Raw genomic sequence first — 57671 nt, 5'->3', positions numbered from 1 at the left:
GTGGGTGACGTTCAGCGTGGCGCAGCTGGCCTCCAGCTCGGCCTGGCGCATCGCCACCACGGCGGCCGGGTCGTGCCCCTCCTCGCCCGGCTTGACCCCACCCGGGCCGTCCCCACATCGCCCGTCGGTGCAGGTCACGAGAACAGTGGTGACCCCCTCGGCGGCATAGCGGGCAAGAACACCGCCGGTGCTCGTCGCCTCGTCGTCGGGGTGGGCGTGCACCGCCATCAGGGTCAGAGGTCGCTCAGCCATGCCATCACCCTACGGTCATCCGGCTACGGCCCCACGACCTCCACCGGGAACGTCCGCAGGAGCGGGCATCCTACCGAGCTCGGCATCCGTCGAGCGGTCCTTGTGTGAACGGCGCTCAGGCTCCGGGCAGGTCGTTAGATTCGGGCGTGATCAGCACATCCGAGCAGGTCCGGACGCGGGGAGAAGTCGATGGCAAGGGCCGCTGGCGGGTTCACTGACCTGCGACAGGCCGAGGCCGGTGTGCTGAACGTCGGATACGTCGACGCCGGGCCGCCCGACGGGGACGCGGTGATCCTCCTGCACGGGTGGCCCTACGACATCCACAGCTTCGCCGACGTCGTACCGCTGCTCACCGCCGCCGGTCAGCGGGTCGTCGTCCCGTACCTGCGGGGCTACGGCACGACCCGGTTCCTCTCCGACGACACCATGCGAAACGGCGAACCGGCGGCCATGGGGCTCGACCTCGTCGCCCTGATGGACGCCCTGCACATCGACACCGCGAAGCTCGCCGGGTTCGACTGGGGCGCGCGGACCGCCGACGTCGTCGCCGCGCTGTGGCCTGAGCGCTGCCGGGGTCTGGTCTCGGTGAGCGGCTACCTGATCGACGGACAGAAGTCGGGCACGGTCCCGCTGCCGCCGAAGGCGGAATTCGCGTGGTGGTACCAGTACTACTTCGCCACCGAGCGCGGCCGGGAAGGGTACGACAAGAACCGGCGCGACTTCGCCAAGCTGATCTGGCACACCGCGTCGCCCAGATGGACGTTCGACGACGCGACGTTCGACCGCAGCGCGGCAGCGTTCGACAACCCCGACCACGTCGACATCGTCATCCACAACTACCGCTGGCGGCTGGCCCTCGCCGACGGCGAGCCGCAGTACGCGGAGATCGAGGAGCGCCTCGCCGCGAAGCCGAAGATCACGGTGCCCAGCATCTCGCTGGAAGGGGACGCCAACGGGGCGCCGCACCTGGAGCCCACCGTCTACGGCAAGCAGTTCGCCGGCCCGTACGAGCACCGGACCGTCGGGGGCGGTGTCGGGCACAACCTGCCGCAGGAGGCGCCGCAGGCGTTCGCCGACGCGGTGCTGGAGGTCTGAATCGCTAGCCTCCCGGTCGCCGGGGCGTCGGACGTTCCACCCGCACCGGATCGCCGCGAACCAGTTCGTCGTGGATGCGCCACCGGGCGGTGGTGACGGCACGCCGCGCCGCCTCGTCGCCCTGCTCGATGCGTTGGCGCAGCAGGTCCAGGGCGATCCGGCGGTTGAGGCTGAACTGCCGCTCCTCGTCCACCACGACCACCAGGCCCGAGGGGCGGTGCGTCGCGCGTACCGCAGTGCTGGCCTTGTTCCGGTGCTGACCGCCCGGCCCGCCGGTGCGGCAGGCGACGATGTCGACGTCGGCCTCGCGGAACGTCGTCGGCCGAGCGTCGCGTTCGGGCGGCTGGGCGGTGACGTACCAGTTCTTCCGGCCGACGCCCGACCGGTACGGGCTCGGGGCCTGCCAGCACAGCGTCCCGGTCCACGAGGCCGCGAACGACTCGGCGTCGACGCCGGAGATCCGGATCAGCACCGACCGGTAGGTGCCGGGGCGGTCACCGGGCACCGCCTCGACCTGCTGGATCGTCAGACCTCGGCGGACGCCCTCGTCGCGCAGCCGGTGCAGCAGGTGACTCAGTGCCCAGGCGCACTCCTGTGGCCCACGCCCGGCCGACAACAGCAGGAACGCGGTCACGAGCGGCCCCGTCGGCCGCGGTGGCCCCGCCGGTCCGGCCGTGCGGCGGACCCGAGGTCGGGCGTCTTGTAGGTGACCACTGGCGTCGTGCTGACCACCGGTGTGGCCAGCCGATGCTCGACCAGGTCGGCGATCACCTGCTCGATGCGCTTGTACGCCGTGGGCGCCTCCTCGAAGAGCAGCTGCCGGTCACCGCACACCACCAGCGAACCCACCGGGGTACGGCGTAGCTCCTCGACGGTGTGCTTGGCCCGGCCCCGCCGCAGGGCGTCGGCGCGCGACATCTTGCGGCCAGCGCCGTGGGCCACCGAATGGTTGGCCTCCGGCCCGGCGTGCGCGGCCACCAGGTAGGACGCCGTTCCCCGGGTACCGGCGATCAGGACATCGCGCCCGTCACCCGGCGCCGCGCCCTTGCGGTGCAGGTAGATCCCGTCCCGGACCTCGACCAGGTTGTGGCACTGGTCGACGATCGGCGCGGTGGGCTCGGCCCCCAACGCGTGTGCCACCCGCGCGGCCAGCACCCGGCGGTTGAGCGAACCCCAGCGCACGGCGTCGTCGTGCATGCCCAGGTAGGCGGCAGGGTCGGGCGCCGCTCCGGCGCCGTGGACCTCGGTGTGCGCCCGCAGGATCCGCTCGCCAAGACCACGGGAACCGCTGTGCACGATCAGCACGAGATCGCCCGCGTCGAGCCCGAGCCGGCCCGCGTGCCGCACGTCGAAGACGGTGTCGACGCGGGCCAGCTCCACGAAGTGGTTGCCCCGGCCCACCGTCCCGAGGCCGTCCAGGTGACCGGCCGGGACGTCACAGTCGACGGCGGCCCAGGCGGGGTCGTCGGCGTCGCGTACCGGGTCGAGCGCCTGGTCGAGGTCAGGGAACCAGGCAGCGAGCCGTTCCGGTACGGCCCGCTTGAGCTTGATCGGAAACACGGCGATGCCGCAGCCGATGTCGGAGCCCACCAGGAACGGGTACAGCACTGTCGACGCCATGGCCGCGCCGATGGGCGCGCCCTTGCCGGGATGCAGGTCCGGCATCGCGGCGACGTGCCGCATGCCGTCCAGGGCGGCGACCTGTTGGCACTGTGCGAGCGCATCGGATTCGATCCAGCTCGCGGGAGAGGCGAACACCGTGACGGTGGCCGGGGCGGACGGGGGCAGGGGCTCCCGAGGGAGATGGTGCTGGGACAAGGAGGCTCATCTCTGGCTGCGAACGTGAAAGCGGACGGCGTCACGGCCCCCGGGAGGCATCACCGGTGGCGCGGAGCAGGGGGTGGAGTCCGTCAGTACGTCATGGACGTCACTCTGGCCGAGGCGCGCCGGGTACGACAACCGATTTTCCTTCACGTCGTACGCTGCCGCGATGAGCGCACCACGTCGCATCCTGGTCTACGGGGTGTACGGCTCCGGCAAGTCCACCCTCGCGGCGCGATTGGCCGAACACCTCGGACTGCCCTGGTATCCGGTGGACGATCTGCTCTGGCAACCGGGCTGGGTCGAGGTGCCGGTCACCCAGCAACGCAGCCGGATCGAGGAGATCTGCCGACGGGACCGCTGGATCATCGACGGGGCGTACCACGGCTGGCGGGACGTCCCGATGGCCCGCGCCGACCTGGTCGTCGGCCTGGACTATCCACGATGGCGTTCGTTCGGGCGGTTGCTCCGCCGCACCGTCCGCCGGGTGGTCACCGGCGAGGTGATCTGCAACGGCAACCGTGAGTCGCTGAGCAGTGTGCTGTCCGCGGACTCGATCCTGGTGTGGCACGTCACCGCGTTCGGCCGGGCCCGACGGCGGATGCGGGCCTGGCAGGCCGACCCGTCCGCGCCGCCCGTGGTGTTACTGCGCTCCCCAGCGGAGCTGGACGTCTGGCTGGCCGGGTTGCCCCGCCGCTGAGGCCGCGGGAGGCGCGGGCAGCCGCCCAACTGAGAGGGCCTTCCTGCACGACTGGGCGCGGGCCCACGAGCGGAAGGACGAAGCCATGCGCGAGCTGGGGCTTGTCGACTGACCGTCCATGGCGAACGCGTCGTCGGCCCGCTCCCGGTGGGGAGCGGGCCGACGACGTGACGTGGCCCGGCCGGGATCACACCGGCCGGGCCACCTATCAGGACTCCAGGCGTCGACGCCGGGCCAGGAAGAACGCGACAGCGCCCAGCACGACCATCACACTTCCGACGCCGGTCATGGCCGGGACCGTACCGCTGCCGGTGACAGGCAGGATGGGGTGCTTGCCGCCGCCACCAGGTCGACCGGGAGGTCCGGGGGGTCCGGACGGGCCAGGTGCTCCGGGGCTACCGGGCGCTCCGGGACTACCGGGTGCTCCTGGGGCTCCCGGCGCTCCTGGGCTACCGGGTGCTCCGGGGCTACCGGGCGCTCCTGGGCTGCCGGGCGCTCCTGGGCTGCCGGGCGCTCCGGGGCTACCGGGTGCTCCCGGACTACCAGGTGCGCCGGGGCTGCCGGGCGCTCCCGGGCTACCGGGCGCGCCGGGGCTGCCGGGCGGACCGGACGGGCCGGGCGGACCGGTGGGCCCGGGCGGGCCGGTCGGTCCGGGCGGACCCGTCGGCCCGGCGCAGTTCGGCGCGGTGATGGTGTTGGTCTGCAGGGTGACGGCCTCGGTGCGCGCCAGCGCGCGGCCCTGGAGGGTCGCGCCCGTGGCCATCGTGATCGCGGCCTGAGCCATGATGGTGCCCACGAACGTGGTGCCGGTGCCGATCGTCGCCGAGCTGCCGATCTTCCAGAACACGTTGCAGGCCGACGCCCCGTTGATCAGGACGACGCTGCTGCCCGACGCCGTCGTCAGCGAGGAGTCGACCTGGAAGATGAACACGGCCGACGGGTCGCCCTGGCCGTTGAGCGTCAACGGTCCGGTCAGTTGGGCGGCGCCGATCCGGTAGACCCCTTCGTTGAGCGTGTTGCCGCCCAGCTCCGCCGGGAGGTTGGTGAACGGGGTCCGGCCGGCCGCGTCGTTGTAGGCGATGGTCAGGTCGCTCTGAGCTTGGAGCGCGACCGCGTCGCCGAGGTGTATCTCGCCGCCGATGGTTGCCGTCTCGAAGCCGGCCGAGGTGTTTCCGGGGTACCGTCCGAGGCTCTGGGCCAGGAAGCTGGGGCCGGTGTTCGTGGGCTCCGCTCCGGCCAGGACGGAGAAGTTGGCCGCCGTTCCCAGGTTCACCGGTGCTTCCTGGGCGTTGGCGGCGGTCGAGCTGAAGAGCAGCAAGCTGGCTGCCACCGTGGCGGCTGCGCCAGCCGCGAGCGACGGCAGGACAACTCGCCGCCGTAGCCAATTCTTGGGTTTAGCTGTCACAGAACACCCTCCGTGGGTACTACTCGCAGGAGACGGCCAGCGAGTGGCGTCCTGCGTGATACGGCCTGTAAGGCGCCGATAAGCGCGCTGACCACCACATCACGTCAGGTGTTCAAATGAGGGCAAATTGGGACAATAGCTGGAGTGTGACTATCTGAATAGGACCGGCCTTCGCGTTCGTGTTCCCTCGTGTTCGCCGCTTCCAGGCATGCGGGCATGCGGGCGGGCGAGTGCGGCCAGGCAGTCGAGCAAATCTCGGTCTACCGCTGGACGGCCGGGACCGGCCTGACCGCGCGGCCGAGGACGCAGGGGGAGGAGGGGCCGTTGCTGGTGGCCGGGAAACGGAACCTGCGCAGCTCCTGCACCTCGAAGCCGGCCGCGCCGATGGCGGCGACGGTATCGCGGTTGGTGTGGCAGCCGGCGAACAGCTTCGGCCACAGTGTGGCGTCGAGGAGTCGTTGGGCGCGGTGCAGACCGGTGGCCTCCTCGGCGGCCACGTGCTCGAAGAACCGCACCTGGCCTCCGGGGCGCAGCACCCGGCTGATCTCGGCCAACGCGCTCGTCTGATCGGGCACTGTGCACAACACCAACGCGACCACCGCCGCGTCGAACTCGCCGTCCCCGGCGGGCAGCGCCTCGGCCAGGCCGTCGACGACACTGACCCGAACCGGCGCGGTCGACGCGGCGCGCTCGGCAGCGGCACGCAGGCGCCGTTCCGGTTCGACAGCGAGGACCTCTGTCACCCCCGGTGGGTAGTGGGCGAACATCCGCCCGTTGCCCGCGCCGATCTCGATCACCCGGCCGGAGAGGCCGGCGACCAGGTCCCGCCGGAAAGCCGCAGTGCCGGCGCGGTCCATGGCGACGCTGAGCCGCTCGTAGACCCGAGCGAACACCGGGTGGGACACCGTGGCCACGTCGACCTCCTGATCTCCGTCGAACTGTTCTCCGGCGATTGTCCTGCATCCGTGCACGCTTTCCGTCTTACTGGTTGGCAGCACGATTCAACCCAGTGCAGACAGGACGTGGTGCGACCATGAAGATCGTCGTCATCGGGGGCAGCGGCCTCATCGGCTCCAAGCTCGTGGACCGCCTCGGCGCCCAGGGCCACGAGGCGGTGCCGGCATCACCGAAGACCGGCGTGAACACCCTGACCGGCGAGGGAGTGGCCGGTGCGCTCACCGACGCCGAGGTCGTCGTCGACGTGTCGAACTCGCCGTCGTTCGAGGCCGCCGCCGTACTGGAGTTCTTCGAGACCTCGACCCGGACGCTCCTCGCCGCCGCGTCGGACGCCGGGGTGAACCACTACGTGGCGCTCTCCATCGTGGGGTGCGACCGGATCCCGGACAGCGGGTACATGCGCGCGAAGGTCGCCCAGGAGAAGCTGATCGTCGCGTCCGGACTCCCGTACTCGGTGGTGCACGCCACCCAGTTCTTCGAGTTCCTCCAGGGCATCATCGACACCGCCACGGACGGCGACACGGTGCACCTCGCGCCGGTGCTCATTCAGCCGATGGCCGCTGACGACGTCGCGGCCGCGGTCGCCGAGGTCGCGCTCGGCGCGCCGACGAACTCCGTGGTCGAGGTCGCCGGCCCGGAGCAGTTCCGCCTCGACGAACTGGGCCGATCCCTCCTCGCCGACAAACAGGACAGTCGTTCGGTGGTGGCCGACCCCGACGCCCGGTACTTCGGTGCCGAGCTGGGCGAACGCTCGCTCGTCCCGGCCGACGGTGCCCGCCTCGCCGGCACCGCCCTGGACGACTGGCGTGCCCGGGCGGGCGGGGGGAACTGAGCCGGTCCGCTACCTCGGGGCCCTGGGCGGGCCGGCCCGCCCACCCAGGCGCTGCACCAACTCCTGTACCGCCTCGGTGAACGGCTCGTCGGACTCGCCCGGCCAGTGCCCGTGGATGGGTGGGGCGACGCTGTCCCCGGGGGGTGTCACCACGTCACAGGGGTCACGCTGTCGACGATCCACAGCGGCGGCCGGGTCACAGTTGGTGGCCGGCGCGGGTGCGGGATGCGGCGAGAAGATCCAGCCCCCGATCGGGTCGGTGTCGCGCCACAGGTTCACCCAGCGCCAACCCACCCGCCGGCCGATCTCGTGCAGTGCCGCGTCGTCGACGTACGCGGGGAAGAGCCGTGCGTACAGGCGGCGCAGCGGGGATCCGTGGGTGAGCAGGGCGACCCGATCGCCGACCTGCGGCGGCAGTTGGAGGACAGTGGCGGCGAGCAGAACCGAGCCGTGGCTGTGCCCGGTGAGCAGCACCGCGTCGCCGCGTTCGACGAGGTAGGTGATCCGGCGGGCCAACTCCGGGACCGCCCGCTCGGAGTAGCAGGGCGGCGCGAACGGGTGGGCGGCCCGGGGCCAGAAGGTGCCGAGGTCCCAGAGGACACCGATGTGCCGGCGGTACGGCTCGGTCCGGTACGCGAAGATGCCACCGATGATCAGGCCGAGAATGATCGCCGCGATCACCCAGCTACCGAACGCGATGGCGAACGTGATCGCGCCCGCCGGCAATCCGATGGTCTGCTCGAGCACGTCGCTCGGGACCTGCCCGAGCAGGCCGAGGGTGGTGGTGGCCGTGCCGAGTCCGGCGAGGCAACCGTAGAGCACTGCCAACGGCACCAGCTTCTCGGTGAAGCGAGCTCGGGCGATCGCGTCTCGGACCTGCCGCAGCCGGGGACCTGCCTCGGCCGGCGGGTCCGGGAAGTCGCGCGCGACGATCGCCGCCGCGGCCCGACGTCGACTCCGGCGGGAGATCAGGATGACGAGGACAGCGATGATCGCGGTGAACAGCACCGCCCGGAAGAAGCCGAAGATCGCCCAGGTGTAGGCGCGGGGTGGGCCGGAGGCGATGCCCGCTCCGGTCGGTACATCGCGGTCCAGGAAGTCCGCCACCCGGTAGACCAGTTCGGCTGAGTACGCCACCGCCATGCTGATCCCGGTGGCGGAGACGACGAGAGCGCCCAGCCCGAACAGCGGGGTGGCGTCGTGCTCCCGACGCCGGTGCCAGAGCAGCACCACGCCCAGGGCGGCCAACAGTGTCGTCTGCGCCACGAACAGACCGGCCAGGGTCGGGTCGTAGCCGGGGAGCCCGTGCTCCTGCGGCCACGGCTGCGAGGTGGTCGTCACGTGTGCCACGACGACCACGGTCAGGACGACGGCAGCGGTCCGGAGGGTGCGGGTGACCCGGTCGAGCCGCTGGTCGCCGGGGGCCCGGTCCATCAGCGGCGGTGTGCAGAGCAGTCCCACGCAGCCCGTCAGGATCACCCCCGTGATCGCCGTCAGCGCGATCGTGGCCGGGGAGGCGTCACTGGCGCCCCGGGCCAGCAGCAGGACGAGGTCCAGCGTCGCGAAGGCCGCGGCGACGTGGATGGCGCGCAACCGGCCCACCAGCGGCTCGGCGTCCCACTGGCCGACGGTGCCGAGCCGAGACGCGGAGGTGCCCTGATCAGGTGCCCGGAACGCCTCGAAGGTCCGCCCCGGACGGCAGCTGACCCGCCAGATCAGGCCGATCGCGGCGACCGGGACCAGCGCGAGCACCGCCAGCCGCAGTCCGACCGGGCGTCCACCCAACCAGGACAACCAACTGCGTCCGGCCAGGCAGTCCGGCGAGGCCAGGCACTTCCAACCGACGAGGTCCAGGGCGACGCCGGCGATGGCGAGCACGTACAACACGGTGAGGGTGAGCGCCAGCACCCGGCACAGGGACTTGACCGTCGCCTCGGAACGTGGGTTCGCCGGGCGCATCCAGATCGCGACGTTGACAAGCATGAAGGGCAGCAGGAAGACCACCGCCAGGGTGCGGGCCACGGTCCCGGAGGGCAGGTCACCCCAGCGGTACGCCTCAAGCGTCACCCCGTGCGCGCCGGTGCTGTCCAAGTACCGGGGGCGCGGCCGGTAGAACCCGCCACTGCGGTCACCGGCGACCTGCCCGATCTGTTGCAGGTCCAGCACCTGTGCGGCGCTCGCGCCGGAGACTCCGTGCACCCGTAGCTCCACGACGTCACCGGAGTCGTCCGGCCCGCTCAACCGCGCTGATCCATCCGACGTCCCCCCGAGGCGTCTCGCAGCCCTTGTCCCGCGACCAGCCCGACATCATGCGAGGGGCCGCCGACCGCGGTGACGGCAGAGCCGGGTCTACCCGATCCGGACGCCCTCAATCTCGGCCTGCCGGCGTGCTGCCGCCCAGTCCGGCCCGGCCGTGGCCGACCGGCTCTGGGCGTACGCCGAGAAAGGCACTCGCCTCGCGCTGAGGACGGCCGGGCAGTGCCGGTGAGGATTGATCCGGTGGTGGCAGGGTAGGTGCCGCCATGGTCGCTGCCGGTCGGCGCGGAGCGGACGCGGGCCCGTCGACCGTCGCCCGGTGGTGGGACCGCTTGGTGGCCGCGTTGCGCGAGCGGGTCCGTCGGGTACGAACCATCGGCGGCCTGGCCCTGCAGGCCGGCCTGGCCGCGGGGCTGTCCTGGTTCGTGGCGCATTCGCTGCTGCAGGTGTCGCAGCCGGTGTTCGCGCCGATCTCCGCCGTCTCGACGCTCGCCGCGTCCGTCGGCCAACGGTTGCGTCGCACCGTCGAGCTGATCATCGGTGTCACCGTCGGAGTGCTGATCGGTGACCTGCTCCTCCTGGTGATCGGCACCGGGTGGTGGCAGCTCGCCCTGATCGTCACGCTGGCGATCGTCGTCGCGCTCCTGCTCGCGGGTAGCGCGGCGGTGGTGGTCCAGGCCGGTGCGACGGCGGTGCTCATCGCCACGCTCAGCCCGGCCGTCCGGGATCTGGAGATCCCCCGGTTCGTGGACGCGCTCGTCGGTGGAGGAGTGGCGCTGCTGGTCACCGCCGTGTTGCTGCCGTTGAACCCGCTGCGGGTGCTCAACCGGGCCGCGCGGCCGGCGTTGGATCTCCTCGCGACCCAGCTCGACGCCACCGCCGAGGCGCTGACCGAGAAGGACGCAGCTCGGGCCCGTACCGCCCGGGGTGAGCTGCGGCAGAGCGCGGGCCGGTTGAAGGCGTTCGTCGAGGCGACCCAGGGTGCCCGGGAGGCGAGCACCCTGTCGCCGGTGTACTGGCATCAACGGCACGGGCCGGTGGGCCGTTACGCGCAGGCGGCGGAGCCGATCGACAGGGCGATGCGCAACAGCGGCACCCTGATCCGACGATCGGTGACGCTCATCGAGGACGGCGAGCCGGTGCCGGAGTCGTTGCCGACGGCGGTGGCCGATCTCGCCGAGGCGGTCCGCCTGCTCAAGCGGCAGTTCGCCGCCGGTGCCGAGCCGAACCGGGCCCGGGAGCAGGCGCTGCGGGCGGTCCGGGCGGCCGGGCACGCCTATCGGGACGGCGTTGGCTTCTCCGGTGCGGTGGTGGTGGCACAGGTCCGGACGACAGTCAGTGACCTCCTGGTCGCCTCCGGGTTGAGCCAGGAGGAGGCGAATCACCTGGTCAGAAGGCTTTTCGGAGACCTTTGAGAGCCGAGTGGGCCCCAGCGGAGCCAGATGGCGGCACCTTCTTGAGCCATGACAGTTGCACTCTGAGCCAAAGTGGTGCCATGATGGCGTCATGGAACTGAGGTCATACGTCGAGAACCTGCGTAACGAGTTCGCCGTGGCCGCGGAGGGCGTCGACCCGGAGGCCCGGGCGCTGGCCGAACGACTCTTCGCGCAGTTGGAGGCGGCCACCCGTCTCACGCTGCTGGAGGCGCTGTCTGACGCGGCCGACGAGATCACCCGTGACCTCGCACCGGGCTCGGTGCACGTTCGGTTGCGCGGGCGCGAGCCCGACTTCGTGGTGACGCCGGCCAGCCCGCCGGTCGAGGTGGCGAGCGAGCCGAGTGGCCCGCCACCGCTGTCGGTGCCGGTGTCCGCGCCCGACGGCGACGAGGGCGGCACCTCGCGGATCAACCTGCGGCTCCCCGACCACCTGAAGGCCAGCGTCGAGGACGCCGCCGGCCGCGCCGGGCTCTCGGTCAACGCCTGGCTGGTGCGCGCCGTCGCCGGCGCCGTCGGGGCGGGCGACACGCAGCGTCGTCCATCCCGCCGGGTGGAGCCGACCTCCGGCCAGCACTTCACCGGCTGGGCCCGCTAACTCCCCGTACCCCTTCCACCACCACGCCGCTGACCAGCGGCGACCTCCGCCGACCACAGTTCGGGAGACCACCATGCCTGTTTTCGAGACGCCAGAACCGATTTCCGTCCAGATCGAGCTGCCGATCGGCGACGCCTGGATCGCCGCGAGTGACCGCACCGACACCGTGGTGACGGTGCGCCCCCGCGACCCGTCGAGCAAGGCCGACGTGAGCGCCGCCGAACAGAGCACCGTCGAGTTCGCCGCCGGGCGACTGGTGATCCGGGTGCCGAAGAGCTGGCGCCGCTACGGGTTCGGCCCCGGGCCGTCGGTCGACGTCCAGATCGAGGTGCCGACCGGGTCGCGGGTGTACGCCGAGGCGGCATGGGCGGCGTTCCGCTGCGAGGGTCGGCTCGGCGAGTGTCGGATCAAGACCGGCAGCGGCATCCGACTCGACGAGACCGGGCCGTTGGAGATCGACAGCAGCCACGGCGAGGTCTCGGTCGAGCGTGTGCTGGGCTCCGCCCGGGTGAAGGCCTCCTCCGGCAAGGTGCGCATCGGCGCTGTCGACGGCACCGCCGAGATCAAGAACTCCTCCGGCGACTGCTGGATCGGCCGCAGCGGTGGCGACGTCCGGATCAACACGGCCTACGGCGACATCACTGTGGACGCCTCACAGGCCTCGGTGACGGCGCGCACCGCCTACGGCAACCTGCGGCTGGGTGCTGTCACCCGCGGCGCGGTCGACGCACAGACCTCCTACGGCGCGATCGAGGTCGGCATCCGTCGCGGAACCGCCGCCTGGCTCGACGTCAGTTCCAAGCACGGCCGCGTGCACAACGCGCTGGAGTCGACCGACAGTCCGGCGGAGACCGACGAGACGGTCGAGGTCCGGGCGAACACCTCCTACGGCGACATCATGATCCGCCGCGCCTGACCCACCGCCCCGCCGACCACAAATGAGGAGACCATGACCAGCTCCATGAACCCCGCGATCGTCGCCACCGACCTGCGCAAGTCCTACGGCGACAAGGTCGTGCTGAACGGCATCGACCTGATGATCACCGAGGGCACCATCTTCGCGTTGCTCGGTCCGAACGGCGCCGGCAAGACCACCACGGTGCAGATCCTCTCCACCCTTGTCGACGCCGACGGCGGTAGTGCCCGCGTCTTCGGCCACGACCTGACCCGGGAACCCGACGCGGTACGCGCCCTGATCGGCGTCACCGGCCAGTTCTCCGCCGTCGACAACCTGCTCACCGGTCGGGAAAATCTGACCCTGATGGCCGACCTGTGCCACCTGGACAGGGCCGCCGGTCGGCGGCGGATCGCCGACCTGCTCGACCAGTTCGACCTGACCGACGCGGCGGGCAAGCCGGTGTCCACGTACTCGGGCGGCATGCGCCGCCGGCTCGACCTCGCGATGACCCTGGTCGGCGAGCCCCGCGTCATCTTCCTCGACGAGCCGACCACCGGCCTCGACCCGCGCAGCCGCCGGGCCATGTGGCACATCATCCGCGCGCTCGCCGCCGAGGGCGTGACCATCCTGCTCACCACGCAGTACCTGGAGGAGGCCGACCAGCTCGCCGACCGGGTCGCGTTCCTCGACCACGGCCGGCTGATCGCCGAGGGCACTCCGCGCGAGCTCAAGCGGCTCATCCCGGGCGGCCACGTCGTGTTGCAGTTCGCCGACCAGGAGGGGCTCGACTCGGCGGCCCGGACGTTCGAGGCCGCCACCCGGGACGACGCGGCGCTCACCCTCCAGGTGCCGAGTGACGGCGGGGTCGGGTCGCTGCGATCCCTGCTCGACCAGCTCGACCGCGCCTCGATCAGCGTGGCGGCGCTCTCCGTGCACACCCCCGACCTCGACGACGTCTTCCTCACCCTCACCGGTCAGCCCGACACCCGGGCCAGCCGACCCGACCACGAAAGGGCTCCCGCGCGATGAGCACCCTCTCCCTCGCCGTCCGCGACTCGAGCACCATGCTGCGGCGCAACCTGCTGCACATGCGGCGGTACCCGTCGATGACGTTCCTGCTCATCGGCATCCCGATCATCATCCTGCTGCTCTTCGTCTACGTCTTCGGCGGCACGCTCGGCGCCGGTCTCGGCCCGTCCGGCGACCGCTCCCAGTACGCCAACTACGTCACCCCCGGCATCCTGCTCATCACCGTGGTCAGCGCCGCGCAGGGCACCGCCATCTCGGTCGCGATGGACATGACCGAGGGGATCATCGCCCGGTTCCGCACGATGTCGATCTTCCGGCCGTCGGTCCTGACGGGTCACGTACTGGGCAGCCTGGTCCAGACCATGCTCAGCCTCGCGGCCGTCACCGTCGTGGCGCTGCTGGTCGGGTTCCGGCCCACCGCCAACGCGGTCGAGTGGCTCGCGGCGATCGGCGTCCTCGCCATGATCACCTTTGCGCTGACCTGGCTGTCCGTCGCCCTCGGTCTGGTCAGTGACAGTGTCGAGACGGCCAGCAACCTGCCCATGCCGCTGATCCTCCTGCCGTTCCTCGGCAGTGGGTTCGTCCCCACCGACTCCATGCCGACCGCCGTGCGGTTGTTCGCCGACTACCAGCCCTTCACGCCCGTCATGGAGACCCTTCGCGGCCTGCTCCTGGGTACCGGGATCGGCGCCAACGGGATCATCGCCGTCGTCTGGTGCGCCGTCATCACAGTGGGCTGCTTCCTGTGGGCCAAGGCCCTGTACAACCGCAACCGGACGGCCTGATCCGACCGGCGCGTCTCGTCACCGCACCGAAGAGCCAGCGGCTCGGCCCTCAGGGGGTCGGGCCGCCGGCTCGTGCCGTCGTGCGACCGGCGGCGCGGGGGCGTGATCGGGCGGCGGTTCGGCAGCGGGAGTCCGTCGTCGGTCGGCGGCGCGAGGGCGTGATCGGGCGGCGACTCGGCGGCGCGAGTGCGTGAAGGGACGGCGGGTCGGAGGCGCGGGCGTGTGAAAGGGCGGCGGATTGCCGACGCGAGCGCGTGATCGACTCGGCTTTCGTGAAGTCGGTCGATCACGCCGCAGCGGACCCCGCGACTTCGAGGAGCGCCAGTGGACCTTGCTTGCGTGGTCGCCCGACGCGCCGTTGGGCGCGCGGGCCGACCGGGCGGCGCAGGCATACCAAGACGTTGAATGTTATCGATAACACGGGGCCGTCGTCCGGCTTCGCGCCGGGTGGATCGTCCTCCGGAGCACTCAGCCATGAGCCCGCATGGTCGTCGATGGCTGTCGGGCGGATCCGAGGACGCGACCGTGACGCCCCGGGAATGTTATCGCTGCCATCATCGCCGAGGGAGAAGTGGTCGCTATCGGACGGCGATGCCGCAATGTGCGACGCGCTGGACCTGTCGCGCCGCCTGTTGACGGGTCTCCGGATGCCACTCGTACCGGACACGGGCCCCATTCGTCGGATGGCTGGCGCAGTTGAGGGCGGAATCTTGGGGTTTGCACCGGTCCGCTATCTACCCTCCCGAGTCGGTCCGCGTTCCGCGTTCCGTTACGGAGCTGTTGCGGGTAGATGTCTTGACGAGCCTGGATGTGAGCGTTAACACTATCCCCGTTAACGGTGGAGGTGAACATGAACCGTGTGGACGGAGCTGACGACCGCTACGTCGTCGGTGTCGACTACGGCACCCTGTCCGGGCGAGCTCTGGTGGTCCGTGTCGGCGATGGTGCCGAGTTGGGGACCGCGGTGCACGAGTACGGCGATGGCGTGATCAGCACGGCGCTCCCGGGAGGTCGAACGCTGCCCCCGGACTGGGCCCTGCAGAACCCGCAGGACTACCGCGACGTTCTGCGGTACGCCGTCCCGGCGGCGGTGTCCGCCGCGGGGGTGGACCCGGCGGCGGTGGTCGGCATCGGCATCGACTTCACCGCCTGCACCGTGCTGCCGACGCTCGCCGACGGCACCCCGCTGTGTGAGACACCCGAGCTGCGCGACCGACCGCACGCCTGGGTGAAGCTGTGGAAGCACCACGCCGCTCAGCCGCACGCCGACCGGATCAACGCGCTGGCCCACGAGCGGGCCGAGCCGTGGATCGGCCGGTACGGCGGCAAGATCTCCGCCGAGTGGCAGTACGCCAAGGGCCTCCAGATCCTGGAGGAGGACCCGGAGGTCTACGACCGGGCCGAGCGCTTCATCGAGGCGGCCGACTGGATCGTCTGGCAGCTCTGCGGCACCGAGACCCGCAACGTCTGCACGGCCGGATACAAGGGCATCCTGCAGGACGGTCACTACCCCTCCGAGGGCTTCCTGACCGCGCTCAACCCCAACTTCGGCGACTTCGTGGCCAAGCTGGACGGCCCGTTGCTGCCCCTCGGGGCCCGGGCCGGCGCGCTCACCGCCCAGGCCGCCGCCTGGACCGGCCTGCCGGAGGGGATCGCGGTGGCCGTCGGCAACGTCGACGCGCACGTCACCGCGGCGTCCGCGCAGGCGGTGCAGCCCGGTCGGCTGGTCGCCATCATGGGCACCTCGACCTGTCACGTCGTCAACGGCGCGGAGGTCGCCGAGGTGGCCGGCATGTGCGGTGTGGTGGACGGCGGCATCAGCCCTGGCGCGTGGGGTTACGAGGCCGGGCAGAGCGGCGTCGGCGACATCTTCGGCTGGTTCGTCGACCACGCTGCTCCGGCTGGCGTCGACTCGCACGAACGCCTCACCGAGTTGGCCGCGAGTCAGCCCGTCGGCGCGCACGGCCTGATCGCGTTGGACTGGTGGAACGGCAACCGTTCCCTGCTGGTCAACCACGACCTCAGCGGGATGATCGTCGGCATGACCCTGGCCACCCGGCCGGCGGACATCTACCGGGCCCTGCTGGAGTCCACCGCGTACGGCACCCGGATGATCATCGAGGCGTTCGTCGACGCCGGAGTCCCGGTGAACGACCTGGTGATCGCCGGTGGTCTGACAAACAACGCGCTGCTGATGCAGATCTACGCCGACGTGACCAGGCGACCGCTGAACATCATCGCCTCGGCGCAGGGGCCGGCGCTGGGCTCGGCGATCCACGCCGCCGTCGCCGCCGGTGAGTTCCCGTCGATCCACGAGGCGTCGCAGGCGATGGGTCGGGTGCACGAGGCCGTCTACCGTCCGGACCCCGAGCGGGCCCGCGCCTACGACGCCCTCTACGCCGAGTACCGGACGCTGCACGACCACTTCGGTCGTGGCGGCAACGACGTCATGCTCCGCCTGCGGGCGATCCGCAACGCGGCGGTCGAGACCGCCGCGACCACGCACGAGGCCCCGTTGGAGGTGGTGGCGTGAACGCCGAGGTGACCCGACAGATCGCCGAGCTGCGCGAGACCGTAGCCCGCCTGCACGCCGAGCTGACCCGGTACAACCTGGTCGCCTGGACGTCCGGCAACGTCTCCGCGCGGGTTCCCGGCCAGGACCTGATGGTGATCAAGCCGAGTGGGGTGAGCTACGACGACCTCACCGCGGCCACGATGGTGGTGTGCGACCTCGACGGTGTTCTCGTCGAGGGCGACTTCGCCCCGTCCAGCGACACCGCCGCCCACGCCTACGTCTACCGGGCCATGCCCGAGGTCGGTGGGGTCGTGCACACGCACAGCTCGTACGCGACCGCCTGGGCCGCGTGTGGGGAGTCGATCCCCTGCCACCTCACCGCCCAGGCCGACGAGTTCGGTGGGGAGATCCCGATCGGTCCGTTCGCGCTGATCGGCGGTGACGACATCGGCAAGGGCATCGTCGCCACGCTCGCCGGGCACCGCTCGCCCGCGGTGCTGATGCGCAACCACGGCGTGTTCACCATCGGCCGCGACGCCCGCGCGGCGGTCAAGGCGGCGGTGATGTGTGAGGACGTGGCCCGCACCGCGCACCTGGCCCACACCCTCGGGCAGCCGGTGCCGATGGCGCAGGCAGACATCGATGCTCTTTATGACCGATACCAGAACGTCTACGGTCAACAACCAGTCGCACCGGCGGGTTCCTGACCCCTGCACCAATCACCCGGGGCCCCGTCGGTCTGCACCACGACGCACCAGCACGCACCACCCGCGTACGCCGCTCTTTCGCACCTCGGCGGTTGGCGCGGTTACCCACCACATCCAGCCAAGGAGATTCGATGGGAAAGATGCGAACGCAGTCCGCTCCGTGGCGCGCTGTCGCGGTCCTCGCCAGCGTGTTGCTGGTCGGCGGCGTGGCGGCCTGCGGCAATAGCGACACGGGCGGCGGCGGCACCAAGGACGACGGCAAGATCACGATGGGCTTCTCCCAGGTCGGCGCGGAGAGCGGCTGGCGTACCGCGAACACCATCTCGATCAAGGAGGCCGCCACGGCGGCCGGGATCGAGCTGAAGTTCGACGACGCTCAGCAGAAGCAGGAAAACCAGATCAAGGCGATCCGCAACTACATCCAGCAGAAGGTCGACGTGATCGCCTTCTCGCCGGTGGTGGAGTCCGGGTGGGACACCGTGCTCAAGGAGGCCAAGGACGCCGGCATCCCGGTCATCCTGACCGACCGCTCGGTGGACTCGGCCGACAAGTCGCTGTACAAGACCTTCCTCGGGTCGGACTTCGTCAAGGAGGGCAAGCTCGCCGGTGAGTGGCTGGTCGAGCAGAAGAAGACCGCCTCGGGTCCGGTGAACATCGTCGAGCTGCAGGGCAGCACCGGCGCGGCGCCGGCGAACGACCGTAAGAAGGGCTTCGGTGAGGCGATCGCCGCCAACCCGAACCTGAAGGTCATCGCCTCCCAGACGGGCGACTTCACCCGGGCCGGCGGTAAGCAGGTCATGGAGCAGTTCCTCAAGGCCAACAAGAAGATCGACGTGTTGTTCGCGCACAACGACGACATGGGCCTGGGTGCTCTCGAGGCGATCACCGCCGCGGGCAAGGTGCCGGGCAAGGACATCACCATCATCACGATCGACGCTGTCAAGGACGGCATGCAGGCTCTCGCCGACGGGAAGTTCAACTTCATCGCGGAGTGCAGCCCGCTGCTCGGCCCACAGCTGATGGACCTCGCCAAGAAGGTCAAGGACGGCCAGGAGGTGCCTGCTCGGATCGAGACGCAGGAGACCACCTTCACTACCGAACAGGCCAAGGAAGCTCTGCCCAACCGTAAGTACTGATCGACGACGGGGTCGCCGCGCTCGCGTGGCGGCCCCGCCGCGTCGCTTTCCTACCCGAAACGGACCGGGCTTGGCCCGCGACGACCTCCGAACCACGCCCGCCCGAGCGGCCCTCAGGGTCGACCGGGCGGGCGTGGCGGGAGCGTAGCGGCCCTTCCGTGTCGACAACCCAGAAGAGGTCTGATGGGATGACGGATAGCCGTCCGGTCCTGACGATGACCGGGATCAGCAAGTCCTTCCCCGGGGTGCGCGCACTCCACGACGTCAACTTCCGGCTCTTCCCCGGCGAGGTGCACGCCCTGATGGGCGAGAACGGCGCCGGCAAGTCCACCCTCATCAAGGTGCTCACCGGCGTCTACGACACCGATGAGGGCGCGATCGCCCTAGACGGTGATCCCGTGTCGTTCACCGGGCCGATGCAGGCGACCGCCGCCGGTGTGAGCACCGTTTTCCAGGAAGTCAACCTCTGCACCAACCTCTCGGTGGCGGAGAACATCTTCATCGGCCGTGAGCCTCGGGTCTTCGGCGCCGTCCGCTGGGGTGAGGTTCGGCGCCGCGCCCGAGCCCTGCTGGCCCGCCTCGACCTCGACCTCGACGTCAGCGCGCCGCTCGGGTCGTACTCGCTCGCGATCCAGCAGATGGTCGCCATCGCCCGCGCCATCGACATCAAGGCCCGGGTGCTGATCCTGGACGAGCCGACGTCGAGCCTCGACGCCAGCGAGGTGGCACAGCTGTTCCGCATCATGCGGCAACTGCGCGACGAGGGCATCGCGATCCTGTTCGTGACCCACTTCCTCGACCAGGTCTACGAGATCGCCGACCGGATCACCGTGCTGCGCAACGGCGGGCTCGTCGGCGAGTACCTCACCACCGAGCTGCCCCAGCTCTCCCTGGTCGAGAAGATGATCGGCAAGGAGCTCGACGTCCTGGAGGGCATCGAGGAGCACTCCCGGCGGGACCTGGCCGCGCTGGAGGAGGGCACCCCCCTGGTGGCGGTGTCGAACTTCGGTCGGTCGGGTGCGGTCGAGCCGTTCAGCCTCACCATCCACGCCGGCGAGGTGGTGGGCCTGGCCGGCCTGCTGGGCTCGGGGCGTACCGAGGTCGCGCGGTTGCTGTTCGGGGCGGACCGGACCGACGGCGGTCAGGTGGCGATCGACGGCACGGCGAGCAGCCTGCGCACCCCCGCGCAGGCCATCGACCACGGCGTGGGCTTCTGTTCGGAGAACCGCCGGGCCGAGGGGATCGTCGCGGACCTGTCGGTCCGCGAGAACATGATCCTCGCCATGCAGGCGGCCCGCGGTTGGCTGCGGCCCATTCCGCGTCGCCGCCAGGACGAGCTGGTCGACAAGTACGTCAAGGCACTCAACATCCGGCCCGCCGACCCGGAGGTGCCGGTACGCAACCTCTCCGGCGGCAACCAGCAGAAGGTGCTGCTGGCCCGGTGGCTGATCACCGAGCCGCGGCTGCTGATCCTCGACGAGCCGACCCGGGGCATCGACATCGGGGCGAAGACCGAGATCCAGAAGCTCGTGACGCAGCTGTCCGACGGAGGCATGGCGGTGCTGTTCATCTCCGCCGAGCTGGAGGAGGTGCTGCGCCTCAGCCACAAGGTGGCCGTCATGCGGGACCGGCAGATGGTCGCGCAGCTCGCCAACGACGAGAGCCTGGACGCCGACCGCATCATGCAGACCATCGCCAGCGGATCCCACCGGGAGGAGGCAGACCGATGAACGACACCATGAGCCGCTATCGGACGATGATCGGTCACCGGCTGTTCTGGCCCGCCGCCGTGCTGTTCGTCATGCTCGCCGCGAACACGATCTACCGGCCCGGGTTCCTGTCCATCGAGCTCAAGGACGGGCACCTGTACGGCACGCCGATCGACATCCTGCGGTTGAGCGCACCGCTGATCCTCGTCGCGCTGGGCATGACCCTGGTCATCTCCACCGGCGGCATCGACCTGTCGGTGGGCTCGCTCTGCGCGATCAGCGGCGCGATCGCCTGCATGTACATCAGCAAGCAGCCCGACCAGAACAGCGTTGGCGTGGTGGTGACCGCCCTCGCGATGGCGATGGGCGTCGCGCTCGTGCTCGGCGCCTGGAACGGAGTGCTGGTGGCCGTGATCGGTATCCAACCGATCATCGCCACCCTGATCCTGATGGTCGCCGGCCGGGGCCTCGCCCAGCTCATCACCGAGGGTCAGATCATCACCATCAACTCCGAGCCGTACCGGGCGATCGGCCTGGGCCACGCGTTGACCCTGCCGCTGGCCATCTTCATCGCCCTCGCCGCGGCCCTGCTGGTCGCCGCGTTCACCCGTCGTACCGCACTCGGCATGATCATCGAGTCGGTGGGCGGCAACGCCATGGCCAGCCGGCTCGCCGGCATCCGGTCCGGTCGGGTCATCTTCCTGGCGTACGTGATCAGCGCCGCCTGCGCCGCGGTCGCCGGTTTCATGATGACGGCCAACGTCTCCAGCGCCGACGGCAACGCCGCCGGCCTCTGGGTCGAGCTGGACGCGATCCTCGCTGTCGTCATCGGCGGTACGTCCCTCGCGGGCGGCCGGTTCTTCCTGAGTGGCACGATCATCGGCGCGCTGATCATCCAGACCCTGACCACCACCGTGTACGCCATGGACATCTCACCGCAGACCTCGCTGCTGTTCAAGGCGGTCGTCGTCATCGCCGTCTGCCTCATCCAGGCGCCGGCCTTCCGGGCCCGGTTCAGCCGACGTAGGCGCAACGTCCCGCCGCCCGCCACCATCGCCGACAAGCCGAAGGAGCAGGTGCCGGCATGACCACTGGAACGCTTACCGCCGGTCGTACCCGGTTCCGGCTGCCGAGGAAGCAGATACCGGTCCTGGCGACGCTCGCCCTGCTGCTGGTGATGTACGCCATCGGCGTCTCGCAGTACACGGCGTTCTCCAACGTCCAGGTCATCTTCAACGTCTTCATCGACAACGGCTTCCTGCTCGTCGTCGCGGTGGGCATGACCTTCGTGATCCTCACCGGTGGCATCGACCTGTCGGTCGGCTCGGTCGTCGCCATGACGGCGATGGTGTCGGCCGCGCTGCTGCAGGACGGCATGCCGGCGGCGCTGGTGCTGGTCATCGCCCTGCTCATCGGTCCGACGCTCGGCCTGTTGATGGGCTGCGTCATCCACTTCTTCGAGATCCAGCCGTTCATCGTCACGCTCGCCGGGATGTTCTTCGCCCGGGGCATGTGCACGTTCATCTCCGGCGCGTCGATCCCGATCACCGACGGGTTCTGGACCTCGATGTCGCAGGAGCGGATCGGTAACCCCCAGGGCAACTTCGTGTCGATCAGCGTGCTGATCGCCTTCGTTGTGGTCGTCATCGCCGCGTACACGCTGGCCTACACCCGGCTGGGTCGCAACGTGTACGCCATCGGCGGCAACCCGCAGTCGGCGCTGCTGATGGGCCTGCCGGTGGGACGGACCCGGATCGCCGTCTACACGATCAGTGGTCTGTGCTCGGCCATCGGCGGGATCCTGCTGTCGTTCTACACCCTCTCCGGCGCTCCGCTGATCGCCGTGGGGATGGAGCTGGACGTCATCGCCGCCGTCGTCATCGGTGGCACGGTGCTCACCGGCGGCGCCGGTTACGTCTTCGGCACGGTGCTCGGCGTGCTGGTCCTCGGCGTGATCCAGACCCTCATCACCTTCGACGGGAGCCTCAACTCCTGGTGGACCAAGATCGTGATTGGTGGTCTGCTCTTCGCGTTCATCCTCCTTCAACGCCTCATCGGAATCCGTTACAAGTGACCGCCCCTCTCGCGGAAGGCAACTCCATGGCACCACACACCGAACCCGAGATCTGGTTCCTCACCGGCAGCCAAGGCATGTACGGCGAGGAGACGCTCCGCCAGGTGGCCGAGCAGTCTCGCCAGATCGCGGCAGCACTCGACGACTCGCCGCAGATTCCCGCTCGCGTGGTCTGGAAGCCCGTCCTGACCAACAGCGGTGAGATTCTGCAGGTCTGCCGGGACGCCGCCGCTCAGGGTGCCGTCGGGGTCATCGCCTGGATGCACACGTTCTCACCGGCCAAGATGTGGATCTCCGGTCTGGACGCGTTGCAGACACCGCTGCTGCACCTGCACACCCAGGCCAACGTTCTGCTGCCGTGGAACGACATCGACATGGACTTCATGAACCTGAACCAGGCCGCCCACGGCGACCGTGAGTTCGGGTACATCCAGACGCGTCTCGGTGTGGCCCGTAAGACCGTGGCCGGGCACGTCAGCGACCCGCGGGTGACCACGCGGATCGGGGCGTGGGCCCGCGCCGCGCTGGGTTGGTCGGCGATGCGGTCGCTGCGCCTGGCCCGCTTCGGTGACAACATGCGCGACGTCGCGGTGACCGAGGGCGACAAGGTCGAGGCCGAGCTGCGGTTCGGGGTCTCGGTGAACACCTACGGCGTCAACGACCTGGTCGAGGTGGTCGGCGAGGTGACCGACGCGCAGGTGGACGACCTGGTCAAGGAGTACGAGGACACCTACCGCATCGTCGGTGAGCTGCTGCCCGGCGGCGAGCAGCACGACTCGCTGCGGTACGCCGCGCGCGTGGAGTTGGGCATGCGCGCCTTCCTGGACGCGGGCGGGTTCCGGGCCTTCACGACGAACTTCGAGGACCTCGGAGGGCTGCGTCAGCTACCGGGCATCGCCGTGCAACGGTTGATGGCGGACGGCTACGGCTTCGGCGGTGAGGGCGACTGGAAGACCTCGGTCCTGGTCCGCACCCTCAAGGCGATGTCGGTGGGCGTGAGCGGCGGCACGTCGTTCATGGAGGACTACACCTACGACCTCACCCCGGGCAACGAGTTGGTGCTCGGGGCCCACATGCTGGAGGTCTGCCCGACGATCGCCTCCGACGTGCCCAACGTGGAGATCCATCCGCTGAGCATCGGTGGCCGGGAGGACCCGGTCCGGCTGGTGTTCGACGCCGCACCCGGTCCGGCCGTGGTGCTCGGGTTGTCCGACATGGGGGAGCGTTTCCGGCTGGTGGCCAACGAGATCGACGTGGTGGCGCCGCCGCAGCCGTTGCGCCGGTTGCCGGTTGCCCGCGCCGTCTGGCGTCCGCGCCCCGACCTGCCGGTCTCGGCCGAGGCGTGGATCACCGCGGGCGCCCCGCACCACACGGTGCTGTCGCAGGCGGTGGGCGTGGAGGAGCTGCACGACCTGGCGGAGATGAGCCGTACCGAACTCGTCGTCATCGACGCCGCCACGGAGCCCCGCCGCTTCGCCGACGAGCTGCGCTGGAACCAGGCCTACTACCGGCTGGCTCGCGGCTTCTGATTCGCGCGGTCTGATCGTACGGAAAACGGGTGGTCCACCCCTGCCTGCGGGCGGGGGTGGGCCACCCGTTCGTGTGTGCGCAGCCGGGCCACGAGGCGGTTGTGTTACGCCTTGACTAACAGCATGTTATCGCTCACAGTCTATAACCAAGATGGTCGATGTCGTTGGCTGGTCCGGCCGCGCGCGCGTCCTACCCCCGCGGTTTCGGCACCTCGTCACCGCAGCGGTCGGGCGATCGGTGTTAGCGATCACATGGCCGGGCGTGGTCAGCTCGGTACCCCGCCCGGTGCCGCGGACGCCGACCCAGACCGCACGGTTCGCGTCAGCAGAGGAGGATCATGCTTTCCATCGGTCGGGTTCCCCGGGGTGCGCCACGGCGGCGCGGGTGGCTGTCGAGACTCGCCGTCGCCGCGATGGTGCTTGTGGTCGGTGGCGCGGCCGCGGCCGTCGCCTCGTCGCCCGCGTCAGCGGCCACCGTCGACACCAGCGCCTGGTACGTGTTGGTGAACCGCAACAGTGGCAAGGCCGTGGACGTGTACAACATGGCCACGAACGACGGTGCGCGGATCACCCAGTGGACGCGCAACAACGGCAACCAGCAGCAGTGGCAGTTCGTGGACTCCGGAGGCGGCTACTACCGACTCAAGTCGAGGTTGTCGGGCAAGGTGCTGGACGTCTCCGGCCGCTCGACCGCCGACGGCGGGGCGATCGTGCAGTGGTCCGACAACAACGGCACCAACCAGCAGTTCCGGCTGGCCGACTCGGACGGCGGGTACGTCCGGTTGATCAACCGCAACAGCAACAAGGCGATGGAGGTGCAGGGCGCCTCGACAGCCGACGGTGGCAACATCGTGCAGTACGCCGACTGGAACGGCACCAACCAGCAGTGGCAGCTCGTCCGCGTCGACGGCGGCACCGACCCCACGACGCCACCCCCGTCGAACGGCACGTACTCGAACCCCGTGGTCTGGCAGGACTTCGCCGACGTCGACATCATCCGGGTGGACAACGCCTACTACATGTCGGCGTCCACCATGCACTACTCGCCTGGCGCTCCGGTCCTGCGCTCGTACGACCTGGTGAACTGGGAGTACGCCGGGCACTCCGTGCCCAAGCTCGACTTCGGCTCGAAGTACGACATGAGCGGCGGTAGTAACGCCTACGTCGACGGGATCTGGGCCTCGACGCTGAACTACCGGCCGAGCAACAAGACGTACTACTGGGCCGGGTGCATCGACTTCGCACAGACCCACATCTACACCGCGTCCGCCGTCGACGGCACCTGGAGCAAGCACACCACTATCCCCAACTGCTACTACGACGCGGGGATGCTGATCGACGACAACGACACCATGTACGTGGCGTACGGCAACGGCACCATCAGCGTCGCGCAGCTGTCCGCGGACGGGAAGTCCCAGGTCCGCGCCCAGCAGGTGTACCAGACGCCGTCGAGCATCGGGACGCTGGAGGGCGCCCGCTTCTACAAGCGCAACGGCGCCTACTACATCTGGCTCACCCGCCCGGCCAACGGCCAGTACGTGCTGAAGTCGACGAACGGCCCGTTCGGCCCGTACGAGCAGCGTCAGGTGCTGCTCAACCTGCCCGGCCCGATCTCCGGTGGCGGCGTGCCGCACCAGGGTGGGCTGGTGCAGACCCAGAACGGCGACTGGTACTACATGTCCTTCGTCGACGCGTACCCCGGTGGTCGGATGCCGGCCATGGCCCCGATCACCTGGACCGGCGACGGCTGGCCCGTGCTGCAGACGGTCAACGGCACGTGGGGCACCTCGTACCCGAAGCCGAACCTGCCCGCGCCGCCCCGGGCGGTCAAGCCGCTCACCGGCACCGACACGTTCGCCGGCACCACGCTCGGCCCGCAGTGGGAGTGGAACCACAACCCGGACAACAGCAAGTGGTCGGTCAACAACGGGTTGAACCTGCAGACCGCCACCGTCACCGGCGACCTGTACAAGGCGCGCAACACGCTGACCCACCGCATCCAGGGCCCCACCTCGACCGCGACGATCGAGTTGGACTACTCCACCATGCGCGATGGTGACCGCACCGGCCTGGCGGTGCTGCGCAACTCGTCGGCCTGGATCGGAGTCCGACGGGACAACGGGGCCACCCGACTGGTCATGCAGAACGGGCTGACGATGGACGGCAGCTGGAACACCACCAGCACCGGCAGCGAGGTGGCGAGCACCGCCGTCTCCGGTGGCCGGATCTGGTTGCGCGCCAACGCCGACATCAGACCCGGCTCCGGCCGACAGGCCCGTTTCTCGTACAGCACCGACGGGGTCAACTTCACCTCGTTCGGCAACACCCTGACGCTGGCGAACAACTGGCAGTTCTTCATGGGGTACCGATTCGCCATCTTCAACCACGCGACGCAGGCGCTCGGTGGCGCGGTCACCGTGCGGCGCTTCGACCTGACCACCCCGTGACACCGGTCACACGACGATCGCTCTGACCGGTGGCGCTGGCGACGCAGCCCTGGCGGCATGTGAAGTCCGCGCCACCGCGTCAGATCCTCGCCGGTCTGTTCCACGCTCTGTCCAGGAGCGAGGGCAGGCCGGCGTACCACATCAGGACCATGTCCCGTACCTGTTGGTCGGGGACTCCGGACGGGCACCGCGTCGTACGGCCTCGGCGCGTCGAGCGGTCCCCACACAGGCGTTCCGTGTTCGGGGCCGTTGCTGGCGTAGACTGTCGGCGATCCAGCGCTGGTCACCTGGGATTCAGCACCGGCGTGGTGACTGAGCGAGGGGGATCGGGCCGGGCCGCTCCAGTCGACGTCGACGGGCTGCGGGCCGGAGATGTAGCGGGGGGAGTGAAATGGCCGTCCACGGTCCCGCGATGACGGACGTTGCTCGTCTCGCCGGTGTCTCCCATCAGACGGTGTCGCGGGTGCTCAACGGGCACCCCAACGTCCGTGAGCAGACCCGGCTTCGGGTACGCGCGGCGATCGCCGAACTCGGCTACCGCCCCAACGGCGCGGCACGCGCCCTGGTGACCGGTCGATCACAGGTCATCGGTGTGGTCGCGCAGAACACGACGCTCTACGGTCCGGCATCGCTGCTGGCCGCGTTGGAGCAGACCGCCGCCGAAGAGGGCTTCGCGGTCAGCGTCGGCAGCGTGCGAAACCTGGACCACCGCTCCATCTCGGCGGCTGTCGAGCGGCACCTGTCGCACCGGGTCGCCGGCATCGTGGTCATCGCCCCGGTCGAGTCGGCCGGTGAGGCGCTGGAGCGCCTGCCCAAGGATGTCCCGCTGGTCACTGTCGACGGTGACCCGAGCCGGCCGGTGCCGCTGGTGACCGTCGACCAGGTGGCGGGCGCCCGAGCGGCGACCCAACATCTGCTCGACGCCGGGCACCGCACCGTCTGGCACGTCTCCGGGCCGACCGACTGGTTCGACAGCGTGGGTCGGATCGACGGCTGGCGGCAGGCGTTGCTGGCCGCCGGTCTGGATCCGCCGCCGCCGATGCCGGGGGACTGGTCCGCGGCGTCGGGTTACCGGTGCGGCCAGATGTTGGCGCGGATGCCGGAGGTCACTGCCGTCTTCACCGCCAACGACCATCTCGCGCTGGGCGTGCTGCGGGCGCTGCACGAGTTCGGTCGACGGGTGCCGCACGAGATCAGCGTTGTCGGCTTCGACGACGTACCGGAGGCGGCGTACTTCATTCCGCCACTGACCACCGTCCGACCGGACTTCGACGCGGTGGCGCGAGCGAGCCTGCAGATGCTGCTGTCCCAGATCGAGTCGGGCACCGGTGGGGCGCTGCGCAAGACCATCGCCCCCGCTCTGGTCGCCCGCGAGAGCGTCGCTCCACCTCGCAACTGACGGTCGGACCAACCGGAGGTCGCCCCGCGCACGCAGGGAGCGGTCCCGCCATCCCCACCCGGCGCTGCACGCGCGTGCGGGCCCGCGCCAGCGCGCGCCAATTTTCGGCTTCCTCGTCCGATAAGACGCGACTCGATGGGTAGCTGAGCGTGACCAATCGATGTCGAGCGATGCGACGCGGTGAAGGTATTGAACCTCGTGAAATGTCGCCGTAACATGATGGGCGTCTCTGTTAACGCTAACAAAAATTGGCGTCCAACTATCGGCGTGCCGACCAGGGATCGTAATCACGGGCGGGCGTCACCGACAAGGAGGCTCGATGAACCGCAATACCCGAGGTCGTCGCTGGGGGAGCGCACTGGCGGCCGGAATTCTGCTCGCCGGTGCCCTGGTCGGCCTTCGCGCCCCGACCGCGCAGGCACTGGACAACGGCGTGGCGCGCACTCCCCCCATGGGTTGGAATTCGTGGAACTCGTTCGGCTGCAACATCAACGAAGCGCTGATCCGGCAGACGGCGGATGCGATCGTCAGCAGCGGCATGCGGGACCTGGGCTACAACTACGTAGTGGTCGACGACTGCTGGTTCAACCCCAACCGCGACAGCTCCGGCAACATCCAGGGTGACCCCAGCCGGTTCCCCAGCGGAATGAAGGCGCTCGGCGACTACCTGCACGCCCGGAACCTGAAGTTCGGCCTCTACCAGGTGCCTGTCGACAAGACCTGCGCCCAGTACTTCGGCGCCTACCCCGGCGCGACCGGCAGCCGTGGTCACGAGGCGCAGGACGCGCGCCAGTTCGCCGCCTGGGGTGTCGACTTCCTCAAGTACGACTGGTGCTCGCCGGAGGGCAGCATCAACGACCAGGTGACCACCTTCGCCAAGATGCGTGACGCGCTGGCCGCGGCCGGCCGACCGATCGTCTACAGCATCAACTCCAACAGCATCCACGCCAAGACCGGCCCGCAGCGCAACTGGGGCGACGTGGCGAACATGTGGCGAACCACCGAGGACATCACCAACGCGTGGGACACCGGCCAGAGCAACGGCTACCCGATGGGCATCCAGAACATCATCAACGTGACAGTTCCGCTGGCGTCCTACGCGAGGCCGGGTGGGTTCAACGACCCCGACATGATGGAGGTCGGCCGCGGCGGCATGAACGACACGGAGATGCGCAGCCACTTCGCGATGTGGGCGATCATGGCGTCTCCGCTGATCGCCGGCAACGACGTGCGGAACATGAACGCCGCCACGCAGACCATCCTCAAGAACGCCAACCTGATCGCGATCAACCAGGACTCGCTCGGGTTGCAGGGGACGCAGGTGTCGTTCGACGGCACGCGTCGGGTGCTGGCCAAGCGGCTCGCCAACGGTGACGTCGCCGTCGCTCTCTTCAACCAGGGCGGCTCGACGACGACGATCTCGACCACGGCCGCGGCCATCGGCAAGTCCGGCTCGTCGTTCACGCTGGTGGACGCGTGGACCGGTGGCACCAGCTCCAGCAGCGGGACCATCAGCGCCAGCGTCCCCGCGCACGGCACCGTGGTGTACCGGGTCAGCGGTGGCGGGACGACTCCTCCGACGACGCCGCCGCCGACCACGTCGAGCGCGTACGCCAGCGCCGCCTCCGGCCGCTGCCTCGACGTGCCGAACAGCAACACGACGAACGGCACGCAGCCGGTCATCTGGGACTGCAACGGCGCCGCCAACCAGCGCTGGACCAGGAGCGGGCAGACCCTGCAGGCCCTCGGCAAGTGCCTGGACGCGCCGTCGAACGCCGCGGCCGGCGCCAAGGTGCAGATCTGGGACTGCAACGGCGGGACCAACCAGCAATGGGCGGTCAACGCCAACGGCACGATCAGCAACACGCAGTCGGGGCTCTGCCTGGACGTGAACGCCAACGCCACTGCCAACGGCACCACGGTGATCCTCTGGACCTGCACCGCAGCGGCGAACCAGCGGTGGTCGCAGCGGTAGCCGATCGGGACCGCCGACCGCCGAGGTCGCGGTGACCCACCTGATCCGACGGTAGTGCTGGTGCCCGCGGACGACAGACGTCGTCCGCGGGCATCGGTCTGTAGAGTGCTGCGGACGACCACGCTGTGTTGCCGCGTCCTGCCCTTCCGGCGGATCGGCCACATGGCTACGCTCGCCTGGATGCTCCGTTACGAGACCGTGACACCGGTATTTCGGATCTGGTGTTGACGCAGTCTATGTGAGCGCTAACACTACCCGAAAGATGACACTTGGCCCCGGCAGTCGGCGGGGGAGTCCAGAGAGGAGAAGCCCGTGGGCAGGAAATTCCTGGTTGCTCTCGGCGGCGCGGCACTCGCGCTGAGTTTGGCGGCGTGCAGCGGCGGGGGTGCGGGCAGCGGTGAGAAGTCCGGCGACGAGAAGCCGAGCGATCTGACCATCGGTGTCTCGATGCCGACCCAGACCTCGGAGCGGTGGATCGCCGACGGCAACGCGGTGAAGTCGAAGCTGGAGGCCAAGGGCTACAAGGTCGACCTCCAGTACGCCGGCGACGACATCCCCACGCAGTCGCAGCAGGTCGACCAGATGATCACCCAGGGTGCCGATGTTCTCATCCTCGCGGCGATCGACGGCACCGCGCTCAGCAGCCAGCTGCAGGCCGCCGCGGCCGCGAAGATCCCGGTCATCTCCTACGACCGCCTGATCCGTGGCAGCAAGGACGTGGACTTCTACGTCAGCTTCGACAACTACAAGGTTGGCGTCGCCCAGGGCACCGCGCTGCTCGTCGGTCTCGGCCTGCTGAACAAGGACGGCTCGAAGGGCACGGCCAAGGGGCCGCTGAACGTCGAGCTCTTCGCCGGGTCGCTGGATGACAACAACACCCAGTACTTCTTCGGCGGCGCGATGGACACCCTGAAGCCGTTCATCGAGAACGGCACGCTGGTCGTCAAGTCCAAGCAGACCACCCCCGAGCAGGTAGCCATCCTGCGGTGGCAGCAGGAGACCGCGCAGAAGCGGATGGAGAACCTGCTCACCTCCAGCTACAACGACGGCTCGAAGGTCGACGGGGTGCTCTCGCCGTACGACGGCATCTCCCGCGGCATCATCACCGCCCTGCAGAACGCCGGCTACGGCAAGGGCGCGAAGAAGCTCCCGGTGGTCACCGGCCAGGACGCGGAGATCGCCTCGATCAAGCTGATCAACGACGGCGTGCAGAGCTCCACGGTCTTCAAGGACACCCGGCTGCTGGCCGAGCAGGCCGTGAACGCGGCCGAGGCGTTCCTGCAGAAGAAGCAGCCGCAGGCCAACGACACCAAGACGTACAACAACGGTGTCAAGGTCGTCCCGGCGTACCTGCTGCCGATCGCGACCGTCTACAAGGACGACATCAAGGCGACGCTGATCGACTCCGGCTACTGGACCGCGGACGAGGTCGCCGCCGGTCAGGCCAAGAAGTAAGCCACTCGTCGGGCCCGGCGGTCACCCGCCGGGCCCGACGCCTGGGCGCGTACACGTCCAGACCTGACGGAGGACAGTGACAATGGACGACACCATCCTCGAGATGCGTCGCATCACCAAGACCTTCCCCGGCGTGACCGCGCTGGAGGACGTCACCCTCGCAGTGCGCCGCGGGGAGATCCACGCCATCTGTGGTGAGAACGGCGCCGGCAAGTCCACCCTGATGAAGGTGCTGTCCGGCGTCTACCCGTCCGGCTCGTACGACGGCGAGATCCTCTTCGACGGCAAGCCGATGCAGTTCCGTGGCATCCGCGACAGCGAGGCCAACGGCATCGTCATCATCCACCAGGAACTCGCCCTGGTGCCGTACCTGTCGATCGCGGAGAACATCTTCCTCGGCAACGAGCGGCGCGGCCGCAGCGGGCTCATCGACTGGAACTTCGCCAACGCCGAAGCGGCGAAGCTGCTGGCGTCCGTCGGCCTGCACGAGAACCCGGTCACCCCGGTCATCCAGCTCGGCGTCGGCAAGCAGCAGCTCGTGGAGATCGCCAAGGCGCTGTCCAAGAAGGTGCGCCTGCTCATCCTGGACGAGCCGACCGCCGCGCTCAACGACATCGACTCGGCGCACCTGCTCGACCTGTTGCGGGCCCTCAAGGAGCAGGGCATCACCTGCATCATGATCTCGCACAAGCTCAACGAGATCACCGCCATCGCCGACTCGACCACAGTCATCCGCGACGGGCGCGCCGTGGAGACCCTCGACATGCGGTCCGACGACGTGACCCAGCAGCGGATCATCCGGGGCATGGTCGGGCGCGACCTGGACAGCTTCTACCCCGACCGCGAGTCGTCCCCCGGTGACGAGGTCCTGCGCATCGAGGACTGGACGGTGCGGCACCCGGTCCAGGACCGGATGGTCGTCGAGGGCGTCGGGCTGTCCGTACGCGCCGGCGAGGTCGTCGGCATCGCGGGCCTCATGGGGGCCGGGCGGACCGAGCTGGCCATGAGCGTGTTCGGTCGGTCCTACGGGCGCGACATCCGGGGCCGACTCTTCGTCCACGGGCGGGAGGTGCAGGCGCGCACCGTCGCCGAGGCGATCGACAACGGCATCGCCTACGTGACCGAGGACCGCAAGCGCTACGGCCTCAACCTCATCGACGACGTGCGGCGCAACGTGTCCGCCGCCGCGTTGGACCGGCTGTCCCGCCTGGGCTGGGTGAACGGCAACGAGGAGATCAAGGTTGCCGAGGCCAGCCGCAAGGAGATGAACATCCGGACGCCGAGCGTCATGGCGGTGGTCGGCAAGCTCTCCGGCGGCAACCAGCAGAAGGTCGTGCTGTCGAAGTGGCTGTTCACCGACCCGGACGTGCTGATCCTCGACGAGCCCACCCGCGGGATCGACGTCGGCGCCAAGTACGAGATCTACACGATCATCAACCGGCTGGTGGCCGCCGGTAAGGCGGTGATCGTCATCTCCTCCGAGCTGCCGGAGCTGCTCGGCATGTGCGACCGCATCTACACCCTCGCCGCCGGCCGGATCACCGGCGAGATGCCGGTGGCCGAGGCGACTCAGGAGAGCCTCATGGAGCTGATGACCAAGGACAAGGAGCTCGTCGGATGACCAGCATCAAGACCCCTTCGACGGAGCGCCCCACGCCCCCGGACAGCACGCCCGGCGCCGCCCTGCACAGCGGGACGAGCGACCTGCGGGCGCTGGTGTTGAACAACCTGCGGCAGAGCGGGATCTACGTCGCCCTGGTCGTCATCGTCGCGCTCTTCGCGGTCCTGACCGACGGGGTGTTGCTGAGCCCCGGCAACATCACCAACATCGTCCTCCAGTACTCGTACATCCTGGTCCTCGCGATCGGGATGGTCATCCTGATCATCGGCGGGCACATCGACCTGTCGGTCGGATCGGTCGTCGCGCTCACCGGAGCGGTTTCCGCCGTCCTGGTGATCCAGCAGGGTCACCCCTGGTGGATCGGCGTCGTGGCCGCGCTGGTCGTCGGCGTCGCGGTCGGCGCGTGGCACGGGTTCTGGGTGGCGTACGCCGGCATTCCGGCCTTCATCGTGACCCTGGCCGGCATGCTGCTGTTCCGGGGTCTGACCCTGCGGGTGCTCGACAACATCTCGCTGTCGCCGTTCCCGTCCGAGTACCAGCAGGTCGCGGCGGGCTTCCTCAACGGCCTGCTCGGCGGGCAGGGCTTCGACGCCTTCACGTTGCTGATCGGCGCCATCGCCGTGGCCGGCTACGCGGTCAGCGGTTTCCGCACCCGCGTGGCGCGGATCCGCTACCAGCAGCCCGTCGAGTCGTTCCCGCTGTTCGTCGCCCGGGTCGTGCTGGTCGGCGCGGTCCTCATGTACTTCGCCTGGCAGTTGGCGCACGCCCGTGGGCTGCCGATCGTGCTGATCATCCTGGCGGTCCTGGTGCTGGTCTACGGCCTGCTCACCCGGCGTACCGTCTTCGGTCGCCAGGTCTACGCGATCGGCGGCAACCTGTCGGCGGCGGCGCTGTCCGGGGTGAAGGTCCGCACCGTCAACTTCTGGATGTTCGTCAACATGGGCTTCCTGGCGGCGGTGGCTGGCGTCATCTACTCGTCGCGGTCGAACGGCGCCCAGCCCGCCGCCGGCAACATGTTCGAGCTGGACGCGATCGCTGCCGCCTTCATCGGCGGCGCGGCGGTCACCGGTGGCGTGGGCACCGTGGTGGGCGCGATGGTCGGTGGTCTGATCATGGCGGTGATGAGCAACGGCATGCAGCTGATGGGCATCGACCAGTCGACCCAGTCGGTCGTGAAGGGTCTCGTCCTGCTCGTCGCTGTCGCCTTCGACGTCTACAACAAGCGTCGCGCCGGCACGGCCCGCTGACGCTCGGCCGGTACGCACGTGCCCCCTGCCCGCCTCGCGGACAGGGGGCACGCGTCCGTCAGTGGCAGGTGTTGGTGCCGCTGTCGGTGTAGGTCTGGCCGGCCACCGGCACGAACTGCCAGTCGTAGCTGTTCGAGTGCAGTGTGAACTTCAGTAGGCCCCACGCCGAGCTGTTACGCGCCTCGCTGTTGGGCTGGATGGTGCCGAAGCCGTAGTGGCCGGCGCCGCCCATCCCGGCGACGAAGCTGCGCAGACCCCGGCTGGAGTCGGCGCCACCGGCCGGGTTCATCGGTGCGAACCGCTCGTACACGTGGTTGTGCCCCCAGACCACGACGTCGGCGTTGTAGTCGTAGAGGGCCTGGTACAGCGGACGCGTCGACGTCGACGGCGCGTGGTTGGAGCTGGACGTGAACAGCGGGTGGTGCCAGTACGCGATAGTGCACGGCTTGCTGCTGGCGGCCAGGTCCGCGCGCAGCCACTGCTCCTGCGTCGAGCCGGCCGACATGCTGATGTTCGAGTTCAGCGACACGACGTGCCAGTTGCCGAGGTCGAACGAGTAGTAGCCGCGACCGCTCGGGCCGGCCGACGTACCGAAGTAGTTGTAGTAGCCGGTCGCGCCCGACGTGTTGTAGTCGTGGTTGCCCGGCTGCGGGCGACGGGCGGATGAACAGTTCGTCCCGGCAGGCGAACACCTCGGAGTTGGGAACCCGTTCACCCGACCCTTGCCCCGATGCCACGCGCGGTCCGTTGTGTCACCTCCACTGAGTACGGACGATGGCTGCCCGTTGACCGTCGATCAGAGGAGATGCTCGTGTACCTGTCGACCGTCTCCCGACCGGTCGCCGACGATCCCGGATCGGGGCCCCGACGCCGTCGGTTCGCGATGGTCAGCGGCAACGTCGTCGCGCTCGGCACCGTCAGTTTGATCACCGACGTGTCGGCCGAGATGGTGGCCGCGGTCCTGCCGCTCTATCTGGTGCTGGGCCTGCACCTCAGCCCGGTGGCCTTCGGCGTGCTGGACGGCGTCCACACCGGCGCCACCGCGCTGCTGCGGGTCGTCGGTGGCTTCGCCGCCGACCGGTTCCGACGGCGCAAGCTGATCGCCGGCATCGGCTACGCGCTCTCGGCGGTCGCGAAGCTCGGCCTGCTGCTCGCCGGTCGGTCGATCCCGGCGATCGGCGCCGTCATCGCCGTCGACCGGCTCGGCAAGGGTGTACGCAGCGCGCCGCGCGACGCGCTGATCACGCTCTCCACGCCGCCCGAGGCGCTGGGTCGGGCGTTCGGGGTGCACCGGGCGATGGACAGCGTCGGGGCGTTCCTCGGGCCACTCGCCGCGTTCGCGGTCCTGCTGGTCGTCGGGCAGTCGTACGACGCGGTCTTCGTCACCAGCTTCTGCATCGCGACCCTGGCCGTCGTGGTGCTCGTGCTCTTCGTCCGGGAGCAGCCGCCCGGCGAGGTGGCGGACGGTGACGCGGCGGACAAGGCCAACGATGCGAAGGTCTCCGTCCGGGAGGCGTTCGGGCTGCTGCGCGGCGGACCGGCTCGGCGGCTGGTGCTGGCCGCCGCGATGCTCGGGCTGGCCACCATCGGCGACGGCTTCGTCTACCTGCTGCTGCAACGCCGGATGGACCTCGGTTTGCGCTGGTTCCCGCTGCTCGCGGTGGGGACCAGCCTGGCGTACCTGCTGCTCGCCGCTCCGCTCGGCGTACTCGCCGACCGGATCGGTCGCCTCCCCGTGGTGATCGGCGGCTACACGGCCCTCGGTGCGACGTACCTGCTGCTGGCCGGCCCGGTCGACGGTTGGCCGTTGATCGCCCTGGCGCTGACGCTGTACGGCGCCTTCTACGCGGCCACCGACGGCGTGCTCATCGCGCTCGCCGGTCCGGTGCTGCCGGCGCGTCTGCGGACCACCGGAATCGCGTTGGTGCAGACCGGGCAGGCCCTCGCGTACCTCGTCTCCTCCGTGCTGTTCGGTCTGGCCTGGCAGGCGTGGGGGCCGGAGAACGCGATCCGCGCGGCGGCAGTGGCCGTCGCGGGCGTCCTGGTCGGCACGCTGCTCCTGCTGGCCTCCCCGTCCCGACTCACCACCCGGAAGGTGCCCCGATGACCGCGATGTCGACCCGAGCGAAGCTCGGCGTGGTGGTCGCCTCGGCCGTGCTGTTGGGCACCGTGGCAGCCGGCTACGCCGCCACGGCCGCGCAGGCTCCCCGGACGACGCCCCCCGCCGGCGGCGAGCAGGTGGTCACCCTGACGTCCGGGCCGCGCCTGCTGGCGATCACCGACCGGCACGTCTCCACCGTCGCCGCGACCGACCCCGCCGGGCCGCGCACCGTCGCCGGCCTGGAATGCCTCCGGGTGTACGCGGCGGCCGGCACCGGGGTCTGCCTGAAGCCGGAGACCGCGTGGTCGTACCAGGTTGTCGTGCTCGACGCGACGCTGCGCCAGACGAGGGCGGTCAGTGTGCCGGGGCTGCCGAACCGGGCCCGGGTCTCGGCGTCCGGCCGGATGGTCTCCTGGACGACGTTCGTCGGTGGCGACTCGTACACCGCCAGTGGCTTCTCCACCCGCACCGGGATCCTCGACACCCGCACCGGCGGCACCGTGGCCTCGCTCGAAGAGTTCGCGATCACCCGGGACGGCCGGGGCTACCGCAACGCGGACGTCAACTACTGGGGCGTCACCTTCACCGCCGACGACAACCGCTTCTACGCGACAATGGCGACCGGGGGTAGGAGGTACCTCGTCCGGGGTGACCTCGCGGCCCGTACCGTCGAGACACTGAAGGAGAACGTCGAGTGCCCGTCACTGTCACCGGACGGCACCCGGCTCGCGTTCAAGGAGGCGATCGACGCCGACCCGGCGAAGGGCTGGCGGCTGTCGGTCCTGGCCCTGTCGAGCATGCGGGTCACCGCGACCGCCGAGGTCCGCAGCGTCGATGACCAGGCCGCGTGGCTGGACGACGGAAAGCTGGCCTACACGCTGCGCCGGGACGACGGCCAGCCCGACGTCTGGAGCGTTCCGGCGGACGGGTCCGGCACGCCGGCGCTGGTGATCCCCGGCGCCGAGTCGCCGTCCCCGCTCACCTGACGGTCCGGTCCCCGGCCCCGGCGGTCCGGACACCTGAACGCCTTGGCGCGGACAGCATTCCGTCATGTCGGATTCCGCCGCGCAGCCATCGCCGTTCATCGACGTTCCCGAGGCTGTTGACCATGACAAGGCTGAGCCGTCGCATATTCGTCCTTGGTGGACTGGTGACCGCCGGGGTCGCGGTGACACCCCGCCAGGGTGCCCGCGCCGCGGTGCCGTACCCCTTCAAACTCGGTGTGGCGTCCGGTGACCCGGCGCCCGACAGCGTGGTCCTCTGGACCCGACTGGCACCCTCCCCGCTCAACGCCGACGGGCAGGGCGGCATGGCCAACGCCGACGTGACAGTTGAGTGGCAGGTGTCCACCACCGACCGGTTCACTTCGCTGGTCGCCTCCGGCTCTGTGGTCGCCCGGTACGCCGACGCGCACTCGGTGCACGCCATCGCGGGCGGGCTCGCCGCCGACTCCGACTACTACTACCGGTTCCGGGCCCAGGGCCAGATCTCGCCGGTCGGGCGGACCCGGACCACGCCGGCGCCCAGCGCCTTCGGCCGCGACCTGGTGATGGCCTTCGCCTCCTGCGCCCACTACGAGGCCGGCTACTACACCGCGTACCGGCGGATGGCCGAGGACAACCCCGGCCTGATCCTGCACCTCGGCGACTACATCTACGAGGGCGGCGTCGGCAGCTCCACGGTGCGGCAGCACGTCGGCGCCGAGATCGTGTCGCTGGCCGACTACCGCCGCCGGTACGCGCTGTACAAGTCCGACCCGGACCTGCAGGCGGCTCACGCGGCGGCACCCTGGCTGGTGGTGCCGGACGACCACGAGGTGGAGAACAACTACGCCAACATGGTCCGCAACGACAGCAGCCCCACGCTGACCGCCGCCCAGTGGACCGCCCGGCGCACCGCCGCGTACCGGGCCTACTACGAGAACATGCCGCTGCGACCGGCGTCCGCCGCCAACGGCAACAGCATCCCGCTGTACCGACGGGTCCGGTGGGGGCAGCTCGCCACCTTCCACATGCTCGACACCCGGCAGTTCCGCGACGACCAGGCCTGCGGCGACGGTTGGAAGGTCTGCGCCGACGCGGACCTGGCGTCCCGTTCGCTGACCGGCGCCACCCAGGAGGCGTGGCTGCTGGACGGGCTGGCCCAGCGCTACGGCACCTGGGACATCCTCGGCCAACAGGTCTTCTTCGCCCAGCAACTCGACGCGAACGGGGCGGCGAGCATGGACGCGTGGGACGGCTACCGGGCCTCCCGCAGCCGCATCCAGAACGGCTGGCAGCAGCGTGGGGTGCGCAACCCCCTGGTGCTCACCGGCGACGTGCACCGGTCGTGGGCCAACGATCTCAAGGCCGACTACGCCAACCCCTCCTCGGCCACCATCGGCACCGAGCTGGTCTGCACCTCGATCAGCTCGACCGGCAACGGCAGCGGCAGCACCACGGTCCCGAACGCGGCGGCCAACCCGCACCTGAAGTTCTACTCGGACCGGCGCGGATACGTCCGTACCACCATCAGCCGCACCCAGGTCCGCGCGGACTTCCGCGCTGTGAACACAGTGACCGAGCACGGCGCGACGGCGTCCACAGTGCGCTCGTTCGTCATCCTCGACGGCCAGCCCGGCCTGCAGGCCGGGTAAGGGAGAAAGCCACAATGACCGCGATCACCGCACTGCTCACCGCGTCCCTGCTGGTCCCCAACGTGGTTCCCGGCCCGACCGCGATGACCGCCGAGGCGGTCACCTGGACCACCGCGAACAGCGTCGCCACCGGCGACCAGGACCTGCCGTCCATCGCCATGAACCGCAACGGTCACGTCGCAGTGGTGTGGGAGGACGACCGGGACAGCACCGCACCCGAGGACGACACCCACAGCGAGATCTACCTGCGGCTGTTCCGCGACGGCACCCCCGCGTACGAGCTCAAGCTCTCCACCGGAGGAACCAGCGGGGCCGCCTGGCGGCACCTCAGCCCCGACGTCGGCCTCGACGACCGGGGCAACGCCGTGGTGGTCTGGGCCGCCGACGGTGACGGCAACGGCGTCTACAACATCCAGTACCGGGTGGTGTCGCCCGCCGGCGCGGTGCTCGGCTCGGGGCAGGCCAACGCCAGCGACGCCGGGCAGCAGATCTGGCCGAAGGTCTCGGTCGACCCGGACGGCGCGCCCACCAACGCCGCCGCCGTCGGCTTCACTGTGGTCTGGGAGGACGTGCAGGGCACCGCTCCCGCCACCGTCAAGGCCGCCGGCTTCACCGCCGCCACCACCAAGGCGTACGAGGTGACGGCCTCGCAGACGACGGGCACGCACCACCGTCCCGACGTTGCGGTGTCCGCCTCCGGCGAGGCGCTGGTGGTCTGGGACGAGGACGCCGACGCCAACGGCTCGTACAACATCGGGCTGACCCGGCTGGCCCGGTCCAACGGCGCCGTGGCGCTGTCGCGGCGGACGGCCAACGCGCAGAGCGGAGGGCAGCAGCAGCGTGCCTCGGTGGCGGCGAACTTCGCCGGTGACTTCACAGTCGGGTGGGAGTCCGACCACACCGGCGCCCGGGGTGTCTGGGCCCGATCGTTCACCGCTGCGGGCACGGCCCGGCACGACGAGGTTCCGGTGTCCACCGGCACCGGCGCCATCGCTCCCGGGGTCGGCATCGACGACCAGGACAACGTGGTGGTGGGCTGGACGGTGTCCGGCGCCAACCCGGACGTCTGGGCGCGGGGCCTCAACCCGGACGGCACGTCCACCGGCCGGCTGGCGGCCCAGGCGCTGAGCCAGACCACGACGGGTCGCCAGGAGCACTTCGCGGTCGCCGCCTCGCCCTGGGGCGAGGTGAGCGTCTGCTACACCGACGACAATGACGGCAACACCTTCGACCAGGTGCTCCTCGGCCTGGGGACGACGAACTCCACCTGGCTGATGTCCGCCGACGAGCTGCGCCGACTGAAGGCGCGGGGCACCAGGGCGAGCTGACCACGTCGACCCGGGTCGTCTGACATCTCCCTGTCGGGGAGCGGTCAGTCGGCCCGGGGCAGCCGCTCGTACAGGACCAGTGCGGTGAGGAAGGCCGCCAGCAGGCCGAGGGCGACAAGCGCGGGCAGGATCCGGGCCGCCGGCAGCAGCAGGAGGACGACGCCGATCGCGACGAGATTGCCCGGCGAGCCGCCGACGGTCAGCCGGAGGAACAGCAGACGACCGATGAGGTAGAGCGCGGCACCGCCGTAGAGGACGACCATCGCCGGCCACCCCATCGGCTCCCCAGCAGGATGCCGAGGCTGGTCGGCCAGGCTCGCGAGGATGAGGTGGATGCCCAGGGCGAAGTAGACCACTCCGGCGACCAACGGCAGGTGCGCCAACGTGTACGCGTCCGACGCCAACTGCTGGCGACGCCGGGAGCGCGGCGAGGCCGAGGTCAGCACCTGCGCGGCGGCCGGGGCGACGCCCACGAAGTAGAGCCACCACAGGCAGACGGTCGCGACGAAGCCGAACACCGCGGCCAGCAGCACCGGCCAGGCGATCACCGCCAGACCCGCGCCCTCCCCGGCCGACAGCAGGGACTCACCGAGCACGATGATCAGCACCAGACCGTGGCGTTCGGCGAAGTGCGCCCCGCTGCGGACCTCTCCGAAGCTGGCGGCGGTGGCGATGCGGCCGCCGCCGTAGTCGACGAGGAACGCCACGGTCCACAGCATGGTCTGCGCGGTCCCGCCGAGGACGGCTCCCACCAGCAGCGGGACCCAGGCGATCGTGGTGGAGACGGCGAAGCGCAGGGTCTGCCGGCGGTACTGCGGGTTGCCGGACGAGGCGTAGGTCATCAGGCCGAGGTGCAGCCCACGGACCACGATGTAGGCGATGGCCAGGGTGAGCGGCGGGCTCAACGCACCGTCGTGGCGTTGCCACGCCTCCGGGATCACCAGCGCCGCCACGAAGATGGCGGCCATCGCCGCGAGCATCCCGGCCAGTGCGGGGCCGTTGTCCGCGCGGACATGATTGGCCAGCCAGGCATAGCAGCTCCACGCGTACCAGAACCAGAGCAGGAGCAGCAGTCCCTGGTAGAGGGTGAGCGGCCCCAGCGACTCCGCCATGAAACCGATGAGCCGCGTCAGTGCGAACACCAGGACCAGGTCGAAGAAGATCTCGAAGGTCGTGGCCCGGTGCGCCTCCTCGACCAGCACCGGCCGGGATCGAAGGGCGCGGCTCATCAGGTCATCCTCGTCGGTCCGTCACCCTGCCCGGTGGTCGATGCGCGAAATTGGACGATGTAGAAAACCTTCGGTTATCGCGTTGACTTCGACGATTTACTACATAACAATTATCATCAATATTTACGTTCATCTCCGTGTTTGCGCGATAACCCCTGGTCAACCCCGCCAGTACCCCAAACCTCAGTGGCCGCAGGCGCTCCATCGCTCCGGCCTGGACCCCCATCGAAAGTGAGGGCACGATGAGAAACGGTCGACGATTGGCCGGCGGCGTCGCCGCGGCACTGTTGATGGTCACGAGCCTGATCGGGGTCGCCCCCAGCGCCGCCTCCGCGGCCGTGACCCCCACGCTCACCGCTGCGGTGACCGCCAAACTGCTCGGCACCGCCGAGCTGTCCGCCGCCGATGCGCGACCGGAGACCCGAATCACCGTGAGCCGCACCAGCGGCCGGTGGGCGTTCGGCACCGCCGTCGCGCTCGCGCCCCGACAGGAGGACGCCCATCCGACCGGGTCGATCTTCATCGCCCGGTCCGAGCCCGCCGGGTGGCGGATCGCCTTCGACGGCGAGGCCGCCTTCGGCGCGCTGGCCGCCGAGTCGCCCCTGGTGACAAGCCAGGAGAAGAGCGTCCTCACCACCACCCCCACCCCGATGTACGCGGGCGGGGACTACCGGACCGGAATGGCCCTGCCGTTCGGTGTGGGCCAGACGTGGACGCTCACCAGCGGCCCGCACGGCTGGGGTGGGACCGAGTCGCCGTACAGCTCGGTCGACCTGGCCGGTGGTGACCAGGTGGTCCGCGCCACCCGCGCCGGAGCGGCGTACACGATGTGTCAGGGGTGGATCCGGGTCATTCACGACCGGGGCTACTCGACCGACTACTACCACCTGTGGAACAGCATCTCCGTCAACGGCGCCAGCGTCGGCCAGGGCGCCGTCCTGGGCAACACCGGCACCGACGTCACCTGTGGCGGAGCCGCCTACGGCCGGCACGTCCACTTCGGGCTCCGGCAGAACAGCGCGTACGTGCCGATCGCCGGCCACGACATCGGCAAGTGGGTACTGGCCAACGGCGCCGCCGCGTACCAGGGCGGGGCGCGGCACGGGTCGGCCTGGGCCGGTGCCGGCGGCGGCCTCTACAACTACGGCGCGCTCGGCTTCAACCAGGGGGTGGTCGACGCGAACGGCGGCGGGGCGCTCACCCGACGTGCCGGGCCAGGGACCGGCTACGGCTCGCTGGGCTCGGTGGCCGACGGCGCCACGGTCACCATCTCCTGCTCGGCCAACGGCACCTCCCACACCGGCCGGTACGGCACCACTGCGCTCTGGAACCGTTTGAGCGACGGCAGTTGGGTGTCCGACGCCTACCTGTCGACCGGTGTGAACGGTCCGATCAACGGCTGGTGCTGACGAGGTTCATCCCCGTGGGTTGGCGGCCCACCGGCCGCCAACCCACAGTCACCGCAAGGAGGGCTCATGTCCGTTCGCACCTTCCACGGAGGCCGGTTCCTGCTCGCCCTGACCACCGCCCTGACCGGAGTCGTCGCGGTCGTGTCACCGGCTGTCGCCGACCCCGGTGGGACGCCGGCGCCGGCCGCGCCGCTGGCCGTCGCGTTCGACACCGCCGCCGCGCGGTACGGCGTGCCACGCGACCTGCTGGTGGCGCTGGGGTACGCCGAGTCGCGGCTGGACATGCACGCCCACGCACCAAGCGCGGCGGGCGGTCACGGGCTGATGCACCTGGCGAGCGCCCCCGGCGTGCGCACCCTGGACGAGGCTGCCGCGCTCACCCGGCTCAGTCCGGCCGCGCTGCGGACCGAACCCGCGGCGAATGTGCTCGGGGCGGCGGCCGTGCTGCGTTCGTACGCCGATCAGGCCGGCCTCACCGCCGCGACGCGCGACGACGTGAACGGTTGGTACGGAGCGGTCGCCCGGTACGGCGGCGCCAGCGAGGCGTCGGTCGCGCGGCTCTACGCCGACACCGTCTACGACCTGCTGCGGGCCGGGTTCACCGGGCGCGGCGAGACGGTGGCAGGGCGACCGGTCGCGCCCCGGCGTGGTGGCCTGGAGTGGGCCGCCGTGCTCGGCGGGATCGGCACCCTGAGCACCGACTACGGGCCGGCCGCGTGGGCGCCGGCCAGCACGAGCAACTACACGGTGGCCAGTCGACCGGGCAGTCACCCGGTCACCCGCATCGTCATCCACCTGACGCAGGGCTCGTACGCCGGCGCTGTCAGCTGGTTCCAGAACCCGGCCGCGCAGGCCAGCGCGCACTACACCTTCCGCTCCTCCGACGGGGCCGTCAACCAGTCGGTGCGGGAGAAGGACATCGCCTGGCACGCCGGCAACTGGACCTACAACACCGAGTCGATCGGCATCGAGCACGAGGGGTTCGTCGACAATCCCGCCTGGTTCACCGACGCGATGTACCGCGCCTCCGCCGCGCTCACCCGCAGCCTCGCCACGAAGTACGGCATTCCCAGGGATCGGGCGCACATCATCGCCCACCGTGAGGTGCCCGGTGCCACCCATACCGACCCGGGCCCGAACTGGAACTGGACCTACTACATGCAGTTGGTGGATGGCATCACCGGCATCGGCTCCGGCACGGTCAACACCGAGGCGTCCAGCCTCAACGTGCGCTCCGGTCCCGGTGCCAGCTATCCGGTCGTCGGCTCGGTCGCCGACGGCGCCACCGTCGCCGTCTACTGCCAGGCCGTCGGCAGCACGGTCACCGGCCCGTACGGCACGACCGCCGTCTGGAACCGGATCGGCACCAACCGCTACGTCTCGGACGCCTTCGTGCTGACCGGCTACGACGGGTACATCCCGAACGTGCCGCGCTGCTGAGGGCGCGGTACGGCCACGGTCGCTCAGGCGGCCGCCGACGAGCCGAAGAGCAGGTCTAGCTGGGCGTCCAGCGCGCCCAGCGCCTGTTCGGCGGTGTACTGCCCGCCCAGCAGGTAGACACCGAGCCCTTCCATCAGGGCCAGCAGGCCGGCCGCGGCGGCGGCGTCGTGCCGGTCGGGCAGGACGCTGGCGATGAACGCGGTGAACTGCGCGGTGTCCTCGTGCAGGCTGGGCGCGGCCGACGGTCGCACCGCGGTGTAGGCGAGGAACGCGAGCGCCACCCGCCCGTTGTCGCGGGTGCCTTCGTCGAGCGGCAGCAGCGCGGCGAGCATCGTGCGCAGCAGCAGTCGAGGCGACGGGGTCTCGCCCAGCCGTGCCACCGCCTCGGTGACCCGGAGTTGGCTGCGCTCACGCACCACGCTCAACGCGAACGCCATCATCTCGTCCTTGGTCCGGAAGTAGTGCTGAACCATCCCGGCCGACACGCCCGCCTCGGCGGCAACGTGTCGGAGGCTGACGGCCTCCAGGCCCTGATCCGCGGCGACCCGCATCAGCGCGTCCGCGATGAGGGTGCGTCGCTCCTGGTGATCGACCTTCTTGGGCATGACCTCGATCGTTTCACAGTGGGTGACCCGGAGACTCCGCCAGCGCGGCGGTCACCGGCTGACGGTCTGGCTCACCGGGGTGCCCCGCGCGCTGCGCAGCAGGCCGTCCGGGTCGTCGGCGTACAGTCGCAGCTCGTTCACCGGCGTGGAACCGGTCTTCGGCAGGTCGAAGGTCAGCGGCCGGCGCAACAGGACGTCGATGCTGGTCTGGCTGCCGACCGAAATGGACACCACGCGCCGGTCGCCCTCCTGCTCGACCTGCACCGATCTGCTCGATGGCAGCGAACGGTAGCGCTTGCGCAGCGCCTCGACGTCGGTCCACGGGATCCAGATGTCGATGCCCCAGCTGAGCCGCACCCGCAGGCCCCGGTCGCTCACGACGTGAGGGTGGATCGTCATGCTGGCGAACAGGCCGATCATCCAGAGCAGACCCCAGATGCCGAGGCCCAGCACGATCCAGCGGGCGGGTCGCCACGGCACCACGTGGGTGACCACCACGTCGAAGATCGGGATCTCCACGACCGACAGGCCGATGAAGATGCCCAGGATCGGCTTGACCACGCCGAGGTAGCCGAACGGCTCGTCCCCGGGCCCCAGCGGCAGCGGACGACGCCGCGCCCACACGTACAGGCTGCGCCACGTCGCGGCCTCGACCTTGGCCGCCCGACGTAGCAGCGGGCCCACCCGCGCCCTGGTGGGTGTCTTCGTGTCGGTCATTGTCGTCCTTCTTGCTCGGGGGCCGACGGGTCAGTGCAGCGTGACGGTTCCGGCGCCGCCGTCCACGGTGACGAGCTGCCCGGTGGTGATGGTCCGGGTGGCGTCCGGCACGCAGATGACGGCGGGAATGCCGTACTCACGGGCCACCGTCGGGCCGTGCGCCATGATCGCGCCGGTCTCGGTGACCAGCGCCGCCGCGGTGAGGAACAGCGGGGTCCAGCCGGGGTCCGTGGTCGCGGCCACCAGGACTTCGCCGGGCTCGACGTGGGCGGTGCCCGGGTCGTGCACGACCCGGGCGGGGCCGGTCACCCGACCCGCCGACGCACCCACTCCGGCGAGCGTCCCGTCGCCGGTCGATGCCGCCGGCAGGACGGTCTCGACATCCGTACCGTCGGAGAGCAGTGCCACCGGCACCGTCCGACGCCGCAGCTCCCGGCGGTGCACGGCCCGCCGGGCGGTGACGGTGCCGCGCAGATCAACACCCTGGTGTACGACGGTGTGCACCTCGTCGAGGGTCAGGAACATGATGTCGTCGGGCTGGTCGAGCAGGCCGGAGCCGTGCAGGTCGGCGCCGATGAGCAGCAGTTGGCGACGGGTCTCGCGCAGCGGGTACAGCCCGGCGAACTTGCCCGCCTCGCGAAGGCCGGCCAACGATCGCGCCCGGCGCAACAGGAAACCGGCGATCCTGCCCCGCACCGGCCGTCGGCGGCGAGCTCGGGTGACCAGTTCCTCCAGCGCTGTCTCCGCCGTTGAGGCCGCCCGCTGGAAGCGCTGGTCGGGACCCTGTTGCGGATCGGTCACCCGCAGGTAGTTGGCGACCGCGGCGAAGACCGGCGTGGGATCCTCCGCCCAACGCGGCACCCCGAGGTCGACTTCGGCGACGCCCCGGTGCCCGTAGACGTCCAGGAAGGCCGCCATGCCGATGTCGGGCAGCGTCCCGCGCAGGTGGCGTGCGGCCAACCCGGCCGGCGGGGTGTCGAGGAGGAGCTGGCGGTGGTCGCCCACGCCCTGGGCGAGCCGCCACAGGGCCAGGTCCATCTCGATGGTGACGTTGTGTGGCATGCCGCCGAGCACGGTGTGGATCTCGTCCGGGCCGGCGACGCCCTTGAGCAGCGCGGTCGGCAGGGCGGCGGCGAGCATCCCGGCGACGATCGGCCACATGATCGCGTCGGCGCTGTCGTCGGCGTCGGCGTCCTGCGCCTGCACGAAGCGCAGCCGGTCGGCGGTGGTACGCAGGTCGGCGGGGGCGGCTGCGCTCACCCTCAGCTGCTCGATCGCCTCGAACATCCTGGTCCGCGCGGCCTCGGGACGGGCCAGTGCCCGCAGGATCCCCACCACCGCGCGGCGGGCCGTCCGCAGCGACGCGCCCCCCGGCGCCCCACCGCGCCGGGCGCCGCCGCTGGTCGGGGCGAACCGGGGATCGGCCAGCACGTGCTGCATCACCGCCTGGGCGCGCGGCCCGAAGTCGACGGCCAGGAGCTTCACCAGTCGCTTGCGGGACGACCGGTCGCGCGCGAGGTCGGTGAGGTCGCCGTAGAGGCGGCCGCCGATGTCGACGATCTCGACCCGCACCCCGAGCGCGGCGAGCATCGCGGCGATCTGCGTCCGCAGTGTCGACATGCCCATCGGGGTGACCGGTTGCAGCATGCCCTGAACGTGCCCGAACTCCAGGTAGACGCGGGGGAAGGGCTTCTCGCTGAGCGGCGGGGCGGGGAACAGGCTGGTGATCGGCCGGGACTGGAGGAGCCACAGCACGTCGTCCGCGTCGATGGCCCACTCGACATCCTGCGGGCAGCCGAAGTGGGCCTGCAACCGCTCGCCGGTGGCGCGGAGGCGGGCCAGCTGTGTGGACGTCAGGCATCCTGCCTCGGTGCGCGTGACGTCGTCGAGGACGTAGTGGTCGACGGCCGCGGTGCCGTCCACCACTGTCGTGCCGAGGCCGGCAGCGGCGTCGACGGCCATCTCGTCGCGGCGCCCGGTCAGCGGGTTCGCCGTGAACAGCACTCCCGCCACCGCAGGTGTGACCATGCGCTGCACGACGACGGCCATCCGCACCGTCTGGTGATCGATGCCGTGGGCGTCGCGGTAGGCGGTCGCGCGGTCGCCGTGCAGCGAAGCCCAGCATTTCTCGATGGCGGCGATCAGCTCGGCGGTGCCGGTGACGTTGAGGACGGTGTCCTGCTGCCCGGCGAAGCTCGCGTCCGGCAGGTCCTCGGCGGTGGAGCTGGAGCGCACCGCCACCGGGCCCGCGCCGAGCCGCTGGTACGCGGCGACGACCTCGGCAGTGGGGACGACGCCGAGCCGGTGTGCCTCGGTGGTGACGCAGAAACCGTCGGGGACCCGCTCGCCGTGCCGGATCAGCTCGCCCAGCCCGGCCGCCTTGCCGCCGACGACTGCGGTCATGGCGGCGGTCACCTCGGACAACGCGATCACGTGCATGGCAGCCCACTCTCGTTGCAATACAACTGTATTGCAGCCGACGGTATCTCGTTTGCGATGCGACTGCAATGTCACCGCTGCGGGTGCGCCACCTCGGGATCGGAACGTTGCCGGGATCTGCCATGCTCGGGCCGGTGACGACCGGTCGCCCCACCAGATCCCGCTCCCACCGCCGCCCTCGAAGCCGCGCCATCCGTCTCCTGCTCGCGCTCGTCGCGGCGGCCGCCGTCGTGGGTGTCGCGGTGGTCGCGGTGCCGATGCTGCGACCGGCCGGGCCGCGCCCGCTCTTCCAGATGCCGGTGACCTGCGGCGAGACGTGGCAACTCAGCACCTACCCCGGTCACGACGACTACGACGTCGATTTCTTTCCGGTCGAGGGCGAGACGTGGGGTCGGCCGGTGCTCGCCTCGTACGCCGGCACTGTCACAGTGGCGGGCATCAACGGCTCGCTCGGTGGTCGGACCCCGGAGAACCCGGAGGGCCCACGGGGGCGCGGCGGCGGCTACTGGGTGAAGATCGACCACGGCGGCAAGTGGGAGACGCAGTACCTGCACATGCTCGAACCGCCGCTGGTGACCGTCGGGCAGAAGGTCGCCCAGGGTGACCAGATCGGGCGGCTCGGCAGCACCGGCAACTCCGGAGCCCCGCACCTGCACTACGAGCAGCGCCGCGGCTGGGACAAGGTCGAGACCCACTTCGACGGCACGCCGTCGGGCATCACCACCGACGAACGCGAACAGATCCTGCGGCGGGTGAGCAACAACTGCCCGGCCGTCTCCTGAGGACCGCAGTTTGCCCGGCGCGGCTCGGGGGCACTGATTCGGGGGACAGCGCAGACGCAGGGAGGAGCCGGTCATGGCCAAGGGTGACGTCGACACGTACCACGAGGACGGGCAGTGGAAGAACAAGCCGGAGGGCCAGGAGCGGGCCAGCAGCACGCATGACGTGAAGGCTGACGCGCAGGCCCAGGGCCGCGAGATGGCGGCCGACCGCGGCGTCGAACACGTGATCAAGAAGCAGGACGGCACGATCGGGGAGAAGAACACCTACCCCCGCAGTCGCGACCCTCGGGACATCGAGGGCTGACGGCTTCCAGTCTCAGCGGACCGACCTCCCCGGCGTGACCCAGGGGGTCGGTCCGCTTTTTGCGCTGCGGGTAGCAAGCCGGCTTTATCCATGTACGAGAGATATGGGTGCTTTGGGGGGATATAGTCCAACTCGGGACTGGAGTGAAAGCTGGGAGTGGGCATGTCGTTTCGGGGCCGACGTCGTCCGAGCAGCATCGCAGCGCTGGCGGTAGCCGTGACCGTGGGAGTCCTCGCGGTCGCGCCGCTCCCCGCGTGGGCGGCCGGGTCCGTCCTGTTCGACCAGCCGTTTCACAACAACACCCCGGACGGCGTCGGGGCGGTGACGGTGCCGGGCGTGCCGGCCGCGACCGCGACCAACGTCGCCTGCCTGAGCGCCGCCGGCAACTCGACCATCGGCCCGCTGCTGAGCTGCCCGACGACAACCGATCCGCAGGGCTCGGGCAAGTTGCGCCTCACCCCGGCCGTCGCGAACCGGCAGGGCGGCGTGTTCGGTGCGGTGAGCGTGCCCACCTCCCAGGGATTGCACGTCACCTTCAACACCTATCAGTACGGCGGGATCAGCACCGGAGCGGACGGCCTGGCGTTCGCGCTGGCCGCGGTCGACCCCGCCAACCCGCGGTCCCCGGCGGTGATCGGCCAGTCGGGCGGATCGCTGGGCTACTCGGCGGCGTTCAACGGTGGCTCGGTGGGTCTGTCCAACGGCTACCTGGGCATCGGGCTGGACGTCTTCGGCAACTTCAGCAACAGCCTCTACCAGGGCACCGGTTGCACGAATCCGCCCTACATCTCGACCACGAACACGCGGGTCCCCGGCCAGGTGGTGATCCGGGGGCCGGGCCGCAACGGGGTCGGCTACTGCGCGATCAACAGCACCGCCACCAGCACCTCGTCGCCGGCCGTGCCGTTGCGCGCCAGCACCCGGGCCGCCTCGGTGGTGCCGGTCGAGGTGGTCGCCAACACCACCTCGTCCTCGTTCACCACCGACACCGGCATCACCGTTCCGGCCGGGGAGTACCGGGTCAGGTTCACACCGGTCGGTGGGTCGGCACGGACCCTGGCCGGCAGCCTCCCCGTCGTGTCGCCGAACCTGTACCCGTCGCCGACCTGGCTGAACGCCAGCGGATACCCCCGACAACTCGCCTTCGGCTGGGTGGGCTCGACCGGTTCGGTCACCGACTTCCATGAGGTCGACAACGCTCGGGCGGTCAGCTTCAACCCGGTTCCGGACCTGAACGTGACGCAGACCAGCGCGGTCGGTGCCACCCCACAGCCCGGAGACCCGGTCACCTACTCGATCACGGCGGGGGTCGATGCCGGCGCCACCGAGACGTCACCGATCTCGGTCACCCAGACCGTGCCCGCCGGTGTCGTCCCACGCGCCGCGTACGGCTCCGGCTGGGTCTGCGCCGCACCGTCCGGACAGACCATCACCTGCATCAACAGCAACGGCCCGTTCGCCGGCGGCACCTCCCTGCCGCCCATCACCGTCGTCGCGACCGTCACCGGCACCGGCGTGACGCCGACGCAGATCCAGACCGCGACTGTGGCGACCTCGTCGTCGATCGACGCGAACCCGGGTTACTCCACCGTCACCACACCCGTTGCGCCGGCCGCCGCACCGAGCGGCGTCACCGTCACCCCGGCGCAGAGCTCGATCGCCGGCGGCATCGCGGTCACCGTCGGCGGCAGCAACCTCACCGGAGCGACAGCGATCACCATCGGAACGGCCGCCGAGCAGCAGGCCGGCACGTCGGTGCTGCTGGTGCCGTGCACCTCCGGCCCGGCCGCCGGCTGTTTCACAGTCAACCCCAACGGCACACTCGCCATCTCCGCCATGCCCGCCCGGTCCAGCCCGGCGACGGTCACTGTCAGCGTCGTCACCCGGGGCTCCGCCGGATCGGCGACCTACGTCTACGCCTCCGCGCCGGGCACGCCAGCCGCGCCCACAGCGGTCGCGGGCGTCACCAGCGCCACAGTGAGCTGGACAGCGCCGGCGAGCAACGGCAGCCCGATCACCAGCTACCTGATCACCCCGATCCGGGACGGCGTCACCCAACCGACAGTCACCTTCGACGCCTCCACCACCAGCCGCACCCTGACCGGGCTGACTGCGGGCTCGTCGTACACCTTCCGGGTGGCGGCGGTGAACGCGTTCGGGACCGGCGCGGCCAGCCCACCCTCGGCGGCGGTGGTCCCGTACACACTGCCGGGAGCGCCGACGAACACAGCGGCCACCGCCGGAACCAACGCCGCCACTGTGAGCTGGACGGCCCCGGCCAACGGTGGATCGCCGATCACCGGCTACACCGTGACGCCGTACCTCGGCGGGGTGGCGCAGACACCCCGGGTCTTCACCGGAACGGCGACGACCCAGATCGTCACCGGGCTGACCGGCGGTGCCACGTACACCTTCCGGGTGGCCGCGACGAACGCCGGCGGGACCGGCCCACAATCGGCCCCCTCCGGGTCGGTGACCGTCAACGCGTCGCCGACGCTGACCTTCCCACCGCCCCCACCCGGCAAGGCGTACGAGCCGTACCAGTACCAGCTCACCGTCACCGGCGGCACCGGCCCGTTCACCTGGTCGGTCAGCGCCGGGAGCCTGCCCGCCGGGGTGACCCTCGACCCGGTCACCGGCCTGCTCTCCGGCACGCCCACAGTGTCCGGGACGTTCCCGTTCACCGTCCGGGTGACCGACTCGTTCGACCAGTCCGCGACCCGACCGGTCGACCTGGTCATCACCCCGCTCGGTGGGCTCTCCATCAGCGTCCCGGCGATCTCGGCGCTCGGCACCGTCACCTCGGGCACGACCGGCGTCTCGGGCCAACTCGGCCCGGTGACCGTCATCGACGACCGTGGGCCGTTCTCCGGCAACTGGGTCAGCGTCGTGTCCAGCACCAGCTTCACCACCGGTTCCGGCTCGGGTGCCGAGACCATCCCCAACAGCAACATCACGTACGCCTCCGGGCCCGTCCTTGCCAGCACCGGGGTCGGATCCTTCGTCCCGCAGCCCGGTGCGGTTTTGGACACGCCGCGTACGGCCGCCGGGTGGTCCGGCCAGACGGGAGGCCCGAACTCCGCCACCTGGAACCCCACGCTGTTCGTGACCCTCCCGTCCGGGGTGGTGGTCGGCGACTACGTGGCGGTCGTGACGCACTCCGTCCTCTAGACGAGCCGGCTGGTCCGCGGCCCGCACCCGCAGACGTCGCTGCCCGGCCGTTCCCTTCGGAACGGCCGGGCAGTCTCTGGTCGGGAAACGTCAGGCGAACTGGGCCCGCTGCCGCCGGACGAGGTACCAGCCACCAATGGTGACCAGCACCAGCAGGGCGACCCCGCCGACCGCGTAGACCAGCCAACTCGGCCCGCTGGACGTCGCGACAGTCATCGGCGCTGCGACGGGCAGGACGATCGTCCCGGTCGCTGTGCGTTCCACGGTGCCGCTGGCGAGCTTCGCGTGGACGTCCCAGGTCCCGGCGGGCAGGGCCTGATTGACCTCGATCCGGACCTGGCCGCTCTGGCCGGGCAGGATCGTCACGCCGTTTGTCACCTTGAACGGGCCAGCCTGGACCGCCGCCTTGGTCAGCGACAGGGTGCCGGTCATGTCCAGCGCGCGTTCGCCGGTATTGGTGACCTTCGCGGTGACCACTGGGAACTCACCGGTGCCGGGTTCCGCGGCCAACCCTTCGATCCGGAAGTCCGTTGGCGGCTCACCACCCGGGCCGACGTCGAGGTAGACCCGGATGCCCACCCGGTGGATCTGGGTGACGTTGCCGGTGCGTTCCTTCGCGCTGGTGACCTGCGCCCAGATCGCGGCGTACCGTTCGCCCTTCGACGCCTTTTTCGGCACGGCGAGCTCGACCGCGACCGGTTGTCGCTCGCCCGGGTCCAGCTCCATCGTGGCGGTCTTCAGCCGGATCCAACCGCTGAGTTCGTTGCCTGTACGCCCCTCGGGCACTGTGAAGGCGTTGTTCTCGACCGACGCGGCGCCGGAATAGAACTCGATCTTCTGCGTCTCGGTGGAGGTGTTCTGCACCTCGACCCGGCGGTTGATCGTCGTCCCGGGCTTCAGGTGGTCCACTATGTAGACCTGGGCCCGGGGGTCCTGCACCCGGCTGGCCGGGATGTCCAGCATCCGGATGCTGATCGCGGCTTCCTCGGCCGGCTCCTGTCGCTGCTCCCGCACGGCAACGGCTGGTGCCGCCGAAACCCCGAGCGCCACGAGGGCGACCGAGGCCAGCAGCACCAGCCGGCCGAGCGGCTCAGAACACCGAATGTGTCACCGTCCCCGTGTAGACACCCTGGACGGTGCCGACGGGCACGTTCACCACCAGGGTCGGGTTCCAGGTGGCGAAGTTGTTGCCGGTGCCGCCGGTGTGGGTCATCGCCGTCCGGGGGACGTTGATGATCACTGCCTGTGCGGCGGTCGGCTGACCCGGTGTGAACGCGCCGCCACCGGCGGTCGCCGTGGCGGGGCCGGACCAGTACAGGACGTTGATGTTGGGGATCGTCTCCCCGGAGGTGCCTCCTCCGGTGACGAAGTCGGTGGAGATGACGTTGGCGGTCCAGTTGGGGGTGAGCGCCCCGCGCTGGTCCAGCACCGTGACCGGGCCGAGCTGACCGGAGATGGTCGAGCCCTCCACGCCGTGGCCGATGTTCGCCGTCGCCGGCACCGTGATCGACAGGCCGCCGGCAGCGTCGACGGTGAGGGTCACGATCGTGTCGCCCGTGGTGTCCGCGGCGGCCGGTCCGGCGAGCGCGACGACGGCGGCGACGCCGGCCAAGCCCGCGAGAATCTTTCTACGCATCGAGTCTCCTTTGTCCTAAAGAACCCTGGGAAGCACTGAGAAGACTAACTGCGCAAAACGCCCATACCCGCCTTAATGGTGCAAGCATCACCCGGTGGGCGTTCGAAGCGTGGCCGTCACCGAGGGCGCGCACGGCAAGGGCTCGGCGCCGTGCTGGCCGCCGAGCCCTTGCGAGCGGATTCAGGCCGCGACCACGTACGGGAACGTGGCGGAACGGGCGGCCTTGGTGACCTCCGAGGTGAGTCCGGCCGTGGTGCCGGTGTTGAGGACCAGGGAGAACATCACCTCGGGCGCGTTGTCGGCCAGGGTGCGCCCGTTACGGACCGCGAAGCCGAAGTTCGCGGCCGTGCCGACCTTGTACGACAGCAGATCGGGGTAGAGCTGCCGGGCGACGCTCCAGCCGTACGCCTGCGGATCCGGTGCGGTGCCGTTCGCCTTCACCACCCCGGCGACCGCGTTCGCGATCTCCTCGCCGCCCTCGGTGAGGTCGTTGCTGGGGTGCCGGAAGTTCGCGGGGTCGGAGAAGTCGGTGTCGTGGGGCCAGAAGATCGGCCACATCATGGGGTGGCCGGCGCGGTTGATCTGGCGCCATCCGCCGGCGTCGGTGGCCAGCATGGTGCGACACCACACGCCGATCTCGGTGCCGTCGCGCAGCAGCGGCTCGTCGTGGGAGACCTCGAGGACGATCGACTCGACCGTGGTGCCGGCGAAGCTGTTCTTGGCCTGGTCGACCCGCCACGCCGACCGGTCCACAGGCGAACCGTTCTTGACCGCGCCGTTGATGGTGGCGAGTTCGTCGAGGTCGATGTAGAAGGGGTCGGTGATCCGGCCGGCCCAGATCCGGACGTTGCCGCCGGTGGTCACCTCGCCGGTGCGCCCCTCGGCGATGGGGGTGCCCATGGCGGCGTCGTCGCGGGCGTCCGCGCCGGTGAGCTCGTACAACTGAAGGGCCTGCCGGGCGTCGCCGTCCGGCTCGCCGAAGGCGAACCGGTAGGTCAGGTCCTCCACATCGGTGCCGTTGATGTGGATCTTGATCTCGTAACGCGCCTCGGCGTGGAAGCCGCGCTTGATGTCGGCCTTGGTCACCGAGCTGTTGACGTCCATGACGAACACCGTGGCGCGGTCGCCGTTGAAGACGTACAGGTCGTCGATGTACAACTGGCCGCCCTGAGCGGCCAGGGGCGTATCGAGGTGGTGCGACATGAGCTCACTCCCGGAACTGCCGGATTCTGGACTAATCCGAACATAGTGGGCATGAGCCTGGCCTCCCCGCCCATCGAGTTAATCCGGTTCGAGGAGGTGGGCGAGGGGCTCCAACGGCGACGGGCCGCCCGAGTTCTCCTCGGACGGCCCACGCCTTGGTGCTCGGGTGATCAGATGCGAGACCACTTCTGGTTGGCGGCGCCGAGGCAGTCCCACAGGTGCAGCTTGCCGCCGTTGTTGGGGTTGGCCTCCCGTACGTCCACGCACTTGTTGGCGTTGAGGTTGACCAGGTCGCCGGAGGCGTTGAGGGTGAAGCGTTGCGCGGTGTTGCCGTTGCAGCTGACCAGGTTGACCTCGGTGCCGTTGGCGGTGCCGGCCCAGGCCGGGTCCATGCACTTGCCCATCGCGCGGACGGTCCCGTCGGAGGCGAAGGTCCAGCTCTGGGCCGCAGTGGTGTTGCAGTCCCAGATCTGGAGTTTGGCGCCCTCGACCGGGTTGGCGCCGGGGATGTCGATGCAGCGACCGCTCTGCGCGCCCCGGATCCGGTTGGTGCCGGGAGTGGGTTCGCCCCCGCCACCCGAGGTGTAGCTGGACACCCGGACGTAGTCGACGAGCATCTGCTGCGGGAACTGGGTCGAGCCGTCCGGGTAGCCGGGCCAGTTACCACCGACCGCCACGTTGAGAATCATGAAGAAGGGGTGGTCGAACACCCAGCGGTTGCCGCCGAGCCGAGCGGGATCGACCCGGTGGTACTGCACCCCGTCGACGTACCAGGTGATGACGTTCGGCTCCCAGTCCACACGGTAGGTGTGGAAGGTGTCGGCGAGCGGCGCGCCGAGGGTGCGGCTGCCCGTGATGCCGCCGCCTCCGGAGTAGCCGGGCCCGTGCACGGTGCCGTAGACGGTGTTGGGCTCCCGGCCGATGTTCTCCATGACGTCGATCTCGCCGGCGTCGGGCCACCCGCCGCCGGTGCCGAGCATCCAGAAGGCCGGCCAGATGCCCTGACCACGCGGGACCTTGATCCGGGCCTCGAACCGCCCGTACGTCTGGGTGAAGGTGGCAGCCGTCAGCAACCGCGCCGACGTGTACTCGCAGCGCCCGTAGTGGCACTGGTAATTGGCGGGATTGTCCCGGCGGGCGGTGATGACCAGGTTGCCCTGGCCGTCGTGGACGGCGTTGCTGGTGCTGTTCGTGTAGTACTGCCGCTCGTTGTTGCCCCAGCCGCCGCCACCGGTGTCGAACCGCCACTTGTTCTGGTCGACGGGCGTGCCGGCGGAGGAGTTGAACTCGTCCTGCCAGCTGATGGGGCCGATGGCGGCCTCGGCCCGGTCGGGGTGCGCCGGGACGACGAGCGCCGTCGCGGTCGCGACGAGGGCGGCCGCCAGGAGTACGAGGGGACGGAAGCGGAGGCTGGGCCGGGCTGTGAACACGGGAGGCTCCTCAGCTTGGGGGTGGTGGGGGCGTTTTACCAGGATAGAGAGCGCTCTCTAAAGCGAAGCATGTCGATATCATGTCTTTCTGTCAAGAGTGTTTCCAATATCACGACCGTCCGTTACCGCCCGATGCTGACCAGTGAGCGGTGGAGCGCCGATTCCGATCGTTGCCGTGGCATCGATCGATGGCTCCGAGATGGACGACGCCGACCCATCGAAGGAGTTCGGCGCGGCCGAGTGTTACTCGATAGCGGTCGAATCGACCCTTCCTATTGCCGTGGGGCGTCCACGCGGGACAGGATGACGAGGCGTGCCGGAAACTTTCCCGTAACCTGCGCGCTGCTGGTCTCTGTCACAAGGAAGTGGGAGTCAGTCATGAGCGAGGCGTCGACGGCGCTGGGTGTGCGCCTCTACCCGGATCTGGTCGAGCGGGGTGGCCTGGCCCCCGCGTTGATCGAAACCGCTGCCCGCCACGGGCTCGACGTCGGCCGGGTGACCGCGCCGGAGCAGGGGCGGGCCCGGTTCACCTGCGCCGAGCTGCACTCCGACGAGGGCGTGGTCTGCGTCGGGCTGGGCTCGCAGGCCCGGTACTTCATGATCGACCTGCGCGTCTCGGGAGAGGTTCTCGCCCGCGGTGACGTCATGGACCTTGTGCAGGTCGCCCAGGTGGCCGCCGCCTGGCGGGCCGGCCTGACGGTCGCCGAGCTGACCGCCCGGTTCCCGTTCATGGAGGAGATCAAGCACCGCCCGGCGCCGGTGGCCCAGGTCAGCTAGTCGGCGGGGTCGGGCAGGTCAGCAGCGCAGCCGAGGTGGCAGTGGTGACTGCGTACCGGCACTCCGGTTGAGGTAGGTCGACTGGACGAAGTCGACGAGGCGCTCCGCGTCGGTCGCAATCGAGGCCAGTCCGAACGAGACGCGGACCGCGCCGCCCGTCGGCAGCCCCAGCGCGGCAAGGTACTGGTCGATCGTGTCGACCCCCGCCAACAGCCGCTGTCGCATCGACGTCCGGCTCATCCCGAACGCGCCCTCGGCCGCGCCCGGGTTGCAGAAACAGCCGGTACGCAGGGAAAGGCCGGCCGCTGCCGCCTCCCGCGCCACGAGCCGTTCGTCGACCAGCGTGCCGTCCGGGTGGCGGAGGTTGAAGGTCACAGTGCCGCCGCGCCCCGCACCCGTCGTCGGCCCGTACACCTGGACCAGCGGCCCGCCGGTGTCGTGCCGCAGGGTGGCCAGCCGCTCCAGCAGCCACTCGGTGAGCAGGCCGACCCGGGCGTGGACGAGGTCCACGCCGATCGAGTCGAGCCAGCGCAACCCGAACTCCACGTCCGGGATGCTCAGGAAGTTGAGCGTGCCGTCCTCGAACGCCG

The 57671-nt window shown here is 70.1% G+C and carries 47 protein-coding genes (2 of these 47 running past the window's edge); 31 read left to right on the top strand and 16 right to left on the bottom strand.

The window, feature by feature from the left end; genetic code table 11:
* A protein-coding gene (locus OG598_RS17410; RefSeq protein ID WP_328650157.1) for a PIG-L family deacetylase crosses the window boundary here: on the bottom strand, positions 1–252 show its 5' end (the start). 579 nt of this gene lie to the left of the window's left edge; only the first 252 of its 831 coding nucleotides appear in the window; its start codon is at positions 250–252; the stop codon falls past the left edge of the window.
* A gap of 189 nt (positions 253–441) precedes the next feature.
* Between OG598_RS17410 and OG598_RS17405 the strand changes: the two genes are divergently transcribed.
* Positions 442–1347 carry an alpha/beta fold hydrolase gene (locus OG598_RS17405; RefSeq protein ID WP_328650156.1) on the top strand — a complete coding sequence of 302 codons (906 nt, stop codon included), beginning with the start codon at positions 442–444 and terminating at the stop codon, positions 1345–1347.
* Positions 1348–1351: 4 nt separating this feature from the next.
* Here the strand turns inward: OG598_RS17405 and prfH are convergent, their stop codons facing one another.
* Together prfH and OG598_RS17395 are read right to left on the bottom strand one after the other, a co-directional pair.
* Positions 1352–1981, bottom strand: a complete 630-nt coding sequence (gene prfH / locus OG598_RS17400; protein WP_328650155.1) for a peptide chain release factor H — start codon at positions 1979–1981, stop codon at positions 1352–1354.
* Positions 1978–3165, bottom strand: a complete 1188-nt coding sequence (locus OG598_RS17395) for an RNA ligase RtcB family protein (protein WP_328650154.1) — start codon at positions 3163–3165, stop codon at positions 1978–1980. Before OG598_RS17395 ends, prfH begins: the two co-directional genes overlap by 4 nt.
* Before the next feature lie 172 nt (positions 3166–3337).
* Between OG598_RS17395 and OG598_RS17390 the strand changes: the two genes are divergently transcribed.
* Positions 3338–3868, top strand: a complete 531-nt coding sequence (locus tag OG598_RS17390) for an adenylate kinase (RefSeq protein WP_328650153.1) — start codon at positions 3338–3340, stop codon at positions 3866–3868.
* 208 nt (positions 3869–4076) lie between these two features.
* Here the strand turns inward: OG598_RS17390 and OG598_RS17385 are convergent, their stop codons facing one another.
* Both OG598_RS17385 and OG598_RS17380 read right to left on the bottom strand, forming a co-directional pair.
* Entirely contained in the window at positions 4077–5198 is a 1122-nt protein-coding gene (locus tag OG598_RS17385; RefSeq protein WP_328650152.1) for an ice-binding family protein, read from the bottom strand.
* A 335-nt stretch (positions 5199–5533) separates the two neighbouring features.
* Positions 5534–6187 carry a class I SAM-dependent methyltransferase gene (locus tag OG598_RS17380; protein ID WP_328650151.1) on the bottom strand — a complete coding sequence of 218 codons (654 nt, stop codon included), beginning with the start codon at positions 6185–6187 and terminating at the stop codon, positions 5534–5536.
* A 119-nt stretch (positions 6188–6306) separates the two neighbouring features.
* Between OG598_RS17380 and OG598_RS17375 the strand changes: the two genes are divergently transcribed.
* The gene (locus tag OG598_RS17375; RefSeq protein WP_328650150.1) at positions 6307–7062 is read left to right on the top strand and encodes an SDR family oxidoreductase; all 756 of its coding nucleotides are present in this window, start codon (positions 6307–6309) and stop codon (positions 7060–7062) included.
* Between the two features lie 9 nt (positions 7063–7071).
* Here the strand turns inward: OG598_RS17375 and OG598_RS17370 are convergent, their stop codons facing one another.
* Positions 7072–9303 carry a hypothetical protein gene (locus tag OG598_RS17370; protein ID WP_328650149.1) on the bottom strand — a complete coding sequence of 744 codons (2232 nt, stop codon included), beginning with the start codon at positions 9301–9303 and terminating at the stop codon, positions 7072–7074.
* A 281-nt stretch (positions 9304–9584) separates the two neighbouring features.
* On the opposite strand from OG598_RS17370, the gene OG598_RS17365 reads away from it, so the two are divergent.
* The 18 genes from OG598_RS17365 to mmsB all read left to right on the top strand — a co-directional run bounded on the left by OG598_RS17365 (position 9585) and on the right by mmsB (position 33875).
* Entirely contained in the window at positions 9585–10733 is a 1149-nt protein-coding gene (locus OG598_RS17365) for an FUSC family protein (protein ID WP_328650148.1), read from the top strand.
* 91 nt (positions 10734–10824) lie between these two features.
* Positions 10825–11349 (top strand): hypothetical protein, encoded by a 525-nt coding sequence (locus tag OG598_RS17360; protein WP_328650147.1) that lies wholly within the window; start codon positions 10825–10827, stop codon positions 11347–11349.
* A 73-nt stretch (positions 11350–11422) separates the two neighbouring features.
* The gene (locus tag OG598_RS17355; RefSeq protein ID WP_328650146.1) at positions 11423–12265 is read left to right on the top strand and encodes a DUF4097 family beta strand repeat-containing protein; all 843 of its coding nucleotides are present in this window, start codon (positions 11423–11425) and stop codon (positions 12263–12265) included.
* Positions 12266–12298: 33 nt separating this feature from the next.
* On the top strand, positions 12299–13276 hold the full coding sequence (locus OG598_RS17350; RefSeq protein WP_328650145.1) for an ATP-binding cassette domain-containing protein: 978 nt from the start codon (positions 12299–12301) through the stop codon (positions 13274–13276).
* Positions 13273–14061, top strand: a complete 789-nt coding sequence (locus OG598_RS17345; protein ID WP_328650144.1) for an ABC transporter permease — start codon at positions 13273–13275, stop codon at positions 14059–14061. The genes OG598_RS17350 and OG598_RS17345 overlap by 4 nt, the downstream gene beginning before the upstream one ends.
* Positions 14062–14911: 850 nt before the next feature.
* Entirely contained in the window at positions 14912–16594 is a 1683-nt protein-coding gene (gene araB, locus OG598_RS17340; protein ID WP_328650143.1) for a ribulokinase, read from the top strand.
* Positions 16591–17283 (top strand): L-ribulose-5-phosphate 4-epimerase, encoded by a 693-nt coding sequence (locus OG598_RS17335; protein ID WP_181518457.1) that lies wholly within the window; start codon positions 16591–16593, stop codon positions 17281–17283. The genes araB and OG598_RS17335 overlap by 4 nt, the downstream gene beginning before the upstream one ends.
* Before the next feature lie 131 nt (positions 17284–17414).
* Positions 17415–18419 carry an ABC transporter substrate-binding protein gene (locus OG598_RS17330; protein ID WP_442931306.1) on the top strand — a complete coding sequence of 335 codons (1005 nt, stop codon included), beginning with the start codon at positions 17415–17417 and terminating at the stop codon, positions 18417–18419.
* 188 nt (positions 18420–18607) lie between these two features.
* Positions 18608–20149, top strand: a complete 1542-nt coding sequence (locus tag OG598_RS17325; protein WP_328650142.1) for a sugar ABC transporter ATP-binding protein — start codon at positions 18608–18610, stop codon at positions 20147–20149.
* Complete coding sequence (locus OG598_RS17320) at positions 20146–21216, top strand: ABC transporter permease (protein WP_328650141.1); 1071 nt, start codon at positions 20146–20148, stop codon at positions 21214–21216. The genes OG598_RS17325 and OG598_RS17320 overlap by 4 nt, the downstream gene beginning before the upstream one ends.
* On the top strand, positions 21213–22202 hold the full coding sequence (gene yjfF, locus OG598_RS17315; protein ID WP_328650140.1) for a galactofuranose ABC transporter, permease protein YjfF: 990 nt from the start codon (positions 21213–21215) through the stop codon (positions 22200–22202). The genes OG598_RS17320 and yjfF overlap by 4 nt, the downstream gene beginning before the upstream one ends.
* Positions 22203–22228: 26 nt before the next feature.
* A complete protein-coding gene (gene araA / locus OG598_RS17310; protein WP_091401160.1) occupies positions 22229–23731 on the top strand; it encodes an L-arabinose isomerase in 1503 nt (500 codons plus the stop codon).
* A 338-nt stretch (positions 23732–24069) separates the two neighbouring features.
* Positions 24070–26178 (top strand): family 43 glycosylhydrolase, encoded by a 2109-nt coding sequence (locus OG598_RS17305; RefSeq protein WP_328650139.1) that lies wholly within the window; start codon positions 24070–24072, stop codon positions 26176–26178.
* Positions 26179–26590: 412 nt separating this feature from the next.
* Positions 26591–27577, top strand: coding sequence for a LacI family DNA-binding transcriptional regulator (locus OG598_RS17300; RefSeq protein ID WP_328650138.1), 987 nt, complete (start codon positions 26591–26593; stop codon positions 27575–27577).
* A 319-nt stretch (positions 27578–27896) separates the two neighbouring features.
* The gene (locus OG598_RS17295) at positions 27897–29552 is read left to right on the top strand and encodes a glycoside hydrolase family 27 protein (protein ID WP_442931305.1); all 1656 of its coding nucleotides are present in this window, start codon (positions 27897–27899) and stop codon (positions 29550–29552) included.
* A 312-nt stretch (positions 29553–29864) separates the two neighbouring features.
* Positions 29865–31007 carry a multiple monosaccharide ABC transporter substrate-binding protein gene (gene chvE / locus OG598_RS17290; RefSeq protein ID WP_328650137.1) on the top strand — a complete coding sequence of 381 codons (1143 nt, stop codon included), beginning with the start codon at positions 29865–29867 and terminating at the stop codon, positions 31005–31007.
* Between the two features lie 82 nt (positions 31008–31089).
* Entirely contained in the window at positions 31090–32628 is a 1539-nt protein-coding gene (mmsA, locus tag OG598_RS17285; protein ID WP_328650136.1) for a multiple monosaccharide ABC transporter ATP-binding protein, read from the top strand.
* A complete protein-coding gene (gene mmsB, locus OG598_RS17280) occupies positions 32625–33875 on the top strand; it encodes a multiple monosaccharide ABC transporter permease (RefSeq protein ID WP_091401175.1) in 1251 nt (416 codons plus the stop codon). The genes mmsA and mmsB overlap by 4 nt, the downstream gene beginning before the upstream one ends.
* Before the next feature lie 58 nt (positions 33876–33933).
* Here mmsB and OG598_RS17275 read toward each other — a convergent pair whose 3' ends face one another.
* Positions 33934–34590 (bottom strand): metallophosphoesterase family protein, encoded by a 657-nt coding sequence (locus OG598_RS17275; RefSeq protein ID WP_328650135.1) that lies wholly within the window; start codon positions 34588–34590, stop codon positions 33934–33936.
* 90 nt (positions 34591–34680) lie between these two features.
* Between OG598_RS17275 and OG598_RS17270 the strand changes: the two genes are divergently transcribed.
* From OG598_RS17270 to OG598_RS17255, 4 genes are all read left to right on the top strand, one after another.
* Positions 34681–35982 carry an MFS transporter gene (locus OG598_RS17270; RefSeq protein WP_442931304.1) on the top strand — a complete coding sequence of 434 codons (1302 nt, stop codon included), beginning with the start codon at positions 34681–34683 and terminating at the stop codon, positions 35980–35982.
* Positions 35979–36962 carry a TolB family protein gene (locus tag OG598_RS17265; protein ID WP_328650133.1) on the top strand — a complete coding sequence of 328 codons (984 nt, stop codon included), beginning with the start codon at positions 35979–35981 and terminating at the stop codon, positions 36960–36962. The genes OG598_RS17270 and OG598_RS17265 overlap by 4 nt, the downstream gene beginning before the upstream one ends.
* A 122-nt stretch (positions 36963–37084) precedes the next feature.
* Positions 37085–38611, top strand: a complete 1527-nt coding sequence (locus OG598_RS17260; RefSeq protein ID WP_328650132.1) for an alkaline phosphatase D family protein — start codon at positions 37085–37087, stop codon at positions 38609–38611.
* Positions 38612–38625: 14 nt separating this feature from the next.
* Positions 38626–39939: a hypothetical protein gene (locus OG598_RS17255; RefSeq protein WP_328650131.1), complete on the top strand. Its 1314-nt coding sequence runs from the start codon at positions 38626–38628 to the stop codon at positions 39937–39939.
* 44 nt (positions 39940–39983) lie between these two features.
* Here the strand turns inward: OG598_RS17255 and OG598_RS17250 are convergent, their stop codons facing one another.
* The gene (locus OG598_RS17250) at positions 39984–41168 is read right to left on the bottom strand and encodes a low temperature requirement protein A (RefSeq protein ID WP_328650130.1); all 1185 of its coding nucleotides are present in this window, start codon (positions 41166–41168) and stop codon (positions 39984–39986) included.
* Positions 41169–41410: 242 nt separating this feature from the next.
* Between OG598_RS17250 and OG598_RS17245 the strand changes: the two genes are divergently transcribed.
* Positions 41411–42577, top strand: a complete 1167-nt coding sequence (locus OG598_RS17245; protein WP_328650129.1) for a peptidoglycan DD-metalloendopeptidase family protein — start codon at positions 41411–41413, stop codon at positions 42575–42577.
* Between the two features lie 66 nt (positions 42578–42643).
* Complete coding sequence (locus OG598_RS17240) at positions 42644–44017, top strand: N-acetylmuramoyl-L-alanine amidase (RefSeq protein ID WP_328650128.1); 1374 nt, start codon at positions 42644–42646, stop codon at positions 44015–44017.
* Between the two features lie 23 nt (positions 44018–44040).
* Here the strand turns inward: OG598_RS17240 and OG598_RS17235 are convergent, their stop codons facing one another.
* From OG598_RS17235 to OG598_RS17225, 3 genes are read right to left on the bottom strand one after another with little or no spacing between them, the layout of a single operon-like run.
* Positions 44041–44622, bottom strand: a complete 582-nt coding sequence (locus OG598_RS17235; RefSeq protein ID WP_328650127.1) for a TetR/AcrR family transcriptional regulator — start codon at positions 44620–44622, stop codon at positions 44041–44043.
* A gap of 51 nt (positions 44623–44673) precedes the next feature.
* Positions 44674–45339 (bottom strand): hypothetical protein, encoded by a 666-nt coding sequence (locus OG598_RS17230; RefSeq protein WP_328650126.1) that lies wholly within the window; start codon positions 45337–45339, stop codon positions 44674–44676.
* Between the two features lie 30 nt (positions 45340–45369).
* On the bottom strand, positions 45370–47778 hold the full coding sequence (locus tag OG598_RS17225; RefSeq protein ID WP_328650125.1) for a PEP/pyruvate-binding domain-containing protein: 2409 nt from the start codon (positions 47776–47778) through the stop codon (positions 45370–45372).
* 122 nt (positions 47779–47900) lie between these two features.
* Between OG598_RS17225 and OG598_RS17220 the strand changes: the two genes are divergently transcribed.
* The 3 genes from OG598_RS17220 (at position 47901) to OG598_RS17210 (ending at position 52035) form a co-directional block, all read left to right on the top strand.
* The gene (locus OG598_RS17220; protein WP_328650124.1) at positions 47901–48560 is read left to right on the top strand and encodes a M23 family metallopeptidase; all 660 of its coding nucleotides are present in this window, start codon (positions 47901–47903) and stop codon (positions 48558–48560) included.
* A 73-nt stretch (positions 48561–48633) separates the two neighbouring features.
* Positions 48634–48864, top strand: coding sequence for a DUF2188 domain-containing protein (locus OG598_RS17215; RefSeq protein ID WP_091401205.1), 231 nt, complete (start codon positions 48634–48636; stop codon positions 48862–48864).
* 162 nt (positions 48865–49026) lie between these two features.
* Complete coding sequence (locus OG598_RS17210; protein ID WP_328650123.1) at positions 49027–52035, top strand: fibronectin type III domain-containing protein; 3009 nt, start codon at positions 49027–49029, stop codon at positions 52033–52035.
* Positions 52036–52125: 90 nt separating this feature from the next.
* On the opposite strand, the gene OG598_RS17205 is transcribed toward OG598_RS17210, so the two are convergent.
* The 4 genes from OG598_RS17205 to OG598_RS17190 all read right to left on the bottom strand — a co-directional run bounded on the left by OG598_RS17205 (position 52126) and on the right by OG598_RS17190 (position 56304).
* Positions 52126–53049, bottom strand: a complete 924-nt coding sequence (locus OG598_RS17205) for a hypothetical protein (RefSeq protein WP_328650122.1) — start codon at positions 53047–53049, stop codon at positions 52126–52128.
* Positions 53050–53125: 76 nt separating this feature from the next.
* Positions 53126–53671 (bottom strand): hypothetical protein, encoded by a 546-nt coding sequence (locus OG598_RS17200; protein ID WP_328650121.1) that lies wholly within the window; start codon positions 53669–53671, stop codon positions 53126–53128.
* 180 nt (positions 53672–53851) lie between these two features.
* Positions 53852–54874, bottom strand: a complete 1023-nt coding sequence (locus tag OG598_RS17195) for a DUF4331 family protein (RefSeq protein ID WP_328650120.1) — start codon at positions 54872–54874, stop codon at positions 53852–53854.
* Positions 54875–55044: 170 nt separating this feature from the next.
* Positions 55045–56304: a family 16 glycosylhydrolase gene (locus tag OG598_RS17190; protein ID WP_328650119.1), complete on the bottom strand. Its 1260-nt coding sequence runs from the start codon at positions 56302–56304 to the stop codon at positions 55045–55047.
* Between the two features lie 378 nt (positions 56305–56682).
* Here OG598_RS17190 and OG598_RS17185 point away from each other — a divergent pair, with 378 nt between their 5' ends.
* A complete protein-coding gene (locus OG598_RS17185; RefSeq protein WP_328650118.1) occupies positions 56683–57081 on the top strand; it encodes a hypothetical protein in 399 nt (132 codons plus the stop codon).
* A gap of 18 nt (positions 57082–57099) precedes the next feature.
* Here the strand turns inward: OG598_RS17185 and OG598_RS17180 are convergent, their stop codons facing one another.
* Positions 57100–57671, bottom strand: the 3' portion of a protein-coding gene (locus OG598_RS17180) for an aminotransferase class V-fold PLP-dependent enzyme (protein WP_328650117.1). The gene runs 895 nt beyond the window's last position; 572 of the gene's 1467 nt are visible here — the last part of the coding sequence; its start codon lies off the right edge, out of view — the gene reads right to left on this strand; it ends in the stop codon at positions 57100–57102.

It is taken from the genome of Micromonospora sp. NBC_00330 (assembly GCF_036136635.1).
GTDB classification, from domain to species: Bacteria; Actinomycetota; Actinomycetes; order Mycobacteriales; family Micromonosporaceae; genus Micromonospora; species Micromonospora salmantinae.
This window is presented reverse-complemented; position numbering and strand designations above follow the sequence as displayed.

What these genes read in the sequence shown, in the direction of transcription:
- OG598_RS17405 (WP_328650156.1), top strand. Translation starts at nt 442, where the DNA reads ATGGCAAGGGCCGCTGGCGGGTTCACTGACCTGCGACAGGCCGAGGCC.
- OG598_RS17390 (WP_328650153.1), top strand. Translation starts at nt 3,338, where the DNA reads ATGAGCGCACCACGTCGCATCCTGGTCTACGGGGTGTACGGCTCCGGC.
- OG598_RS17375 (WP_328650150.1), top strand. Translation starts at nt 6,307, where the DNA reads ATGAAGATCGTCGTCATCGGGGGCAGCGGCCTCATCGGCTCCAAGCTC.
- OG598_RS17365 (WP_328650148.1), top strand. Translation starts at nt 9,585, where the DNA reads ATGGTCGCTGCCGGTCGGCGCGGAGCGGACGCGGGCCCGTCGACCGTC.
- OG598_RS17360 (WP_328650147.1), top strand. Translation starts at nt 10,825, where the DNA reads ATGGAACTGAGGTCATACGTCGAGAACCTGCGTAACGAGTTCGCCGTG.
- OG598_RS17355 (WP_328650146.1), top strand. Translation starts at nt 11,423, where the DNA reads ATGCCTGTTTTCGAGACGCCAGAACCGATTTCCGTCCAGATCGAGCTG.
- OG598_RS17350 (WP_328650145.1), top strand. Translation starts at nt 12,299, where the DNA reads ATGACCAGCTCCATGAACCCCGCGATCGTCGCCACCGACCTGCGCAAG.
- OG598_RS17345 (WP_328650144.1), top strand. Translation starts at nt 13,273, where the DNA reads ATGAGCACCCTCTCCCTCGCCGTCCGCGACTCGAGCACCATGCTGCGG.
- araB (WP_328650143.1), top strand. Translation starts at nt 14,912, where the DNA reads ATGAACCGTGTGGACGGAGCTGACGACCGCTACGTCGTCGGTGTCGAC.
- OG598_RS17330 (WP_442931306.1), top strand. Translation starts at nt 17,415, where the DNA reads ATGGGAAAGATGCGAACGCAGTCCGCTCCGTGGCGCGCTGTCGCGGTC.
- OG598_RS17325 (WP_328650142.1), top strand. Translation starts at nt 18,608, where the DNA reads ATGACGGATAGCCGTCCGGTCCTGACGATGACCGGGATCAGCAAGTCC.
- OG598_RS17320 (WP_328650141.1), top strand. Translation starts at nt 20,146, where the DNA reads ATGAACGACACCATGAGCCGCTATCGGACGATGATCGGTCACCGGCTG.
- yjfF (WP_328650140.1), top strand. Translation starts at nt 21,213, where the DNA reads ATGACCACTGGAACGCTTACCGCCGGTCGTACCCGGTTCCGGCTGCCG.
- araA (WP_091401160.1), top strand. Translation starts at nt 22,229, where the DNA reads ATGGCACCACACACCGAACCCGAGATCTGGTTCCTCACCGGCAGCCAA.
- OG598_RS17305 (WP_328650139.1), top strand. Translation starts at nt 24,070, where the DNA reads ATGCTTTCCATCGGTCGGGTTCCCCGGGGTGCGCCACGGCGGCGCGGG.
- OG598_RS17300 (WP_328650138.1), top strand. Translation starts at nt 26,591, where the DNA reads ATGACGGACGTTGCTCGTCTCGCCGGTGTCTCCCATCAGACGGTGTCG.
- OG598_RS17295 (WP_442931305.1), top strand. Translation starts at nt 27,897, where the DNA reads ATGAACCGCAATACCCGAGGTCGTCGCTGGGGGAGCGCACTGGCGGCC.
- mmsA (WP_328650136.1), top strand. Translation starts at nt 31,090, where the DNA reads ATGGACGACACCATCCTCGAGATGCGTCGCATCACCAAGACCTTCCCC.
- mmsB (WP_091401175.1), top strand. Translation starts at nt 32,625, where the DNA reads ATGACCAGCATCAAGACCCCTTCGACGGAGCGCCCCACGCCCCCGGAC.
- OG598_RS17270 (WP_442931304.1), top strand. Translation starts at nt 34,681, where the DNA reads ATGCTCGTGTACCTGTCGACCGTCTCCCGACCGGTCGCCGACGATCCC.
- OG598_RS17265 (WP_328650133.1), top strand. Translation starts at nt 35,979, where the DNA reads ATGACCGCGATGTCGACCCGAGCGAAGCTCGGCGTGGTGGTCGCCTCG.
- OG598_RS17260 (WP_328650132.1), top strand. Translation starts at nt 37,085, where the DNA reads ATGACAAGGCTGAGCCGTCGCATATTCGTCCTTGGTGGACTGGTGACC.
- OG598_RS17255 (WP_328650131.1), top strand. Translation starts at nt 38,626, where the DNA reads ATGACCGCGATCACCGCACTGCTCACCGCGTCCCTGCTGGTCCCCAAC.
- OG598_RS17250 (WP_328650130.1), bottom strand. Translation starts at nt 41,168, where the DNA reads ATGAGCCGCGCCCTTCGATCCCGGCCGGTGCTGGTCGAGGAGGCGCAC.
- OG598_RS17245 (WP_328650129.1), top strand. Translation starts at nt 41,411, where the DNA reads ATGAGAAACGGTCGACGATTGGCCGGCGGCGTCGCCGCGGCACTGTTG.
- OG598_RS17240 (WP_328650128.1), top strand. Translation starts at nt 42,644, where the DNA reads ATGTCCGTTCGCACCTTCCACGGAGGCCGGTTCCTGCTCGCCCTGACC.
- OG598_RS17235 (WP_328650127.1), bottom strand. Translation starts at nt 44,622, where the DNA reads ATGCCCAAGAAGGTCGATCACCAGGAGCGACGCACCCTCATCGCGGAC.
- OG598_RS17230 (WP_328650126.1), bottom strand. Translation starts at nt 45,339, where the DNA reads ATGACCGACACGAAGACACCCACCAGGGCGCGGGTGGGCCCGCTGCTA.
- OG598_RS17225 (WP_328650125.1), bottom strand. Translation starts at nt 47,778, where the DNA reads ATGCACGTGATCGCGTTGTCCGAGGTGACCGCCGCCATGACCGCAGTC.
- OG598_RS17220 (WP_328650124.1), top strand. Translation starts at nt 47,901, where the DNA reads ATGCTCGGGCCGGTGACGACCGGTCGCCCCACCAGATCCCGCTCCCAC.
- OG598_RS17215 (WP_091401205.1), top strand. Translation starts at nt 48,634, where the DNA reads ATGGCCAAGGGTGACGTCGACACGTACCACGAGGACGGGCAGTGGAAG.
- OG598_RS17210 (WP_328650123.1), top strand. Translation starts at nt 49,027, where the DNA reads ATGTCGTTTCGGGGCCGACGTCGTCCGAGCAGCATCGCAGCGCTGGCG.
- OG598_RS17200 (WP_328650121.1), bottom strand. Translation starts at nt 53,671, where the DNA reads ATGCGTAGAAAGATTCTCGCGGGCTTGGCCGGCGTCGCCGCCGTCGTC.
- OG598_RS17195 (WP_328650120.1), bottom strand. Translation starts at nt 54,874, where the DNA reads ATGTCGCACCACCTCGATACGCCCCTGGCCGCTCAGGGCGGCCAGTTG.
- OG598_RS17185 (WP_328650118.1), top strand. Translation starts at nt 56,683, where the DNA reads ATGAGCGAGGCGTCGACGGCGCTGGGTGTGCGCCTCTACCCGGATCTG.